Genomic DNA, 56,987 nt, shown 5'->3' with positions numbered 1-56,987 from the left:
CTTAAAAGGAGCGGATGGAAAAGCGTTTACGTTTGCAGACTTTACACAAGAGCAATTGGACGGCTTAAAAGGAGCAGATGGAAAAGCGTTTACGTTTGCAGACTTTACCCAAGAACAATTAGATGGATTAAAAGGAGCAGATGGAAAATCATTCACATTCTCTGATTTCACACAAGAGCAACTGGATGGTTTAAAAGGAGCAGATGGAAAAGCGTTTACGTTCTCTGATTTCACCCAAGAACAACTAGATGGATTGAAAGGAGCAGATGGAAAATCATTCACATTCTCTGATTTCACCCAAGAACAATTGGATGGATTGAAAGGTGCAGATGGAAAATCATTTACATTCTCTGATTTCACTCAAGAACAATTGGATGGATTAAAAGGAGCAGATGGAAAGTCATTTACATTCTCTGATTTCACACAAGAACAACTGGACGGGTTGAAAGGTGAAAAAGGAGATAAATTAACTTTTGCTGATTTAACCCAAGCCGATAAAGACACTTTAAAAGGTGAAAAAGGAGTTGATGGAGTAACTACATTATTACCAGTTGTAACAGTAGGAAATACAATTGCAACGTATACAAATGCAGCAGGCAATCCAGAAGCAATTAAAGAAACAATAACGTCCTTGGCTGATGTTGTAACACAAGAAACAGATGTTGATGGACAAATGTTTGACAAACACACATTAACTTATACAGATGAAACAAACACTCCCAATTCAATCGATTTATCAGTTTTAGTTAAAGGAGTAGAGACATTAACTTCATTAGTTTATGATGGAGCAGATCATTCTTTGATTTATAAAGATGAAAAAGGAAATGCTACAGAATTTAAAATGGTGGATTTGGTTGGAGATACTGAAACATTAACAACTCTTGATGTAAATGCTACAACCAGAACCTTAGATTATACTGATGAAAATAAGAAATTAGTACAATTAGATCTTGGAGAAGCTTTAAAAGAACCATGGTTTAGCGCAACAACTAATGTTGGAGCGACATTAAATACAGAGGATATATATACAAAAGGTTGGGTTGGAATTGGATATACAAAACCATCGAATGCTGTAAATGAAAAATTGAGAGTAAATGGTACGATAACGACAGTAAATAGTTTCTATGCTGATTATGTGTTTGAAGATTATTTTCAAGGATTTTCTGAGATTAAAGCTGATTATAAATTTAAACAATTAGGAGAAATAGAGGAATATATTAAAAAGAACAAACACCTTCCAGGGATAACACCAATCACTGAGTTAGAAAAAACTAAAGATGGTTATTCATTTAATATGTCAGAATTGTCAATACAATTATTAGAAAAGACAGAAGAGATTTACCTGCACATTATAGAGCAAAATAAAATAAATGAAACTCAAAGTGAAGAAATTGAAGCAAAGGATAAAATGATTAAAGAATTGAAAGAAGCTTCAGATTTAATGAATCAACGTTTAGAGAAATTAGAAAAAATTATAGAAAAAAAACTTAATTAGAGAAATAGATAAAGTTAGCGAAAAAGTGAATAAGGTATTGAATACCTATACTTTGAGTAGCATAGTTCTAAAAATTTAAATATAAAATCATGAAAATTGAAATATCTAAAATGAGAAAGGTTATTTTATCAATGGTCTTCAGTTTATTAAGTTTCTGTTCTCTTTTTGCTCAGGTAGAAAGTACAAAAATAAAAGACGGAACAGTAAGTGCAGGGGCAGAAAAAGCTTTTCCAGGTGCTTTGTTTGAATTAGAGAGTACCAATAAAGGAATGTTGACCTCGCGATTAACAACTGCGCAACGTGATGGAATATCAGCAGGAAATTTAACCGATGGATTATTGATCTTCAATATAACAACAGGATGTTTTGACTATTGGAGTAAGGCACAAGGTGTATGGTTAAGTATTTGTGGTACACCACCGCCAGCTGTATTCAATGTTTCTACGGTACAATGTGGTCAAATAAAAGCAAATGGAAATTTTAAACAAGGAGAAACTTTAGCATTGTCTAATTATTTAAATATTCCAGTAACAGTTACACAACCTGGTACCTATACGGTTTCGGCAACAACAGCCAATGGATATTATTTTAATACTAGCGGAACTTTTCCTAGTGCAGGTTCATACGTATTGAGTTTACCAGGAGTTGGAACACCAAATAGCGGTTATGACGTAGGAAATGCGGGGGATGCAGTGACAATTTCATTAAACGGAATAGACATTTCGTGTGTACCACATATTTTTGTTGAGAATGCCAGCGTTGATTTTGCAATATCATGTGCAAGTATAAATCCCGAGGGAACTTATTTTATAGGAGTTCCACTTACGGCTTCAAATAAATTATCAGTAAGTGTTAATGTGACTAGTGTTGGTTTTTGGAGTATGAAAACAAATACAGTAAATGGATATTCATTTAGTGCAACTGGAACATTTACGACTACAGGTAATCAAACAATAGAATTATTAGGAACAGGAACACCAGTTGCTTCAGGTATAAATAATTTTAATTTGTCATCTAATGCAACTACAGTTGCAGGAGCTTCATGTAGTGGTATTCCAGTTAAAGTAGCACCAGTAGGGTATACAATAGATTGTAACAGTATAACACAAAATGGGTCATACATGCAAGATGTAAGCTTAATAGCTGCTAATACAATAACATTACCAATTAACGTTACTGCAACTGGAGAAACTACTATTACTACTAGTACTGCAAATGGAATTTCGTTTACTTCAGGACTGATAAATTTATCTACTCTAGGACAACAAAACGTAACACTTATAGGTTCTGGAAAACCAGTTGCTGGAGGAACAACAGATCTTATAGTGTCTGGAACTCCAGGCGTGGTAGGAACATGTACGCTTAAAGTTGTTATCGCTGGACAACCAGTTGCTTATACAACAAATTGCACAGGAATTACAACAAGCGGAACTTATGCCCCAGGTGTAACTATGAACGGTACAAACACAATGACAGTTCCTGTAAATGTAAGTTATGTGGGAGCATACACAATAAATACCAATACAGTAAACGGAATTAGCTTTTCGGCAACAGGAACGTTTGCAACAACAGGAGCACAAAACGTAGTAATGACTGCGACAGGTACTCCAGCGTCAGGAGGTTCATTTACTTATGCAATTACTGCGAATAGTACCAATGGAGGAGCAACTTGTAACAAAAGCATATCGTTTGTTTTCCGTACTATGCAAGTGTTAGGATTAGGATCAGGGATGTATCAGCCAGGAACAGCAGGAACAGCAGAGGCTTCAAGAGCTATATTAGCTTCTTCATCAAATTTTGGACCTACAGGTACAGTACAGGTACAAAGCTTAAAGATTATTAATGGGGCAAATAATGATGGTAATGCGTTAAAGAATCTAATTAATACAAACAATATTGATATAATAGTGATTGGCTATAACTATACACCAAATGCAGCTTCAATTTTAGTCTTGAATGATTTTGTAAAGAATAAAAAAGGAGTAATAATTCACTCTCAAGAAAATGATGCTAGTGGTACTACGAATTTAATTAATACTATTTGTGGCTCATCAGTATCGGTTTCAGGAACAGGAACAACCTACACAAATCCAATATTGAATGTTTCAGATCCGCTTTTAGAAGGGCCATTTGGAAATATAAAAGGATTTGATCTAGGTAGTGATGTGAATAACTCTTATTATGTTACAGGATTACCTACAAATGTAACTGTTTTAGCAACTCAAAGAGGTAATGCGTCTAGAGTATTTACATTTAAGCACAATACGTTAGGGTATGTCTATATAGGTGATTCAGGATGGACAGCAGGTACATCTGGTAATACATCAACAACTACTTGGCCAGCTAAAATAACATCAACTGGACTTGTGCAGTCAAAAGCTTATGATGGAGGAATTACAGTTTATAACAGTATGATGTATGCTAATACAATGGCTTGGGCAATTAAATATGCACAAGAAAACGTTAATCCTACTTATTTGATTCCTTAAATCAATGATAAAAGTAAAAACACCTCATTAATCAATGTAATGATTGAGGTGTTTTTTATAACTCAACGTTTAAATTAAGGATATGATTCGTTGCGTTTTAAAGTAACATTTTAAAAAAAATAAAGATGACCAAAACTTATATAAAAGCAATTCTATCAATACTTTTTATTGGTAAAATGAGTGCACAAACAATAAATATAGGAGAAGTATCGATTTTGTCAGGAACAGAGTTTGCAACGGTAGCAGATTTTGATAATAAATCGACAGGTGATTTTATTAATGATGGACAATTTATAGTTTATTCTAATTATAATAATGATGGATTAGTAACTTTTAGTCCCAAAGTAACTTCTGGATTAACCTATTTTAAGGGTTCGGCCGTAGCTCAAATCATCTCAGGTAATGAATTAAGTGAATTTAATAATATAAAGTTTGAAAACAGAATGATTCAGCCAGCTTTTTTGTTGTCAACAGCAATCAGTATCTATGGAATTTCAGATTTTAATAAAGGAATAGTATCCAATAGTAATTTAGGAGGAACAGTAGTTTTCGAAGCAAATGCATCTCACAGAAACACAAATAACGATAGTTATATCGATGGATATGTTGAACGTAATGGTAATAATGATTTTCAATTTCCTATCGGAGCAGAAGGCTATTTTAGACCATTAGCAATAAATCAAACGAATTCAACCGAGAATTTATTTAAGAGTAAATATGTGTTTGCAAATTCGGATGAATTATATCCTCATGCTAAAAAGGATGATCTGATTACATTAATAGATGCCAATGAATATTGGGAGTTCGAAAGCAATCAATCTACAGTTGATGTAGCATTAACGTTATCTTGGAATAGTAATACAACACCAAGTGAATTAATAAAAATAGATTCAGATCATTCTTTGGCAATTGTTAGATGGGATGATACTGAATCAAAATGGAAGTTTTACTCATCGGCTGTCGATAGCCAAAACGAAACTGTGACTGCAGCAGTTAATAAATCAGGAATTTTTACACTAGGTAAAGTAAAAACACCTAATGTAGATGATGTTGTTGTTTATAATGCTGTATCACCCAATGATGACGGTTATAATGATTACTTCAATATTACAGGATTAGAAAAATTTCCAGACAATACATTAGAGATATATAATCGTTATGGGGTAAAAGTATTTGAGACTTCAAATTATGGAGCCAATGGAAATTGGTTTAGAGGAATATCCGAAGGGAGAGTTACCATAAATAAGGGAGAAGGCTTACCAACAGGAACATATTTTTATATCCTAAAATATCAAGTAACCCATGGAGCTTCTAAAGATAAAGCGGGGTATTTATATATTAACAATGATTAAGTTATAGTATTTTATTATTTTTAAGTATTTTATTTCATATTTTTGGGAAAACTAAACAGCCAAATTATGATTATAGAAATAATAAAAAAGCAAGTAGTTACTCAATCTATATCTTTATTTGTAATTACTTTGCTATTGTTGTTATATAGCTGTAATTCAAAAGACAAACCTATTAAAGAAAAGAAATCTTTTTATCAGGCAGTAAATATCAATAAAGACACGGCACTTTTATCGATAGTGATAAATGATACCCGTTTTTATGGTCAGTATGAGATTAAATATGGGGAAAGCACTAAAGATTCTGGAAGTGTAAAAGGAAATATTAAAGGAGATATATTTACAGGGGAGTATTATTGTAGACCTTACGGAGGGAATTTAAAAAGGGTTCCGATATCTTTATTAAGAAAAGGGAAGAAGCTATTCTTAGGAAACGGAGTTACAACCACCTATCTTGGTTTTCCTTGCTTCGCTCCTGGAGTTCCTATAACTTATACAGATGCTGAATTTATATTTGAAGAGATAAAAAAATAAATATTTTTTGAAGGTACAAAGGTTCAAAGGCTGAAAACTTTGCAAGAGGGCACTAAAAAAGTAGTCATTTATCAAAAGAGGCTGTTTTCGATATCGAAAACAGCCTCTTTTTTAGTGATATGTAGTGGAGAGAATTTCTGTACAGACGATTCTCAGCGCTTCCTTTTTACTTATAAAACTAGCTCTTCAACTTTTAAGGACTTTTTCAGTGCCCTCCTTTGCAACTCAGAACCTTTGAACCTTGGTTCCTTAAAAACCTAAGCACCTCAAAATAATTTATTTAATTTCTGTAATAAATTCTTCCTTAGGAGTTCTGACTTTTTTCATGTTAACTAACCAGTCATTAGCTTCATCTCTGTAACCAAGTGGTAACATTAATACGCTTTTTAAGCCTTGTTCTTTTAATTCTAGAAGTTTGTCCAATTCTGCAGGAATAAAGCCTTCCATTGGCGTAGCGTCTACTTTTTGCTCAGCAGCGGCAACCATTGCAATCCCCATCGAGATATAAGCCTGGTGTGCGGCATGATTTGCATGCGACTCTGTAGAAAGAGGCTCGTAAAGTCCCCAAAGAGTTTTTTTATAATCATCCATTGTATTAGCGGGTAAGCCTCTCTCTGCAAGGGTTTTGTTGAAAACAGCAGTAATTCTTTCAAGAGAATAACCATCCCAAGCGGCAAAAACTAGTAAATGTGAACAATCTGTAATTTGACTTTGGTTCCAACCTATAGTTTTTATTTTTTCTAATAAATCAGGATTACTAATTACAAAAATTTTATAAGGCTGTAATCCAGAAGAAGAAGGAGCAAGTCTGGCAGCTTCCAGTATATAATCTAATTTTTCTTGCGGTACTTTATTCCCGTTCATTTTTTTAGTAGCATAACGCCAATTTAAGATATCTATTAAATTCATCTTTTTAATTATTTTTAATTAGGAGATACAAATCTATGTAAAACCTTGTTACTTTTAGTAACTTTGTAACGAAAAGTAATAGTAACAAATGGGTAACCAGGTAACATAGTATGGAAACAGACAATGAAATTCGATTAAAACAATGCTATAGTACAGTAATGGCCATTCAAGATGTGGTTGATATACTAAATGGTAAATGGAAGATATCCATTATTGCCTGCTTATGCTATAAAAAAATGCGCTATTCAGATTTATTAAAAGAAATCAAAGGCATATCAGGCAAGATGTTAAGTAGAGATTTGAAGGAGTTAGAAGCAAACTTACTTATTACAAGAAGAGTTTTGGGTACTCAACCTATAATGGTTGAATATGAGATTACTGAATATGGCGCAACACTCAAAGATGTTACTAAAGTAATTGCAGATTGGGGTATTAAACATCGACAGCGAATAATTGATAAATAGTACACAGTTTTAGTGATGTAGTATTTACTCTCAATATCTAAAAATTGAACATAAAAAATCTCCAATACTGTCATTTTTTTAAATGATACAATATTGGAGACATTTTGTAGATAAAAAAGCTAAGATTTTAAGGGAGTTAAGAATCTTAGTATTTTAATGAAATTATTTGGCTACTTTTTTAAATCTCATCATTGGAATTTCATCCATCATTAAATTAAGTTTTCCATCTTTATCGATAGAATAGCCATTAATTTTTTTAATTGTTTGTAAAAATGTTTGTTCTCCACCACCTTCACAATACATTAGAGTTGCAGGTCCTTGCTCTCCAAAACTAAGTTTTTTACCTTTTAAAGTATACGGAGCACTATAACCATTGCAACCTGCGTTTCCATAAACCTGACCAGTACTTTCGTCAAACTTAATAAATGGTTTTTTGTCAGGATATAAACCTTCAAACGCAATACGTGGACCAGTAATATATTCTAGTTCCCAAGTTGTATTATAAAGATCAGCAGTTTTTGTTGTGTCTTTCATTGTTGTACAAGAATTAAATGACAGTGTTAAAACAGAAACGAATAGTAATACGTAGTTTTTCATAAGAGATATTTTAGAACATAAATTTAAAGATTTTTAATCGAATTTTGTTAAAAAAATCATGATTATTTTGGATTTGGCTTGTTGATTTTTCTTGTTTTGGTACGAGCACAATCTCAATAAGTTAAAGCAATACTACTCTTTATAAATCATTCTTAAAGAAATTAAAAGATAAATACTTGTGCGCAAACGTGACAAATTAGCGTCTGACGAGATAATTTATCATCTGTTTTCAGTCTGATTTAATTAGATATTAATAAACGGGAACAAAAAAGAGAACAACAATTTTGCTGTTCTCTCTTTCCATTTAATATATACTTTTATTGTATTATTGGGCTAACCATTTTTTTAGGGTTTTCATTATTTTTTCCTGATCCTGCTCTGGAAAGTTTTTAATTCTTGTAGCGTGACTTCCGCCAGGTAAAACCATTTTTAGCGCATCAAGTTTAGGGTTAGGGGTTGGAGCGCATGCTCCCCAAGTGTCATAACCTCCATAGATATAAAGTATTTTAGAACCTTTATTTTCTACATAGTCTCTAACTTTTTTAATGTATTTCGGATTGTAATTTATCTGAATATCTTTTGGTGCAAATCGAGAATTTGAAGTGCTTTTTACTGACGTTACTAAATCTTTTACAGGTGTAAAATCAAAACCATAATAGCCCAATTCAGCCATATGCTGATAATAAGATGGTAATAAATCATGGAAAGTAGCATCGTTATAAAAACTAATACCAACTATTTTATTCATATAATCAAACAATTCTTTAGAAGTAGCATTTTTACTTGGAATATCTTCACATTTCCCTCCCCATTGCCAGAAAGAAAAAGGAAATTCTAATGCGCTATATTCTAATGCCTCATCCATAGAAACTTCGTTGAAAGTCATTTTTTTCTCTTCACCATAATTTTTTATTTCATTAAGAAGAGCAGTTCTATTTTGTAGTAATGCACGTTGAAAGTCAATTATTTTCTCACGGCACTCTGCAGTTCCTACAGTTGCAAGATGTTGTTGTATTCTAGGATCTTCTTGCGTATTAATTAAAGGAGCTACATAAGGAACGGCTACATCAACATCTTTTGGGTATTTTGATTTGTAAATTAAGGTTGTTTCTCCTCCTTTACTAATTCCGGTCGAGATCCACTTACCAGTATATAATTGTTTTAATTTGGTAACTATATTATGATAATCTGCTATAGCCTGATCATTGGTTAGGTATTCCCAAGGAATTGGGTTGGGTCTTGATTTTCCATAAAAACGATATTCTACAATGAGCTGATTAGCATTTAATAAAGAGCTTAATTCATTTTTTGTGTATCGAGCAGCATATCCTTCAGTTTCAATAACCATTGGGCTGTTAAAATCTAAATGTGATAAATAGATATAATGCTTAAAAGTTCCTTTTTTAGGGTTTTTATGATCTAATGGTTCATTAAGAACCAATTGATACGATTCGGTAAATCCTTCCAAATTTTTCATTTTGGTAATCTCAACGCCAGGAAATAATTGAGATAATTTATTTTCTAAATCGGTTTTAGTGATGGTTTCAGTTTGAGCAAAACTCAAACATGAAATGAAGGAAACCACCAGAAGTAATAAAGTGTGTTTTAACTTTTTCATTATTTTAAAATTGATTTTTTTATAAAAATATAGTCTTCAAAACTAATCAATTTATACTATATTAACCTTAAGTTGTCTTATGTTAACTAGTTCTTTGTAAAATTGGATTTGGAAAAAATAATCTACTATTTTTAGTGAAATTTCAACTCAAAATATGGAACCTATTCAACTTATTTCAGACAATTTCATTGAAGAAAATTGTGATTTTAAAAAACTAATAAAGGAACTTCGTGAGGGGTTTTCAGATTCAACAATAGAGGTACCTCTTCGGCACCATCATGATTTTGCTAATCCTGAAGAAAACAAAGATTCAACATTATTATTAATGCCTGCATTCCAACCCGGAAAAGATTTGGGAGTAAAGATTGTTACTGTAAGTCCTAATAATGGTAAATATGATTTGCCTTCAATACAAGGAACATACATTTATCTAGATGGGCATAAAGGCAATATCAAAGCAATTCTAGATGCAAAATCATTAACTGGTAAAAGAACAGCTGCGACATCAGCGTTGGCCAGTAGTTATCTTTCTCGCAAAGACGCTTCTTCTATGCTTATGATTGGAACTGGTGCTTTGGCAATTAATCTAATTCAGGCGCATGCTAGTGTTCGTTCTATAAAAGAGGTATATGTATGGGGGAGAACCATACAAAAAGCACAAATGGTCTGTGATGCATTAAAAGGCTTCCCGTTTACTTGTACTGCTATTTCGGCTATCGAAGAAGTTGTGCAGGAGGTAGATATTATCTCTTCGGCTACATTATCTCCTGTTCCACTTATTTTTGGAAAATGGCTTAAAGCCGGACAGCATTTGGATCTGGTGGGTGCTTATAAAAAAGATATGCGCGAGGCCGATGATGTAGCGATCTTAAGATCAAGTGTATTTCTTGATACCTATCAAGGAGGATTAAAAGAAAGTGGCGATATTTTAATTCCATTAACTAATGGGATTATTACCCGAGAATCTATTAAGGCAGATTTATTTGAACTATGCAGTAATAAAAAATTGGGTAGAACATCTGATACAGAAATCACTTTCTTTAAGTCTGTAGGTCATGCTTTAGAAGATCTTGTTGCTGCTGCTTATTTTTATAAAGAGTTTAATTTAAAATTAGAAATAAATGTCTAAAACCTATAATACTATTTGTGCAAATACAGAATATAAAATAGCGCCGAATGCGTTACAAATAAAAACTATCGATATGCATACTGGTGGAGAACCGTTGCGTGTTATTGTTTCTGGGTTTCCAGATCTTAAAGGGAATAGTGTATTGGAATATCGTCGAGATATAAAAGAAAACTATGATTATTTAAGAACTTCATTAATGTTTGAACCTCGAGGTCATGCCGATATGTACGGTTGTATTTTGCTTCCGCCAAATGATGAAGAGGGTGATTTTGGAATTCTCTTTATGCATAATGAAGGATATAGCAGTATGTGTGGTCATGCTATTATTGCTATTAGCACACTCGCTGCAAAAATGAATTGGATTACTGTAAAGGAAGGCGATAACGAATTAAAAATTGATGCTCCATGTGGTCGTATTTATTCATATGTCAACATTAAAAATGGAGAAGTAACTGGTGTTAGATTTCATTGCGTACCAAGTTTTGTTGTAGGATTGGATCGTGCTGTAAATGTTCCTGGAATAGGAAATATTATTTATGATTTGGCTTATGGTGGTGCTTTTTATGCTTATGTAGATTTGAGGAAAAATACACATTTAAATTTTGGATTAACAGAAGAAGACTATCGTACTATTATTTTAAGTGGTATGGATATAAAACATGCTGTTATGGTTCAGGATAAAGAAATTTTGCATCCATTTGAAGATGATTTGAGTTTTCTTTATGGAACAATTTTTATAGATGAACCTCAGGATATTACTAATCATAGTAGGAATGTTTGTGTTTTTGCCGATGGCGAAGTAGATCGTTCTCCAACAGGTTCAGGTGTTTCGGGTAGAATTGCTATTGAGAACGCTAGAAATGCAATAAAACCAAATGAATCTATCACAATAGAAAGTATTACAGGAAGTATCTTTAAGGGATCTCTCGTTGAGGAAAAAGATTTTGGACCACATAAAGCTGTAATTCCACAAGTAGAAGGAACAGCTTTTGTGACTGGTGTAAATACTTTTATTATAGATCCAAAAGATCCCATGAAAAATGGGTTTATTCTTAGATAGGTTTTTTTGAGGTTCAAAAGATCAAAGGTGCAGAGGTTCAAAGGTGCAAAGGTACAAAGGTTCAAAGGCGCTGAGGTGCTGAAGGGCTAAGATAGCAAGGTTCTGAGAAAAAGTGCAAGCACCCACAAACTTGTCACCCTGACACAGGATGGGTTTTCGTGAGTAGCTCGATAAAGATTATGGTCCTTCGACTCCGCTCAGGATGACAAGATTGTGGAGAAACTTTGTGGGCTTTGCGGTTAATTTTAGGCTTTAAATCACAAACTTGTCACCCTGACACAGGAAGGGTCTTCTCGAGTAGCTCGATAAAGATTATGGTTCTTCGACTCCGCTTAGGATGACAAGATTGTGGAGAAACTTTGTGGGCTTTGTGGTTAATTTTAGGCTTTAATTCACAAACTTGTCACCCTGACACAGGATGGGTTTTCGTGAGTAGCTCGATAAAGATTATGGTCCTTCGACTCCGCTTAGGATGACAAGATTGAGGAGAAACTTAGCGAGCATTACGTAAATATTTGCTCTTTTGCGGTTAAATTTCGTTCATGATTAGAATGGTTTTAAAAACTTTGCGAACTTAGCGGTTAAAATTTTACGATTCTGAGATACTGAAGCTAGAATTTTTTTGCCACACGGTTTTAAACATATTAATTAAAATAATTAAAAACATAAAAAATGACAATTGGAATAGGAGGTTCAACCGCTGCTGTTGAGTTGGAAAAAATAGAAGATATGACACTGGATGTAAAACCAATACAGACAGAAGAGTATGAAGACAGAATAAAAAAAGCAGTTGCATTTATGAAAGAAATAAAGGTAAAAGCTACTTATGTAAATGCAGGAACGAATCTTTATTATTTTACAGGTACAAAGTGGAATCCATCTGAAAGAATGGTAGGGGCTTTATTGTATGATGACGGGACGCTTGATTATATTGTTCCAAAATTTGAAGAAGGTACATTTAATAAATACATGCAATTAAGCGGGGAAATTAATTGTTGGGAAGAGCATGAATCTCCATATGCTTTAATGGGAGATTTATTAAAAAATAAAAATATCGTTGATGGGACCATTGCTATAGACGAGTCAGCTCCTTATTTTTTAGTCGATGGTGTAACTAAAACAAATCAATCTTATACAATTATAAATGCTTTGCCAATTACTTCGGGTTGTCGAATGCAAAAATCGGTTAATGAAATTGCTATTATACAAGCAGCCAAAGATATTACAATGGTAGTGCAACGTGCAGTGGCTAGAATATTGCGACCAGGAATTAGTGTTAATGAAGTTACAAGTTTTATTAATGATGCACACATCAAAGCAGGTGTTGCTTCAGGATCTTATTTTTGTATTGTTTTGTTTGATGATGATACTCAATATCCACATGGTGTATCTGTCCCTCAAGATTTAAAAGAAAATGGGGCTGTTATTATAGATACGGGTTGTCGATTAGAAGGATATCTTTCGGATATTACCAGATCGTATGCCTATGGGACTCCTTCTGAAGAATACAAAACGATTTGGAATCTTGAAAAAGCTACGCAACGCGCTGCTTTTGAAGCTGCTCAAATAGGAGCAAGCTGTGGTTCTGTAGATGATGCAGCCAGAGTAACATTGGCGGCGGCAGGATTAAGTTCGGATTATAATTTGCCTGGATTGCCACACAGAGTAGGGCATGGAACAGGATTAGACATTCATGAATATCCTTATTTAGTAAGAGGAAGTGATATAGAACTTCGTGAAGGCATGGTGGTTAGTAATGAGCCTATGATTTGTATTCCAGGAAAATTTGGTATTCGCCATGAAGATCATTTTTACATGACTGCTAATGGGCCTAAATGGTTTACTGAACCTATGGATAGTGTAGATAATCCTTTTGGATATTAATATTGATCGAAGCTTTTTATAGTTTAAAGTTTCACGCAGATGATGCTGTTTAGGCTGATTCTAAAGTTGAAACAGACACAAATTCCACGAATTTGCACCAATTAGTTAGTGTGAATTTGTGGAATTTGTATTTATATGGTGTTATAATAAGAAGCCTAATATGGCAATTCATCTGCCGGAATACCTATAAAATCAGGTTCTGGAGTAATTTCAAATTGTACTGCTTTAATATCAGTATGTCCTTGTTGTAGTGCTTTCATAACCCGATGCATACCATCCATTAATCGTCCGTCGGCACATAAAATAATAGGATATTCTAAACTAGCTTCTTCCATGAGTTTTATATGTTCCAAAATTGCCGCACCAGTGGGTAGTTGACTTGGGTCTTGAAACCAATATGTTTCATTTACTTCTTTAATTTCGCTCAACAAAATGTTTTTAACTAGGAAGTTTTTAGATAACTCTATTAATCGATGTATATCCCAAGCTCTTAAACCATCTTTACTTGGGCGTAAATTATATTGTTTTCTCATATGATTCTCAAATTAATCACACAAAGTTATAAAAAGAAAAACCGCCGAAAGATATCTTTCGGCGGTTTAGTTTTATGAGCATTATTCTAAAAAAAATTAAGTATCGTTTATTTAATTACTAATTTTTTAGTTTCTTTAAGCGTACCATCTGTAATTACTACATAATAAATGCCTGTTGGTAAATGGTTCACATGATAACTAGTTGTATTACGAACGGTATCAATCAATGCTCCGTTATTGTTATAAATTGTAATTATCAGATTTGTTGATTCTATATTTTTAAATGTGAAATTAACTACATCTGAAGCAGGATTAGGAGAGATTGTAAATGATTTTTCATTTTCAACTTCACTAACTCCAAGTGTAGGAGGAAGGGTAACATCCATAGGAGTACTCCAATCACTTGTTCCATTCGCGTATACAGCTCTTATTCTTATTCTATAGTTTCTTTCTGCACCTTGTTTTTCAATATATTGATTGTAAGTAGTAGATGTTGCAAAATCAGCCCATCCTGTTGCTACGTTATATAATTGAATTTCATAGCTAGTAGCGCTATTGATTAAAGCCCATGTAGCGTAGAATCCATATGCATAAGTTCCATTTGTTGGGTCGTAAAATACTGGTATTTCAAGAGATGGGTTTACATCATCAAAAGTTACTGTTGCAATATTCGAAAATGAAGAATATGTCGTATTCTCGTTTGTTCTTATTTTATATGAGTAGCTATTTCCTGCAGTAAGACCTGTATCTGTATAAGAAGTTTCGTCAGAACCAAGGGTTGCAATTACGCTATATGCCCCGTTTCCTAAAGCTCTTTCTATAGAGAACCCAGTTTCTATATCTGAGTTATCATCCCATGTTAAATCAACTTCAAGAGTCGTTGCATTAGCTGTTGCAACAAGATTTGATGGTGCTGTTAATGCTCCAGGAAGTGTAAAATCGCGTGGATTACTCCAGTCACTCGTTCCAGTTACGTTTACTGCTCTCATTCTTACTCTATAACTTGTTTGGCTACCTTGTTTGTTAATGTATAAATAATGTACAGTTGATGTTCCTTGGTCAGTCCATCCTGTTGTTTCATTATATACCTGAATGTCATAGCTTGTAGCTCCATTAATTAATCCCCATGTTACATAGAATCCCGTTGCATAGATTCCTGTATCACCTTCATTGATTACTGGTTTTGCTAAAGTTGGATTTGGATTCACATCTTCGATAGTTACTGTTGCAATATTCGAATAATCTGAATTAGTGGCATTCATGTTTGCTTTAATTCTATAAGAATATGCACTTCCTTTTGTTAAACCTGTATCTGTATAAGAAGTCATATTTGGAGCAAAAGTTTTAATAGTGCTGTATGCGCCAGTTCCTTCGGCTCTCTCTAATGTAAAACCTGTTTCATTATCTGAGTTATCTACCCATGTTAATGCAACCGTCAGCGCTGTTACATTTGCTGTTGCAGTAAGATTACTTGGAGCATTAATAATTGGAGTTGTTATAGATTCATTTGGTTTTGTATTATAAGCAAAATTAGTAATGGTATATCCATTTCCGGTTGCATCTACTTTTACTTTCATCCATCCATAACAAGTTCTTCCTCTGTTGGTGTATTCAAAACCTACATAACCAGTTTGGTTATCCCATACATTGTATGCAGCTGTACGTAGATCCAATTGATTAGGATATGCTCCTGGAGCTGTAAAATTACTTGAAGCGCCTATTGTAGCTCCTGCAGCAACTTTGGTGATGTTTCTTGTTCCAGGTTCGCAAACCAATCTTTTGCCATAGGTTTCAATTTTTAATGCATTGACAGCATATTGCCATGCTCCAAATACTGTATTATCTCCGATAGTTAAATCAAACCATTTCCAGGTTTCTGCGGATGAAGCGCTATAATCAGGGTTATCTACATAATAGATTCCATAAGGAGCCTCAAATTCTACTTTTATTGTTTTTGATGCATTATCAAGTGTTGCAATTCCACCAGTTATAGCTGCGTCTTTAAAAGTTACTATTACCGATGAATTATTATTAGGTAAGTGAGAAGTTGCCTTTCCTGTAAATGCGAGAACAGCTTTGGAGTTATTCTCTAATGTTAAAGTTGCGGTTAGTCCAGCAGGAACTCCTGTAATTGTATAATCAGTACCTGCTGTTAATGTACCTGTACTTTTTGTAAAAGTTCCGTTATTGGTAGACAACGTAATTACAGCATTTGTTGGAATGCTACCATCATTAGCATCAGATTCATATAGTGTACTAGGGGATAATGTTACTCCAACTTTTGCAGTTACTCCTGTAGTAATAGGAGAGCCTGGCTGTGTATTATAAGCATATTCGGATATTGTATATCCGTTTCCATCGGCATCTACAGTAACTTTAAACCATCCATAACAAGTAGCACCCTCAAGTAGATAGTCAAAACCTACATATCCAGTTTTACCATCCCAAGTTTTGTATGTTGAAGTACGTAAATCTAATTGATCAGGGTATGCTCCTGGAGCTTTAAAATTACTTGTTGGTCCTACTGGTGTATTTGCAGGAAGTAATGAGATATTTCTTGTTCCTGTTTCACACACCAGTTTTTTTGCATAAGTTTCGATCTTTAATGCATTGGTTGCATATCTCCAGGCTCCAAAAGACGGATCATCACCTTTTTCTATATCAAATGCTTTCCATGTGAGTGATGCATTTGCAGTAGCGTCTGGCATATCTACGAAGAAAACCCCGTATGGGTCCACAAATTTAATATCAAAATACATTGCAGTACAAGTCATGGTTGAGGCTCCGCTAGAAAAAGCTGCTGGCAAAAATGTAATTGTTGCTTTTGCACTATTAGATTTTAAATGACTTGTCGCTTTTCCTGTTAAAGTAACTGTTAATTGAGAATTAGAATTAACTGTAATTACTGGAGTAATTCCAGCAGGAAAGTTATGAGTAAAATGTGTTGCAGATACCATTGTTCCAGATGCCATTGCAAATGTTTCAGTTCCAGTAAGGGTAATCACAGGTGCTGCATCAAACGAACCATCATTAACAGTAGTTTCTTTAAAGAAGTTTGTGCTTGATGCTAATAATCCTCCTGTATTGTTTACTCCTGTAGCGATTAAATTACTTTCTTGCCAAAGTGTTTTTCTAGCTGGATGTTCTAATGCGGCAAGCATTCTGTCGATTTGTCCCTGAGTGTACATTTTATAGCAACCTTGGGCTCCATTGTATCCCATATAGTTTTCATTATTTACTCTGTCGCCATTACAGTTTGTACCTTGTGTGCAAGATAAATTATGTTCTCCGTCTTCAAGTGGCGTATCATCTACCTCATCTGAACCTGTACATCCACCTTCGAAAGTGTGTATTAAGTTTAGGAAATGGCCAAATTCATGTGTTAATGTAGCAGAAAACTCTTTGCTGTATGAGTTGTCAAATAAATATGCTCCGTTAAAAACAACTCTAGCTGTATTGCTGGCAGTCATACCTGTGCTTGGGTACCATGCAACCCCTGAATTGTTAAGTGCTCCATTAGCATATAAATCGTTTTGAATGTAAACATTCATATATTTTTTATTATCCCATGCATCAGCAGCAATTTGGTCATCGTATCCACCGCCATTACCGTAACCATTTTTAGCTGGGTGAAATACAACCCCTGAGCTACAACCACCATTTGGATCGATTTTGGCAAGTTTAAATTCAATTTTTAACGTTCCTCTTCTTGCTTGAAAAAAAGGATCAACGGTAGCATAATCAGCATTACGACCATTAAAATCATCATTAAGTTCTTTCAGATGATTTACGATTTTTTGGTAAGTAACGGTTTTTCCACTTTGCACATCACCATAAATATGAAACACTACTGGTATAACATAGGATGTTTCTGTTTTTTTAGATGTCTTGGATTTTCTTTCTGTACTGAATTTTTTGCTAAATGCATCAAAGTCTTGTTTTTCTTTTAATGCATGTGGATTCAGTTTGTAGATTTTTTCATTTTCTTCGCTAGTCCGACAAGGTAATCCTTGCGCACTTATTTTTAAAACGAAAATGAACGCCATAAATAAAAATAATTTTGTTTTCATAATCTTAGGAATTTGTTAGTATGAAACCAAAGATATTTTTATATTAAATTATCTAGTTGTACTATTTTATTCGTTTATGATATGAAATTATCTATAAATTATGCTTAAAATTTAATTATGTATTTTTATTCTTATAAAACATTGAATATTTCTCATACTGCGATTATTGTTTTTAATTAATAATTAGCATTGAGTGTAATCTTAAGAGAGGGTATCTACATAGATTTTATGTGTACAAAAGAATATTTCATTAGAATAGCTGGATTATAAATAAATAAAACATCTCTTTTAGAGTTTGTGAAATCTATTTTTCTACGTGCTGTAATGTTTTACATTCAGTTGTTTAATGATAAACTAGTAAATTAGGCATAAAAAAAACAGGCACTACTCAGTGCCTGTTTAAATTCAAGGAAAGTTTAATATGTTACTAATTCAAAATTAGAATTTATCCCAGAATAATTTTGTTGTCATTTTATCACCACCAATTGCAGTGGCAGCAGCATTGTAGTTATCTCTGTTTAATGTAGAGTCAAAAAGAGAATAGATATTTCTTACTGGTACTTTTCCTTCAGCCTCAGAAACTGCTGTTGGTGGAGCTACTAAAATAGGAAAGTCTAGTCTTCTGTACTCAGTCCAAGCTTCAAAACCACGGTTGTAGTAAGCGATCCAAAGTTGATAAGCAATTTTTTGTTTATCAGTTCCAAAAGCAGTAGCAAAAGCCACATCAGTTCTAGCTAGATAAGTATCTGTATCAGTACTTGAAACGTTCCAATAATCCATACTAGAACGGATTCCTTTTTCATAGTAATCGGCCGCCGTACCACCTACGCTAAACCCTCTGTTTGCAGCATCGGCAAGTAAGAAACAAGTTTCAGTATAATCGAAAATCACACCAGGATTTGTATTTTGTTTTATTCTAACCCCAGGGAGTGAGAAGTCACCGTAAGTAACTTGTTTTGCATAAGGAGCACCTTTATATACGCCGCCAATTTTTGTATCTGGATCAAAAAAGATATCTCTTCTTGGATCAGATTTGGCATTTAACTCGTTTACAAAAAATTCTGCAAGTATGATTTGTTTCTCCTCAGCCAAACTTGTATATAATGGATTTTGATCTACAGTAGTACTGAAGTATTGAAACAAAGCATTTTCTGAATTATCATTTATTAATCCTGAGTTATATGCAGATTCTACCATAGTTTTTGCTTTTGCAGCATCAACGTCAGCAAGATGTAATCCCATTTTTAGCTTAACACTGTTGGCTAGTTTTTTCCACTTGGCAACATTACCATGGTATATAAGATCTGCTGAATCAAAACTTTTGTTGCTACTATCTAAGTTTTCAATAGCAACATCCAATCTGCTTGCTAAATCAAGATAAACTGTTTTGGCATCATCATATTTTGGAGTTGGATGATTCACAATATCCAACGCTTCTGAGTAAGCTATGTTACCAAAAATATCAACTAAGGTTTGGTAAGCCATTATTATTTGAATATCTAGTACAGCTAATTTATTTTTCTTAACAGCAATTTCTACAGAACCTAGAGCTTGCTCATTAGTTATCATGTTTTTAGCAACTTGTAAATCTTTTAAAACGTCTCGATATAATATTACAGAATGAGAATTTCCTAAATTTCTTTTTGCCTGGTTGTAGTTTACCTCATCTGTATACATTGATGTAGACCAGTACTGAGCATATCCTCTAAAATTATTATCATTTACAGATGCATTTGTCAAGAAATAAGAATAATTTACTTGAGAGCTAGTCATTAAAGCACTAGGTATAGTAGTTGTATACGCTTTAGTGTTTTCGTTTAATCTATCGAGATCATCACAAGAAGCTATTGTAAGCAATAGTGCTCCTGCAAAGAATATTGTTTTTAAATTTTTCATTTTATTTGTTTTTAGAATTGAACTTTTAAATTAAAGTTATACTCTTTTGTTGTAGGCAATACTCCTGACTGAAAACCTTGTAAGTTACCAGATGATGTTCCAGCTTCTGGATCTGCATACGGAAGGTTTTTACTAATAATCCATAAGTTGCTACCGTTTACAGCAAAAATGACACTATTCATAAATGTGTTTTTTAAGTATTTAGAAGGCAGTCTATAACTTAAGCCCACCTCACGTAATTTTACATAAGAGGCATCATAAACGTATCTTTCTTGTGGCATAGAGTTGTAAGTATCATAATCAGCTAAAACAACTGTAGTATTAGGAGTTCCATTGGCTTTTACACCATCAAGAATAATTCCTCCGCCATTAGCAATAGAATTTCTTACTGGGTTACCCAAATGATTATTTCCTACGGTGCTTTGATAAATACCTGTTGTATGACCATATTGCTGATCTAGTGAATACACATCGCCACCTTTTTTGATATCTATAAGGAAGTTAAAAGTGAAATTCTTGTAGTTAAGAATGTTGTTGATGCCTCCAGTCCATTCTGGATTTACGTCACCAATTGTTGCTCCATTTACAACTTCATATCGTCCGTTGGCTTTTACAACTTTTTGTCCGTCTAGATATTTGTATCCTCTTCCGATAAGCTGTCCGATTGGTTTACCAACTTCTGCGATATATCCAATTCCCTGAGTCGATCCGATAGAAAATCTTTCAGCACCACCAAGGTCAATTACTTTATTTTTATTGGTTGCCCAGTTAATTCTAGCTTCCCAAGAAAAATCTTTAGTTTTAAACGGAATAACATTTAAAGAAAGTTCATATCCTTTATTCTCTACATCTCCAGCGTTTATCCATGATCTGCTGTATCCAGTCTGTGAAGGAGTTTCGATTGATAAAATTTGATTAGTTGTATTTGTTTTGTAATAAGAAAAATCTAATCCTACTCTGTTTTTTAAGAATTTAAGTTCGATACCAGCTTCATAACCTTTAGTAAGTTCACTCTTTAAGTCGGCGTTACTCTTATTGTTCTCATCGGAAAAACGTATACCATCAGGTCCAAAATTACTAAACTTGTCATAGGTTGATTGGGTTACTGCAAATTCAGCATCATTTCCAGTTTCAGCATAATTTAAACGTAGTTTACCAAATGACAACCAACTAGCATCGATATGATTGCTAAAAATATAAGTCCCTGTAATAGAAGGGTATGTGTATGTGTTGTTTTTCTTAGGTAATGTTGATGATTGGTCAACTCTATAAGAACCTTCCAAGAAATAGGTTTCTTTAAAATTGAAAGTTGCATTTGCATATACACTTTGTGTACCTATAGTTTCTAAAAATTCCTGAGGGAAGTTAATAGGGGATATAGTATTACTTAACATATACTTTTCAGGAACGATTAAACCTCCATTAGTTGCTGAAAAGGTATTACCTTTAACTGATCGTCTTGAATTACCTCCTAATAGCCCATAAAATTTGATATTTTCTGTTATGTCAGTTTTAAAATTTAAGATTAAATCTAAATTGACTTCACGGAATGTTTTGTCATATCTTGAGTATTGCCCTTTTTTATTTGATACTCTTTTAGATCCTACAGCTATACGTTCTTCTTGTAATTGAGTATAATAATCTACAGATCCTTTACCTACAACGTTTAACCATTTTGCTACGTCTGTGCTTATTGCAAAATTACCAAAGAAACGATCTCTGTTTAAAGAGTTGTAGTTTTTATATCGTTGAAAGTATGGATTATCATGAAATTGTACATCTAAATCTTTTGGTCCTCCAATGCTCCAGCTCGTGTTTCTGCCTGTTATATTGTAGGCATCTTCTAAATCCTGAAAATCAATACTTGTATTATACCATTGTCTCACACTACTTAGGTAGTTATTTCCACCATCACCATATCCAGTTTCGTTCATCCCTTTAGCATATGCTTTTAGGTAATTTGCTGAAGCAGATATTTTAGTTTTTGGACTAAGGTTGTAACTTGCAGAAAAATTAAAGTTATCTTTTTTGTTACTACTATTTGGTAATATTCCTTGTGCTTGATTGTAGTTTGTATATCCAAATCTAAAATCTCCATTTTCATTAGAGCCAGCTACAGCTATATTATTAGTGTAAGTAAGGCTGTGTTGATAAAAATCATTAGGCGTTTTTTTAACAGGAGCCCATGGAGTTGGAACACCATAGGTAGGCAATTCTGGATAAAAAGAGTTCCATTTGTAAACTAATTTGCTTGGATCATATTTTGGTCCCCAAGAAGCATCATCTGTTGCCGCATAAGGATGTACGCCACCACCTAGATTTACAGTACCACCAAAACCGCCATAACCACCACCGTATTCCATTTGGTACTCTGGTAATGTTTTTTTATCAGCAACCCCTATGTTTACACCACTGCTAAAAGTAACACCTAATCCGGCTTTGGTTTTGTTGCCTTTCTTTAAAGTTACAAGAATAACCCCATTAGCAGCTCTAGAGCCATAAAGAGCAGATGCAGCGGCCCCTTTTAAAACGTTTATAGATTCGATATCATCTGGATTTATATCCGATGCAGCGTTTCCATAATCATATCCGCCAGTGTTTCCTGCTGTTTTTTGATCTTTAGTATTGGTGTTGTCATTGTTTAATGGAACTCCATCTACAACCCATAAAGCCTGATTATTTCCTGTTAACGATGATGATCCACGGATGACAACATTCGTTGAACCACCTATGTTGTTATTTCGTTTAATATCAATACCAGCAACTTTTCCCGAGAGTGAGTTCGCTACGTTACCGCTATTTACCTTAGTTAAATCTTCTCCTTTTACTTCCTGAGTAGCGTAACCAAGAGATTTCTTTTCTCTTTTCACATTTAATGCAGTAACTACAACTTCGTCAAGTGATGTTGAACCACCAGACATTTTAATGTTTACCTTGTTGGTAGTTGCAGGCATTTCTTGAGTTTTCATTCCAATGTAGCTAAACGAAAGAACTTGAGCTGGAGACGCATTGATAGCGTATGCTCCATCAAAGTCAGTCTGTGTTCCTGTTTTAGTTCCTTTAACTAATACACTCACGCCTGGTAAAGGCATTCCTGTGTCATCGGTCACAATTCCTGTAACTAATCTTTCTTGTGCAAGAATTAGTTGTGTTGCAAATACAAAAAAGAGTATTGCAATTTTCCTAAAATTAAATTTAAATTTCATTATACTGGTTTTATTATTAGTAAGTGCAAATATTTTGCATTTATAGCTTTTTTTATGCCAATATATTATCATAAACTCAGATTATATTATCTTGTTTTGAGTATTCCGTTTTTTAGTCTTAGTTTGCAGTATTTAGTTTGTGGTATCAGTCTCAATATTCAGTTTTTAGGGATCAATATGAAAACCTGTAGAGTAGTAAGAAATGTTTTTCATTGGAATTCTTTTAGCCAAAATCTTGTCTTTCTGAGGAATGAAGAAACTTAGCGTGTTCTCTTTGTGAATCTTTGCGAAATAGCTTCAATGCAGTTCGTCAATCTTGTCTTTCTGAGGAATGAAGAAACTCAGATATAGATTTTGATACGAGTCGTAGTTTTCAGAATAATAAAGTTAAGAGAGAAAACCTGCTAATTTTGCCTCAATCCCCTTAATCTGCTTGTAAAAAAAGTCTCAGTACTCAGTGTCATTCTGAGCGGAATTGAATGGCAATTTGACTAACAATAAAAAAAAACAGCTACAAGATTACTCAGTAGCTGTTAAAATTAAATAGACTTAAAAGGAGGGTATAAGCTATTTTTTTAGGATAAGTTTTTCTATATCTTCAATCTCTATTGGTAATGCTTCAGATAGATTGATATTTCCATTTTCAGTAAGTAAGTAGTCATTCTCTAATCGACAACCTATTCCTTCTTCTGAAATATAAATTCCAGGTTCACAAGTTAGCACCATTCCTTTTTCTAAATCACGAGAATATAGTCCCAAATCGTGAACGTCTAATCCTAAATGATGAGCCGTTCCGTGCATGAAATACTTTTTGTAAGCAGGAGAATCTGGATTTTGATTTGCAATATCTTCATTGGTTATAAGTCCAAGTTTGATTAATTCTACTTCTATTAAACCAGCCATTTGTTTCTCATAATCACTATGCTTAACTCCTGGCTTTAATAACTTAGAGCCTTCTTTTAAGCAATGTAAAACAGATGAATATACTTCTCGCTGACGCGGAGAAAAGACACCGTTTACTGGAACACATCTGGTTGTATCCGAATTATAATTGGCATAACAAACACCAAAATCAACTAAGACCATTTCATTGTCTTTACAAACAGCATCATTAGAATTATAATGTAATGCACAGGCATTTTTACCAGTTGCTATAATTGGTTTAAAAGCATGACGTGTAGCTCCATTTTTAATTAATTCATAAGTAAGCTCAGCTTCGAGTTCATACTCTTTTATGTTTGGTTTTATAGCAGTAAGGAGCCCTTTAAAACCTTTAATGCTAATTGCAATTGCTTTATTTATAAGCGCTACTTCTTCTTCAGATTTTATAGGTCTTAATTCACGTGTTATCTTTGCAACTCGATCATATTTGTGTAATGGATATTTTTCTTTGCACCATTGTATCATGCGATCTTGTCGAGTGGTCATTTCTGATGTTATTCTTTTAATGTGCTCGTTATGACCTAAATAAATTGTGTCAGCTTCAAAAGCAAAAAGTTGCAATGTTTTTTCGAACTCATGAACCCATTTCACATTTTTTATACCCGAAATTGATGACACTTCTTCTTTACTCAAAAAATCGCCGTCCCAAAGTTTAGTATGTTCACTTACTTCTTTTACAAATAAAATGGCTCGATTTTCTTCTTTATACGCATCTGGATATAGAACCAAAATAGTTTCGTCCTGATCGATTCCTGTTAAGTAGAATAAATCATTGTTTTGTGCAAATCCCATTACATCATCGGCATTATTAGGCATTACATCATTGGAAACTAAAATAGCTAAGCTATTTGCATTCATTTTTGTCGAAAAACGTTTTCTGTTTTCGATAAATAAAGAAGAAGGAATCGATTCGTATCTCATAATTTTATAATTGAAACATTTGTGTATTAACAGAGGTGTTTTTTCCAGAAATAATTTCTGAAACAATTTTACCAGTTGCTGGTGCCAAGCTTAATCCCATCATGGCATGTCCAGTTGCCAAAGTTAAGTTTTTTATTCTTTTATCTCTAGCAATAATTGGCATTCCAGATGGAGTACAGGGTCTAAATCCGTACCATGTTTCTTTTTCTTTCGGCATTTCAATCTTTAAGTCTGGATAAAAATCATTGATACTGTTAACGATTCCCTGAACTCTGTTTTGGTTAATTTTGATATCGTTTGTATGTGTAATTTCCATGGTACCTCCAAAACGAATATCATTACTCATAGGAGTAACAGCGACTTTTCCTTCACACAGAATTGCCGGAATAGAAGGCTTTTTGCTAGCATCTCTTAAAGTAAAGCTATATCCTTTTCCTGGTAGAATAGAAATAGATCTATTTAATTTTTTAGCAATATTTGGACTCCATGATCCAGTTGCTAAAACAACCTCATCAGTCATAAAAGGCCCCATGTCGGTAAGTATTTCGGTAACGGTATTGTTTTTTATTACAAAATCTTCAACCAGAGTTCTGTTATGAATTGTTACATTCAATTTATTCAATTCTTCTTTTATAAATTGCATAAATTTCTGAGGATAGATATGCGCATCACTTTTATAATGTACGCCACCCAGAACATCCGTATTAGTGCCTGTTTCTAGTTTAGTTACTTCATCTTTAGAAAGGTAATCTACTTCTAAACCAAAACATTGAGCTAATTTTCCTTCATGAATAATCTCTTCAGCTGTTTTCTCTGTTTTATAAAGCATTAAGAGTCCTTTTTTTTCATAAAAAAAAGAATTGTTTTCTTTAATAAAATCTTGATATAGCTCTTTACTAAAAAGGGATAAATTACAAAGCGCTGGCATTGCTTTCTCTACATGTTGTTTATTGGCGTGTTTATAAAATTGTAATCCCCACTTTGCCAAATCCATACTTAATCTTGGTTTTACATAAAACGGACTTTGACTATCAAACATCCATTTTATCCCTTGAGTAATCATTCCTGGTTGCGCCAACGGAATAATATGCGAAGGAACTATCATTCCTGCGTTTCCATAAGAGCAACCATCTGTCATATCCGATTTATCGAAGACAACTACCTGATACCCTTCTTTTGCTAAATAATACGCTGAACATAGTCCGATTATTCCTCCACCAATAATACTTACTTTTTTCATTATAATTATAGATTTAAATAATCATTGGGAAGAACTAGGTTCTATCAATCAATGATTTATTTTGGATTATATTTTTATTAAATTACCTGAAAACCAAATGCATATGGGTCTTCATCTTCATCAATGATTATATTGTTATATCCATATACTTTTGCCCATCCCTGTATACTTGGAACAATGGCTTTAATGTCTCCAATAGTTGTTTCTTCTTCGACTCTTCCTATAAATTTGCTGCCTATAAAACTTTCGTGTATATAATCATCCCCTTTTTTTAGTTTGCCCTTTGCATGAAGCTGAGCAAGTCTTGCTGATGTTCCTGTTCCGCAAGGAGAACGATCAATAGCTTTATCTCCATAAAAAACGGCATTTCTTCCTGATGATGTAGGGTCTATAGGATCACCTGTCCATAACATATGACTTACATCGCGTATAGTATCATTTTCGGGATGAATGAAGAAATCAGGATACTTTTCGTTAATTCGCTTACGAACTTCCTGACTGTATTGAACAATTTTTCCTGCTGTGAAATCCTGTATTCCCGAAAAATTGGTTTGCGGATCTACAATTGCGTAATAATTTCCACCATAAGCAACATCAAAAACTATTTCACCCAGTTCAGGACAATCTACAGTAAGTCCTTCTGCAGCTAAATAGGACTTAACATTCGTTAATCGTACCCAGTCCACTTTTTTACCTGTTTGTTGGTATTCAATCTGAACCAAACCAGCAGGAGCTTCCATCTTTATCTTACCAGGAATTTTTGGCGTTACCAATCCTTCTTCAACAGCTATAGTTATCGTTCCGATAGTTCCATGACCACACATTGGTAAACAGCCTGATGTTTCTATAAATAAGATTCCAAAATCATTATTTGGATCACTAGGCGGATAAAGTATGCTTCCACTCATCATATCATGACCTCGTGGTTCAAACATTAGCCCTTTACGAATCCAATCGTACTCTTTTAAGAAATGTTGGCGCTTCTCACTCATGTTGTTTCCAACTAAATTCGGACCGCCTCCAGCAACCACTCTCACTGGGTTACCGCAGGTATGTGCATCGACACAAAAAAAAGTTTTTCTTGGCATATACTAAATAGGTTTGTTGGTTATAATATCATTTACGGTTCTGGTAATATTTAATGGATTTTTATTTTGTAATGCATCAGGTAACAATTCGTCTGGCCAATTTTGATAGCTAAATGGTCGTACCCAACGTTTAACAGCATGGATTCCAACAGCTGTAAATCTTGAATCAGAAGAAGCAGGGTAGGGACCACCATGAATCATCGAAGCACAAACTTCGACTCCTGTTGGTACTCCGTTAAAAATTAATCTTCCAACTCTGTTCTGTAAAGCATCTACAACAGTATTATAAGTAGAAAGTTCCATTGGTTCGGCAATTATAGTTCCTGTTAACTGTCCGTCTAATTTATTAATTATTGTTAGCAATTCCTCATTATTTTCACATTGAACAATAATAGAAAATGGACCAAAAACTTCATGACTTAAAGTAGGGTTTTCTAAAAAGGTTTTACCATCTACAGCGAGTATGGTTTGTGGAGCATAATTTGGAGCGATTTCTCCTTTATATTCAGCAACAGTACTTACTCCGTTTTGCGATTGTATCTTTTCTTTGCCATTATTAAAATCGGCTTTAATAGATGGATGTAACATACATGAAGGAGCTATTTTTTCAATTTCCTCTGCTAATTGAGCTATAAATTGATTTAAATTGTTTCCCTTTATACCCAAAAGCAGACCTGGATTGGTACAAAACTGACCTGTTCCTAATGTTATTGAACCTGCATAGGTAGTTGCCCATTTTTTACTATTTTTTTCTAATGCATCAGGTAATATAACCACAGGATTAATACTTCCCATTTCGGCAAATACAGGGATAGGTTCTGGACGCTGTGAAGCCAAATCAAATAAAGCTCTACCACCATTAATACTTCCTGTAAAACCTACAGCTTTTACAAGAGGATGTTTCACCAAGCTTGTTCCGAGTGTTACTCCGCTACCAATCAAGTTAGAAAAAATACCTTCTGGCATATGGTGTTTTTTTGCAGCTTTTGTGATTGCAGAAGCAACCATTTCACCTGTTCCGATATGCATCGAATGGCTTTTTACAATAACAGGACAACCTGCCGCCAAAGCCGAGGCGGTATCACCACCTGCAGTAGAAAAAGCAAATGGGAAATTACTCGATCCAAAAACTACAACTGGCCCTAATGGAACTAGCATTTTACGTAAATCGTCTTTTGGCAAAGGTATCCTATCAGGAATAGCAGTATCTATTGTTGCTTCGAGCCAGCTTCCTTCAGTAAGCATGTTTGCAAAAGACCGCAATTGAAAAATGGTGCGACCTCGTTCGCCTTCAGCTCTACCTTTTGGATATCCTGATTCGGAGCAATATACTTCTAATAATTCATCGCCAAGCGCAAGAATTTCTTCGGCAATAGCATTTAAAAAGTCAGCTTTTTTTTGTGCTGGAAAATTTTTATAAATTTTAAACGCATCATTTGCCAGTGCAACAGCTTCGTTTATTTCCTCAGAAGTAGCTTCTATGAACGACCAAGGATTTTCTATATTCAACTGAGGATTTATTGTTTTGTATATTTTGGTTCCTGCTGCTTTAAGCTGACTTCCTATATAATTTTTTCCTGTAATCATTTTTATATGTTTAAGATTATAATTGAATCCAGACTTGCTAAAAAGTAGTATGTTTTATGAGCTGGCCATCATCACAAAATAACCAGCTCAAAAACAAACCAAACTAAAAACAAATCAAACTAAACTTTTTAAAAAAGTATTTTAATCCCGTTGGTTTTGAATTGCAAAGTTTTACTCAACACCTAGAGTTGTGTGTTTTGTTTTGTCGCAGATTTTACAGATTAAAACGATTCAGTTTTTTAATCTTTTAGTCCGGACAATTTTTTTTAAAGTGCCTTTAGAAGTTTGCAATAAATAATTTCAAATTTTTTAATAAAAAATAGGCTTATTAACCAACGGGGTATATTTTTATAGTACTATCGATTTATAATCAGGAAGCGTAGGTCTTGTACGTAAGCCTTCAGCAATGATTGCTAAAACTCTTTCTCTTTCAGCCCCATGAAGTGGTAATCTCGGAGCGCGAACGTATTCTGTTCCTAGACCTGTAGCTACTTCAGCTAATTTTATATTTTGTACCAAAAGCGGATTGATATCTAATTCTAATAATGGTAAGAACCATCTGTAAATTGCCAATGCTTCTTCGGCTCTTCCTGCTTTTGCTAGTTTAAAAATGGCTACTGTTTCTGCAGGGAATGCATCTACTAGGCCCGAAACCCATCCGTCAGACCCCATAAAAATACTTTCTAATGCTAGCGTATCAACACCAGATAATACTTTTAAACGCCCTTTAAAACGATTTATAATTCGGGTTACGTTTGAGATATCTCTTGTAGATTCTTTTACTGCTTGAATATTATCGAATTTCAAAATTTCTTCGAACATATCCAGTGAAACGTCAATTTTATAATCGATAGGATTGTTGTAAATCATTATAGGAAGTGAGGTGCTTTTTGCCACTTCAGAGAAATAAGTAACTGTTTCATGACTAGCAGCATTGTAACGCATAGGAGGTAATAGCATTAATCCTTTAGCGCCATTCTCTTCGGCTTTATTAGCAGCTAGAATTGCAGCCCGGGTAGTTTGTTCAGCTATATTCATGATCACTGGAACTTGTCCGTTAACTATATTAATAGTCTCTTTGATCAATTCTTTTTTTTCATCTTCTAATAATGTGCTTGCTTCTCCAAGTGTTCCTCCCAGGATAATTCCAGAAACACCAGCTTCGAGCTGCGCTTTTACATTTACTTCAAACATGTTGAAGTCTAATTTGTCATCGGCAGTAAACTTTGTTGTAACTGCTGGCATAACGCCTTTCCATTGAATACTCATAATTACGATTTTAATTTTTTCAAAAATATTTATAACCAGTAAATATGTAATTAGGTAAGTTATCATAAAAAGATACTATATTATCCTGTTTAATGCTAAATTTTAAAATTATTACTTAATATGTATATGTTTTTTTATATTTATGGCATATAATTTATCTGTTATGAAAGTATTTCCATTTAAAATTCCAAAAACTAAAGAAGATTCATTAATTTATCAAGAGGATGTAGAGTTTGTTTTTTATGATAAATTGCATCAACATGAAGAAATTCAAATCAGCTACATCGAAAATGGTGAAGGAACCATTTTTGTAGGCGATACTATTTCTCCTTATCAAAAGGGAGATATTGTCGTTATAGGAAGCAATCTACCACATGTGTTTAGAAGCGAAACCAATACAAATGAGTTATCGGTTATGCTAACCTTGTTTTTTACAGCGAACTCCTTTGGGAAAGATTTCTTTATGTTGCCTGCTTTAAAAGATATTCAGCCTTTTTGGGAAAATAGCAAGAATGGATTTGTGGTTAATAGTCCTTCTAATAAAACAGTTAAGTGTTTTAAGAAAATTAAAAAAGTAAATGAATTCGACCGGTTTATTCTATTTTTAGAGATAACAAAGAAGCTTTCTAAAGATAAGAAGATTCCACTTTCTAGTTATATATATGATAAAAAAATTACAGATAATGAAGGAAAACGAATGCAAACCGTTTTTGAATATGTAATGACAAATTTTCAAAAGAATATCACTCTTGAAGAAATCGCTGCTCTATCGAATATGACTAAAAATGCTTTTTGCAAATATTTTAAAGTCCGGACCAACAAGACTTTTTTTCAGTTTTTAATTGAAATACGGATTGAGCGGGCGAGCAAGTTATTGTCTCGTTCGCATGAACTTTCGGTTTTAGAAGTTTCAGAATTATGTGGATTTAATAATATTTCTAATTTTAATAGAAAATTTAAAGAGATCAAAGGAGTTTCTCCATTGGTTTACCGTAAATCCCAAATGCTAAAATGGAAACAAAAAGCATAGCCATTATTTATGAAGTAACAGTACTATATAAAAAAAGCTAAATCCAGATGGATTCAGCTTTTTTAATAATTATTTTCGAGTCTGTTTAGGTTGAAAAGGTTAGTCCTTTATTTTTAAAATTACTAAACAAGGCTTGACGCGCACTACTTATCGTTTCTTCAGTACGGTAAATACTGCACCAAAACTTTACTAATAACTTATAATTCCCATCGGATATGGCCGTATAATAAATTTGTGGAGTTCTGGTATCGTTTATCAAAGGTTGACTCTTTAGCGCTTCTAGTACAATTAAATTGATGTTTTCCGGAATAATATCACCTACTACTTCGAAGGCAATCTCTACAAGTTTAAAATTATCGGTATAGGTCCAGTTGGTTATATTTTGAGATAATAAATTACCATTTGGAATAATTATTTCAGCACCATTTGGAGCATTAATTTTGGTAGTACGAAGTCCCATAGCTTTTACTCGGCCAGATTGAGAGCTTATCTCGATAACATCACCAATTTGTATTGGTTTATCAAAGATCAAAATAATACCAGATACAAAATTGCTTACAATGTTTTGTAAACCAAGTCCAACACCAACACCCAACGCACCGAGTAAAATACTAAGTTTGTCTAACGGCATTCCCGATGCTGCTACAGCTAATAAATAACCACCAATTAGCACAACAAGACGTGTAATTAATAATTTAGAATGCTGACGCTTATTTACGTTTTCTTCATTCTCTTCATCAACCTCTCCAAAAAAGTAGGCAACATATTTTTGCAGAAGATGTGCCATCCAAATTATAATAAAGAATAAAACAATATTCCCCAGAGTAAATGTGATGCTTCCGATAGTATTAGGGTGGGTAAGTATTGATTTAAATGAAGTACGTAGCGACTCCCAGATATTTAAATTAGATGCAATCACAACCAACCACATATAACTAATTACTATTATAAATGGTCTTTTCAAATTATCTGATAAGCTCTCGTGATCAAAGATAGTTTCGATACCGCGCTTGATTCTTGTGGTATATATTTGTAAAAGAATAATTTCTAAAATTATTTTTAAGAGTACACTAAGAGCAATAATTTGTGTAATTGCAATAAAGGCAGTAAGGCTAAGCATGTTTGAAAGAGAAACTCTTCCGAAAAGATTAAAAATTATAGCTAAAACATTTAAACTAATGAATATTATACTAGCCCACTTAAAGAAAGCCTTTATGTATAATTGGTCTTTTATACTCTTTAGTTGTACTAAGCCATAGCGTATTCCTAAGACATTAATTAGGATAAATGCACAACGCTGAAACAAGCTAATTCCGATAAATAAATCCAGAAAACAAAGGGCTGAAAATAATCCTACTAAGAGAAATAAGTTTCGCATGGATTCCTTAGACCAATGATTTTTAAAAAGAATAGTAAGAGCTATAAGAAGAATCAACTGTAATAATTCTATAAATAAAGCAGGAGCATACAAATTACTTACTATAGCAATGTTGAGTCCAATTACAATCACAGGAAGGAGGATACCACTATTTAGATATTTAAAATCAAAGAGAGAAAGATTTTCAAAATGATTATTGCTCTTTAGGTATTTAAGATTATGTGATATATACCAAGCCAATAATCCCATAAAAAAAGCCAAAGTAATTAACCCACTGATGCTGTAGTTTAAGTAATAAGAAACTACGCTATTTTCTATAGCAACTTTTCCTTTGATGTTTTTAGAAATGTCTTTTTTAGCAATGGTATCGCTTGTTTTCCATAAAAAAGGATATTCTCTGCCTAAAATACTTATTCCTGATTTTTCGAGTTTCTTTTCGACTGTTAATAGAGCACTGGATACAGCGATTTTTCTTTGTACAGTTAATCTGTTTTTAGTGTTTAGAACCTCGAGATTATGGTTCATAAGACTATCTGTGCTCAAATAGCTTTTTTTCAGATTAAGAAATTCATTCTTGAACTGTTTTCGAAGAATAGTATCTTTTAGAAGAGTAATTAAGGTTTTGTCTTTTCGTAAGTCGATAAATCTGTCTTTGATTTTATCAAGGTTCTTGTTGCGTAAATTAATAGCAGCATTTTGTTCCTCTAGCTCCTGACGAATTTCTTGTAGAACAATACGATACATTTGCTGATTACGAACATTTGGGTTTGCGCCTTTTAAATTAGTTAATATAAGATCTAATTTTTGTTGGGTTCTGTCAATTTCAGCAAACAAATGAAATGTGCTTGTCTCAAAATCAGCATCATTGTAGGCAGATTGTATAACTTCTCCAGCCTTTTCGATAGCCATAAGATATTCGCTATCGGTATTACTTGTTCCTCCAAATAATTTACTACTTGCTTCAGTTTTAGCAGAAAGAGTAGTAGTTTGAGAGTACGTTAGGGGGGAGAATAAGAGTATTGTTAGTATCGATAACAGATAAATAATCTTGTTTTTGGGAAGCATCATAGACTCATGTATTAACTGCCAAATTTAGAAAAATAGACGGTTATAATGCTTATAAGATGTAAACTTTAAGTTTTGTTTACCTAAAAAAACAACAACCATATAAGTGATTAAATTGTAATGTTTAAAAACTTATAGGGTTGTATTGGGTAATGTGAGTAAATAAGATAAGAGTTTATTTCTTCATTATTAACGCTTTATTGTATTCGTAATTCATTTTCGCGATAGACAATACCGATATACCTTGTGGGCATTCTACTTCACAGGCTTCGGTGTTAGAACAAGCACCAAACCCTTCAGTATCCATTTGATCAACCATAGTTAATACCCTTTTTGAAGCTTCTATTTTTCCTTGTGGAAGCAATGCTAAGTGTGTTATTTTGGCACCAACAAATAACGCGGCACTAGAGTTTTTGCAAGTTGCTACACAGGCGCCACATCCTATACAGGCCGCTGCATCAAATGAAGCTTCGACAGTTTCGTACGAAATAGGAATGCTATTGGCCTCTGGAGCCTGACCAGTTGAAGCTCCGATATAACCGCCAGCTACGATGATAGAGTCTAAAGATGTTCTGTTAATTTTTAAATCCCGAACTACAGGAAAAGCAGTTGCTCGAAAAGGTTCAATATATATAGTATCACCATCTTTAAAGCTTCTCATATGAAGTTGACAAGTGGTAGTATGTTTTAAAGGGCCATGCGCTCTCCCGTTGATCATAACACCGCACTGCCCACAAATACCTTCTCTACAATCATGATCAAATTCAATAACACGTTCTTTAAGCTGAATAAGTGATTCATTTAAAAGATCGAGCATTTCTAAGAAAGACATATGCTCAGTAACGCCATCTATTTCATAATCTACCATTTCACCTTTGGAAGTGGCATTTAATTGACGCCATATTTTAAGATATAGTTTCATGTTTTCGGATTTTAATTATTTGTAACTACGTACCGCAAGTTCAACATTCTCAAATACCAAAGGTTCTTTGTGCAGTTCAGGAGGATTAGCAATACCTTTCCATTCCCAAGCCGAAACATAACAATAGTCAGTATCATTTCGTACTGCTTCCCCTTCATTACTCTGATATTCTTCTCTAAAGTGCGCACCGCAAGATTCTTCTCTTTGTAAAGCATCATAACACATTAGTTCAGCTAATTCTATATAGTCTGCAACACGTCCTGCTTTTTCTAATTCACTGTTTAAAGTATCATCTCCCGTTATTAGTAAATCTTTTTCAAAAGATGCTTTTAATGATTTAATGGCAACAATAGCCTCTTCAAGATTTTGCTTGCTTCTAGACAAACCACATTTTTCATAAAGTAATCTGCCTATGGTTTTATGGAAGTAATCAGTTGAAAGAGTTCCTTTGCTTTGCAAAAAACGATTTAATTGTTCTCTAACCGAATTTTCTGCTTCTGCAAAAGCGGGATGCTCAGTAGTAACTTTGGTTGCATTTAACTCTCCTGATAAATAATTAGGAATAGTATAGGGAGCTATAAAATAACCATCGACACAAGCCTGAAGTAGCGAATTGGCTCCAAGTCTGTTGGCACCATGATCAGCAAAGTTGGCTTCTCCAAGTGCAAATAATCCAGGAATTGTTGTCATTAGTTCATAATCTACCCAAAGTCCACCCATTGTAAAATGGGCTGCAGGGGAGATAAGCATAGGTTCTTTATAAGCGTCGATTCCGTTTATTTTTTCATACATAGCAAAGAGATTGCTGTATTTGGCTTCGATTGTTTTTTTGCCTTGAGCGGCTATAGCATCAGAGAAATCTAGATATACTGCATTTTTCATTGGCCCAGCGCCATGTCCAGAATCAATGCGTTCTTTGGCGGCGCGAGATGATATATCTCTGGGAGCAAGGTTTCCAAAGGCAGGATATCTGCGTTCTAGATAATAATCTCGTTCTTCTTCGGGAATAGAATTAGGAAGTCTGTCGTCACCAACTTTTTTAGGTACCCAAATACGTCCATCATTACGTAATGATTCGGACATAAGAGTAAGCTTTGATTGATTTGCTCCATGTTGTGGAAGGCAAGTAGGGTGGAACTGAATCCAACTTACTCCAGCCATATAAGCTCCTTTTTTGTGGGCTCTCCACAGTGCCGAACTATTGCATCCCATGGCAAGGGTAGAAAGATAGTAAACTTTACCATAACCCCCTGTTGCAAGTACTACTGCATCGGCAGCATGGCGTTCTATTGCTCCAGTTTCAAGATTTCGGGCTATAATACCTTTGGCTTTACCATCAACTAATACTAGTTCTAGCATTTCATGACGGGTATGCATTGTAACTTTTCCTGTGTTTACTTGGCGAAGAAGTGATTGGTAAGCTCCCAGTAAAAGTTGCTGACCTGTTTGCCCGCGGGCATAAAAAGTTCTTGAAACCTGCACTCCTCCAAAGGATCTATTATTAAGATAGCCTCCATATTCTCTGGCAAAAGGCACACCTTGAGCTACAGATTGGTCTATTAAACTCGCAGAACATTCGGCTAATCGATATACATTGGCTTCACGAGATCTAAAATCACCACCTTTAATAGTATCATAGAACATTCTAAAAACGCTATCACCATCATTTTTATAATTCTTAACCGCATTCACTCCTCCTTGTGCTGCTACCGAATGGGCTCTTCTGGGAGAGTCTTGGAAACAAAATGATTGAATATTGTAGCCTTGCTCAGCAAGCGATGCTGCACAAGAAGATCCTGCAAGTCCTGTTCCTACCACTATAACAGTAAGTTTTTTTCTATTGGCTGGGTTAACAAGCTTTGCTTTTGCTTTATAAGTATTCCATTTATCAGCAAGAGGTCCATCAGGTATTTTTGAATCTATCATTTTCATACTATTTTAAATAAATATAAAGAGGAATTGCCATGAAGCCTCCCGTAATGATTAGGGTATATCCCCATCCGAATATTTTTATTGCCTTTACGTATTTTGGATGATAAAGACCTAGCGTTCTAGATGCGCTAAAGAAACCATGCAACAAATGAAAACCTAATGCTACAAAAGATATCTCATAAATTATAACATACCATAATTGTGAATAGGATTGCACGACAATTTCATATAGATCTTTATTTCCAGCAGCATCTACAGGCAGATTTGTAAATTTATAAACATACCAAAAGTCCTTAAAATGAATTATAAGAAATAAAAGCAGAATCGTTCCTAGTATTCCCATGTTTCGGCTATTCCAAGCACTGGCAAAATTTCTTTTGTCATAATGATAGTTTTGCTTGCTAGCAGTATTGTTTTTTATTGTAATTATTATTGCATAGAGAGCATGAGATAGTAAAGACAAATACAGAATCCATGAAATGATTTTGATGAACATATTACCAGATAATAGCTTAGAGTACCAATTAAATTGTTCTCTTGCTTGATCTTCGGGTAAAAAAAGCTGTAGATTACCTAGTAAATGGATTACAAGGAAAAAGCATAGAAAGAGACCAGTGCCAGCGATAATGATCTTGTTTTTTAAAGTTGTAGATTTCATTTATTTGCAAGATTATTTAATAACTTATTATTTAGGAGAACCTAAATTTACTATTTATCATTGAATTTTAAGAAGAATCTTTCGATTAAAAATATAAATTGGAATGGGTTTAAATAATTTGGCTATAATCTTATGGAATAATTATTTTAATAAATGCAATTATGGTTTTGTTGCTTTAAATGAATTTTGTTCAAAATAAATGACATTAAGGTTATGTGAAAGAAATAAGTCTATAAGAACTATTTTGGATATTATTTTATACTTAATATTTAGAAGCCCTGAATGCTATTTTGATTATTATTCACAAACAAATTAATAATATTTCAAAAAAAAGCACCTAAAATAGGAGTATTATTTATTCTTTAATTTTAAGCCGAACTTATTCACTAATAATGAATTATTAAAAATAAAATAACGGTTTCATTAAATAGTAAGTAATTATTTAGGATAAAACAAATTTATTTTTGTAAGATTTTGCAGTAAATTTTTTATATTTGTCTATATCACTGGCTTTGTACAAAATCCAATATCAGGAATTGTATAAGAAAGGTATCTTCTTATTTATTAACTTTATTAAGTTATGCTACCAATTTTGATAGCAGGAATACAAGAATAGATTAAATATTTGAGGATGATTTTAAAAGCATTGAGATATTTACAATACCACCAATCTAGCAAATTTAATCTAGATAAATCTTTATAATTATTTTACAGTATAATTACTATACCTGTAGAGGTATAATTGTATAAGCCATTCCAAAAACTACCTATTTAAAAGGAATATCATTATCCCACAAATTCTTATAAATTATGAAACAAAACAAACTTTTTCTAGTAGTTCTTTTTTGTTCTTTTATGTTGTTCAGCAACTTATTAAGCGCACAGTTAATGGCAGTAGAATCAAAAGACACTTTAAACGGAAAACCTAAATTTAAAGCAAGGCTTATAGGTAGGCTTAAACTAAATGGTATTTATGATATTAAAGGAAATCTTAACGGAAATAGTTCTTTTCTTATTCATAATAATGATGTTTCTGGTTTGGATATACCTGCTTTTAGTATGGATATGAGACAATCACAGTTGCGTTTTGTAAGTACAATACAATTAAATAATGGTAAAGAATTAAAATCAATGCTGGAAGCTGATTTTGAAGGAGCAAATAATACATCTCAATTTAGGCTGCGTCATGCTTATATTCAATATGAAAATTGGACAGTGGGGCAAACCTGGTCAAATTTTGGAGATTCATCATTATGGCCGGCACCTTTATTAGACTGGGATGGGCCAACAGGTATGGTACTCTCACGTAGAATCCAGATACGATATACAGGGCACTTTAAAGAAAATGGACATACTGCTTTTGAATTATCTGCTGAGACTATGGAACCGCGCCGTTTATATGATTATACATTAAGTCCAACTAATGGTGTTGATTATGCGCCATCCAGACTTCCTGATGTAGTAGCGGGAATAAGATATGCTTTTGATAACGGAGGATTTATGAAATTAGCAGGTCTTTATCGTAGTATTGCTTATGATTCTCAGAACATTGCAGCTGGAGCGACCGAATTTGATTTTGATTCTCAAGATGCGGGTGGTATTACAGGTATTATGAGTATTTTTTTCAGAAAGAAATCAGGATTAGTAAATAATCTGCAAGCACAATGGACAATAGGTAAAGGAATTAGTGATTATTTTTTGGCTGTAGGAGGCTCTGGTCTTGATGGTTTTGCCAGATCAGATTTTTCTGGAAAGCTGGATTTAATGCCTGTACATGCAGGGTTTATTTCCTATCAACGTTACTGGGATAAAAAGTTTAATACAATGCTTATGACTTCATACAATCATTTTTATGATGGAGGTGGTACTCTGGCAGGATGGGATAAAATGACTAATTATCAGTTTACGCTTAATGTGTCTTATGATTTCTTTGATTTTTTAACATTGGGTATTGAACCCCAAATAGGCTATAAAGAATTGCAATACAGTGATGGCAGCAAACAAGGTGCTAACGCTGTCCGCATTAATTTTGGAATGCTATTTAATTTCTAATAACATGATTAACTCAATAAATATTAAAAAAATGAAAAAATTAGTACTTGTATTTTTGTTGTGTATAGCAACATCTATGGCTTTTGCACAACAAAAGCCAAGAATTATAATTCTTGCTACCGGAGGAACTATTGCAGGTGAAGGAAAATCATCAGATAGAGCAGGGTATACTGCAGGTAAAATACCTGTGTCTGATCTTATAGGGAGTATCCCTAGTGTAAATGCTATTGCAGATATTAGCGGTGAACAAATATCTTCTGTTGGAAGTCAAGATATGAGTATAGAAATTTGGAAAAAGTTAGCGGTACGTATTAATGAAATAGCTAGCAAAAATGAAGCTGATGGTATAGTTATCACACATGGTACCGATACTCAGGAGGAAACAGCTTATTTTCTTAACTTAGTTGTACCAAATGATTTGCCTGTTGTATTAACTGGATCTATGCGTCCAGCAACTGCTATTAGTGCCGATGGGCCTAAAAATCTTTTTGACGCTATTACTGTTGCCGCAAATCCTAAAAGCAAAGGACGTGGCGTAATGGTTTCTTTTAATGAATCAATATACGACTCAAGAGAAGTAACTAAAACAAGTACGACCAAAGTAAATGCTTTTAGATCTCCAGATACAGGGCCACTTGGTGAAGTATATGACGGACGTGTTGAATATTATAAAACAGCAGTAAGAGAAAGCGGTAAAGAAAAACCTTTTGGAGTAAACAATAATACTAAACTGCCTAGAGTAGAAGTTGTATATATGTATGCGGATGCATCTGCTGATTATATAAATTATTTAGTAAAGCAAAAAGTAGATGGAATTGTAATAGCTGGAGTTGGAAATGGAAATTTCTCAAAGGCTTTTACAGATGCAATAAAAAAAGCCACTAAGGCAAAGATCGCTGTATGTCGTTCAAGCCGTAGTCTAGAAGGCAGAGTAGTGCTGGATGGAGAAACTAATGATAATGAACTTGGTACAGTTGTATCAGATAATCTAAATCCACAAAAAGCAAGAATCTTGTTGATGCTTGGACTTACAAAAACTAAAAATCAAAAAGAACTGCAAGATTTTTTCTTCCGTTTTTAATTTCCTTTAATAATTTAATATATACTATTATGAGCGATTTTCGTACAGAGCATGATTTTCTTGGAGAAAAACAAATACCAAACAATTGTTATTATGGAGTACAGACCGTACGTGCCAAAGAAAATTTTAATATAACAGGTATTCCAATAGGATCAGAACCTTTATTTATTAAGGCCTTTGGTCATGTAAAAAAAGCTGCAGCAATGGCCAATAGAGATCTTGGCGTATTAGATGCAAAAAAGGCAGAAGCAATTATTTATGCATGTGATAGATTAATTGCTGGAGAATTTGTAGATCAGTTCATCAGTGATCTAATTCAGGGAGGAGCAGGTACATCTACCAATATGAATGCAAATGAGGTAATTGCCAATCTGGGATTGGAATATATGGGGCATAAAAAAGGAGAATATCAATACCTTCATCCTAATAATGATGTGAACCTTTCGCAAAGTACAAATGATGCTTATCCATCCGCTTTTAGAATAGCAATTTATCTTAAAATAGAGTCTTTTACCAATGCATTAGAACAACTACAGGATTCATTTTTCCAAAAAGGGAAAGAGTTTGCTAATGTTATTAAAATGGGACGTACACAATTGCAGGATGCAGTACCAATGACATTAGGGCAGGAGTTTAATGCTTTTGCAACAACCATAGGAGAAGATGTGATCAGGTTGCGTCAATCAGAAAGGTTAATCACTGAAGTTAATATGGGAGCCACTGCTATTGGTAGTAAAGTAAATGCACCAGAAGGGTATCCAGAACTTTGTGTAAAATACCTTGCAGAAGTAAGTGGTGTTCCAGTTACTCTAGCAGCCGATTTATTTGAGGCTACTTATGATCCTAGTGCTTTTGTAGAAGTAAGTGGTACTTTAAAAAGAAGTGCTATTAAATTAAGCAAGGTTTGTAATGATTTACGTTTATTGAGCAGCGGACCTCGTTGTGGATTTAATGAAATAAACTTACCAGCACTTCAGCCAGGATCATCGATTATGCCTGGAAAAGTAAATCCTGTTATTCCAGAAGTGGTAAATCAGACTTGTTTTTATGTTATTGGAGCCGATTTAACGGTTACTATGGCTGCTGAAGCGGGACAATTACAATTAAATGTAATGGAGCCTGTAATAGGATTTGCCTTGTTTACATCATTGGAATACCTTACCAAAGCTTGTAATACTTTAAAAGACAAATGTATTGTAGGAATCACAGCCAATGCAGAACATGCTAAAGATTTAGTGATGAATAGTATTGGTATTGTTACACAGCTTAATCCAATTCTTGGCTATGAGTCTTCTGCAAGCATAGCTAAAGAAGCACTTAAAACTGGTAAATCGATCCATGATATTGTAGTAAATGAAAGAAAGCTTATTACTCAAGAAAAATGGGATGAGATCTACTCAATAGAAAACCTAATTAACCCTAAATTCATTACTTCATGATATTAGTACAGTTCGCTATACTTTTGGCTATGATCCTAATCGGATCTAGGCTTAAGGGAATCGGTTTAGGCGTTATGGGAATGATAGGACTGCTTATATTTGTTCTGATCTTTAATATGCGCCCTGCTGAGCCCCCTATAGCGGTACTACTTATCATTTTAGCAATTGTAACCACAGCTGCCACACTACAGGCAGCTGGTGGTTTGGATTATTTGGTAAGCATTGCCGAAAAAATTATTCGACGTAATCCGAAGCACATTACTTTTATAGCGCCATTTACTGTTTATTTCTTATGTTTATTTGCAGGAACAGCGCATATTGTATATTCACTGCTTCCTATTATAGCCGAAGTCTCAGCTAAGAAAAGAATACGACCTGAACGACCGTTAAGTATATCGGTTATCGCCTCGCATATGGCGCTTACTGGGAGTCCAATGAGTGCTGCAACGGCATCATTGGCAGCTATACTGATGTATTCTACAGCTGTGGTTGATATAATGAAAGTGTGCATTCCTGCTTGTCTTATAGGAATTGCTGCAGGAGTTTTTTCGGTATGGAAAAAAGGTAAAGAACTTAACGATGATCCAGAGTTTATCGAAAAAATGAAAGATCCTGTATTTGCAGAGAGTATAGACAAGACTTCTGAATCAAACAGAGAATTAAAACCAGGTGCTAAAACAGCTGTTTTTATTTTTGGAAGTGCAATATTGCTGATCATATTTTTTGGAGCTTTTCCTCAGTTTCTTCCTAATGTAGGAGCAGGAGCAGCAGGATTTGCGGTAGGAGCAGACGGAGCTGTTAACCTCACTGGATTGATTATAATGATTACACTATCGGCTTCGGCATTGATAATGATAATTACAAAAACATCGGCTGTAGCGGTGTCAAAAATGAGTCTGTTTACTTCAATGGCGACCGCTGTTGTTTCTGTGCTTGGTGTTGTATGGATGAGTGCTACTTTTATGGGAGCTAATGAAGTTTTAATAGAAAGCACCTTTAGAGACATAACCTCTGAGTATCCTTTTACTTTTGCTTTCGCATTGGTCATCATGGGGGCGTTGACTTTTAGTCAAGCAGCTACGACAAGAATCATGATGCCAATAGGATTGTCTTTAGGAATTGGACAGCCACATCTTATAGCGATGTTCCCTGCAGTTAATGCAGATTTTATATTACCGGGTTACCCAACATTGGTTGCTGCAATGGATTTTGACCGTACTGGTACAACCCGTATTGGGAAATATGTAGTTAACCACAGTTTTATGCTTCCCGGTCTTGTTACAATTGCCGTAACGATTGCTTCAGGGTTCTTATTAAGCATGTTTTTGTAGTATTGATTTTGATTAAAAGCGGTACATAACAATAAAACATAGTATAAAAATAGTATTCTGATTGCATTTTTAAAATATAAAAGCCCAATTCTTCATAGAATTGGGCTTTTTGTTTCTTATTGACAGATTTATTTTTCAAAAAATAATAGGTATAAGTTCCTTGAACAACAGTAAATTAAGTAGTGTACTTAGTTTGGTACTTACTTTTATTTAAAAATAATTCATTTTTTGTATTGTTTAACTCTAAAGACTACGTATCTTTGCACCCGAAACAACGCGGGATAGAGCAGTAGGCAGCTCGTCGGGCTCATAACCCGAAGGTCACAGGTTCGAGTCCTGTTCCCGCTACTAAGACAAAAGCTTCAGAGAAATCTGGAGCTTTTTTGTTTTAATTATACTTACAAAATAATGCCCGATTCAGATTGCGGGCGCGAAGTCAGGAGACATTCGATAAGCTTGCATGCTAATACATAAACTGGTTAATCCTCAATAATCTACATTAATGTTAGTACGATAAGTATTCAATAAATAAAACTCCGTTTGCGTTTGATCGTTTATGAAATAAAAATTCTATTTTTGAAAACAAAGAAAGAATGACATTTATGAGACATACCCATCCAGTTTAGGTTAGATATACCAGAAATCGTTTGATCCATATACAAGTTACTTGCTATCTAACCACTTAATCAGAAAATTAAACCATAAATTACGACAATGAAATATTTAACCACTATTTTATTTTTCACATTACTTGCATGTAAAAGTGTCCATCAAACCAATAAAGAAAGTGTTGAAAATGCGATTACAAAAAATGCTGTTCAGTTATTAGAGGATAAAAGATTTCATTCTGTTTCCGTGACAGTGTTTAAAGATGGAGAAGCCACAATAAAACATTTTGGTGAATTAACTATCGGAAAAGGAAATAAACCAAACGATTCTACACTTTATGAATTAGCTTCTGTAACCAAAACTTTTACTGGTTATATAGCCGCTAAAGCCGTACTTGATAAAAAAATAAATCTAGATGATGATATTAGAATCTATCTTGATGAACCTTATCCCAATTTAGAATTTAAAGGAGACCCCATAAGAATCAAACATCTCATTACGCATACAAGTGGATTTCCAAATTTCCCTATAAAAGGCGAAAATAAAAAAGCTTTTTTTGAGGGATTAAAGCTAATCAAAATAGAAACGAAACCAGGAGAAGTATATTCCTATTCAAACACGGCTCCAGAGTTGACAGCATATATACTTGAAAAAGTCTATCAAAAACCATATGAGGAATTGGTAACTGAATATGTTTTGAAACCAAATAAAATGAACCAAACCAAGTTTACACTAAATGAAAATGATAGCACTAGATTGGTAAAAGGTTATAATGATAAAAACGAGTTAATGTCTAACTTCAATAGAACTTTATGGGGCGGGATTTCTGGATTGCATTCTACGACTACGGATTTAGTGAAATATATGAAATTGCAACTAGACAAGTCAAATCCTATTGTAAACGAATCTCATAAAAAATTATATAAAGAAGGTTCTGATTTTTGGGAAGGCTATCATTGGTATATCATAGAAAGTGATAATAAATTAATTTATAGACATCACGGAGGTATATACGGAATGCAGAATTGGTTTGTAATTTATCCTAAACAAAATATAGGGATATCCATATTGACAAATACCAGCTTTAATGAAACAGGAGAGATTTTAGAAAAAGTAGTTGATAAATTGTATGATGACATAAATAAATAGACACAAAATAAAAACAAACCGTACATAACAGCAGTTGGGCAAAATGGCGGTTTTAGTGCTAAATTCAAGTTCAGTTCTTCGATTGAACTTTTGTACAAAACCGAATATTTTAGATTCGTTTTGCTTCTATCTTTTTTCCATTCTGTAATAAAAACAAATTTGAAATTTCTCCTTTTTCGTTCTTTTCAAACTGAATTTGTGCATCTACTACTTTGTAGAAAAACAACATTTCACTTTCTGCAAATATCGGCAACACATTTTGTCCTGTCAATTGTGAAAAAAGTTGGTCTTTATCTACTGTAATTTTGATTTCAAAACCATTTTCAACTTCATAAGTCCCAACAAACTTTTGAAGTTCTTCAGCTGTAATACTAATTTCTTTTCTGATTTTTTGCACAGGCAATGGTTTATTATATAGAATACTTCTAATTGCTTTAGTAGGAATTGAAACGTTGTTGTGATTTTGAAGTATTATTATTGTTTTATCATTTGTAATATGTCTATCGATTAGAGTTGCATAACCTGGCCAACCCCCATCATGGTTTGCAATTTTTCCAAAATCAGCATTGTTTTCAATTCCCCAACCAAAACCATAATTCCTTTTAGCTCCGTCTTTCAAAGTTGCTAATTCAAAAACTGCTTTCATTCCCTCTTTTGTGAGTAATTTATTGGTGTATAATGCTCTATCCCAAATTAATAAATCTTTTACAGTTGAATTAACTGATCCGTCTCCAACAATACCATCAAGCCAAATAACGATTTTAGTTTCTTTCAATTCGTCTGGTAAAGCATATTTTTTCAAACTATCTGAGTAAATATAACCAAAAGCATAATTGTCAATTTTCTTTGGCAATAATCTACGATTGTAAACAAAGGTATTTTTCATTTTCAACGGTTCGAAAATAGCTGTTTTTAAATAATCAGCGTATGTCAAACCCGATGCTTTCTCAATTATTGATGCCAATAGTGCATAGCCCGTGTTGCTATATTCCCATTTAGTATTTGGCTCAAATAATATTTTTGGTTGATGGTTACTAAATGTATTAATTATGTCTTTGTTAGTAGCAATTTTAGATTTGTCAAATAAACTATCCATAAGCGCCATATAGTCTGGCAGACCTCCAGTATGATTCAATAAGTTTCTTACAGTTACACCTTTATAAAAAGAAAGTTCTGGTAAGTATTTTTTAATGTCATCGTCCAAATTCAATTTCCCTTTTTCTTTAAGTATCATTATCCCCATAGCCGTGAACTGCTTTGAACAAGATGCCAATTCAAAAATCGAATTTTCGTCCAATTTATCTTTTGTTGTTTCGTTTGCAAGTCCAAAACTACGGTTATAAATAACTTTCCCTTTTTCTGCAATTAGAAAATTTCCATTGATTTTCTCTTTTGAATAAAGAGAATTGAGTAAACTGTCAATTTTTTGAATTCTGTTTTGTCCAAATGTAAGATGCCCAATTAAAAGAAGTCCGATTGTAATTGTTAATTTCATTTTTTTATTTCTTGTTAATTAATGTAGCGAGATGTCTCGCAAAATTGCCACCAACTTATTTATATGTGTGACAAAATCACACATAGCCATCCAAATTTTGATAGCTATGTATGATAAATTTTATACATTATTTATCTTTCAAATATATATTTTTTTCACTACAAACTGTCAAAAGGATATTAAATTTGATTGATACTTTTTAGCATTTATATGAGTGGCTATGCAAACAAAAAGCATAGATAAAATTAAGATGTACATGCTAAAATACCATAATACCCCATGATAATTTGGTTAGCTATTTAAATACTTCCCGCTACTAAAACAAAGCTTCATAGAAATCTGAAGCTTTGTTTATGCAGTATAGCATATTGACGTTTAATGAGTAAGCCAAATCTGTAGACTTGTTTTTAGGATGAGACAAACGTTTGTGCGCACGGTTGCAAATCTGGGCTATCGGGTATAATTCATTTTTTGTATTGTTTAACCATAAAAACTACGTATATTTGCACCCGAAACAACGCGGGATAGAGCAGTAGGCAGCTCGTCGGGCTCATAACCCGAAGGTCACAGGTTCGAGTCCTGTTCCCGCTACTAAGACAAAAGCTTCAGAGAAATCTGAAGCTTTTTGTTTTTAACCCTTTTTTCAACATCTCATTGTATTTACGAACGAGACGTTCCCGCAAGTAGGGCGATAGCTTTTTTGTCTGTTGTTATATGTCACATAATATTGTTACTGGGTACTTTTTCTGTTGAAATATTTTTATGTGATTTTCTAAGTCACTAAAAATTGTTTCAAATCTTTCAAAGTCCTCTTCATAACCAAATGATCCCATCTTTTTTAGTCCATCTATAATTCTCAAAGTCCCAACTTTTTCAAATCGTTCTTTGAAGTTTATAAAGTCTTTGTGGGTTATAGCAAGCTGTATTACGCCAAAAAAGAAATTACAATTTCCACCTGAAAAGTTCCAAATTCTCTCAATGCCTGGTTGCATCTCTTTTGTTGTTCGTTGGTCGTAGCCACTTCCAATTTGTCTGCCTAATATTTCCTTGTCTTTCAAATTGTCAATTGTCGGTTTTTTACTTGAATTGTAAGTTGTCGGAACTAAAATATAATTGCATTGTCCTCTGTATTGCTCAATAGCTGTACATATAACGGCTCTGTAATTGCCGTCTTTAAGTTTAAAAGTCAATAAGTCGTCAGATTGAAAATAGAAGTTGGTTATTTTTCTATATTTTTTTCTTGCTCTTATTTTTGTATTTGTCTGACTTATTTTCTTCCAAAATTTGTCAAGTTCCTTTTTTCTTGCCTTGCCGTCTTTTTCATTATTTTTTGTCCATTCTCTAACGCAAGCAGCTTTGTCAATAATTGATTTTACATAAGCTAATTTTTCATCAGTCAATACTCCCATTTCCCAAAGAGCCAAGGCACAAGAAGTAACATAAATTTCATTGTCAAAGTCGTCAAAGTAGTCAGATTGAATTAAAGGGAATTCTTTGTCTATAATGTCAAATTCTACTCCATTGTCATACAAGTCCATAATACCCCAATAAGTATCGTGAGCTGTGTCACCATCAATTATCTTAACTCCGTCTGTTGCCATTTTCTGTTAATTTGTATCGTTTTGTAAATTTACCGCTAAGGTTCTAATACTACAGCGGATTTGAAACTAAATTAAGCCCATTCAGTTGATTTACCACCCGAGCTATTTGCTTTAAATTTTATTTCGGTGAATGAAGTCCTATTTTATTTCCTTCCGAGTCAAGAAATATTGCAAAAAAACCGATTCCATCTGCATGAGATGCTTTTGGTACGAGAATTTTACCACCATTTTTCTCTACTTTGTCAAGGATAACCTGAAGATTGTCACCACCATTCAAATACAGAGTAACACCATCAGCAGAGAGTTTGTAACCATCGGCTTTAGTTATTACACCTGTAACCATTTGTTCTTCATAGGGTAAAATTCCCATTTGCATTCCGGGCATGTCTATTTTTTCGATTTTAATGTCCAAAATTGCCTCATAAAAATCGATTGCTCTTGAAATGTCCGTTGCTGGAATTTCAAAGATTGAAACATAACTTTTCATATTATTTGTTTTTGTTAAAGTGTCTTGGGATGTGGTTTTTGCATTAGTCTTGTTTGAATTATTACAAGAGGTCAAACAAAGTCCCAAAAATGCTGTTGCGAATAAGATGTTCTTTACTACCATTGTCTAATATGATTAAATTTTACTGCCAAATTTATCATAGTACTTTGTGTCAAAATAGTAAGAACGCGACACCCAAAAACTTTATTTATAAAAAAGCGAAGAAAGTACCATGTTTTCATTATCTAAAAACTCTTTTGGGGTAATTCCGATAAATTCTTTGAAGTCTTTTATGAAATGATTTTGGTCGAAATATTCATTTTCATAGGCAATGTCAGTCAAGGTTTCAGATTTTTTATTTAGCAACATTTGTAAGGTAGACTGCAAACGAATTACTTTACCTAATTGCTTTGGACTTATTCCAATTTGTTTTTTAAAATGTCTTTCAAGCTGTCTTCTTTTCGACAATTCATCTTTCAAAATAATATTGATTGGCGTACTACCATTTGTGGATATAAGGCTATCAACAGTATTTTTTACAATGTTTTCAATAGTTGTTTCTTCATTGAGTTTGCTTAAAAGAAATGTTTCAATGATGTCGATTCGTTCTTTTGTGTTGCTTGCAGTAATGATACTTTGTTCCAAGTCATTCGCTTGAATTTCATTGAACAAATATTTGATTGGTGTTTCTTGGTCAACTAAATTCTCGAGTGGTGTGTTTACAAAATTTGCAAACCCATATGGATAAAAGCAAATTGCAAATGTGTCAACATTTCCAACTGGCTCTATAAAGTATGATTTGGTTCGCTGTCCCATTACCATTGCACTTGGATTAAAAATGTACTCGCTTTCAGAAATATATCTTTTAATCTTGTCGCCAAAGTTAAATGTCATTTCAATACAGCCGTCAGGAATAATTTTTTGCTTTTGATTTTTGGGGTCAAAAGGTACTTTCAATGTCCAATAATATTTGACTAATGATTCTAAATCGGGATGTGGTTTATAAGTCTGATAGTCCATTTATGTTTGATGTTTCAAATTGGTATACTGTCATTCTATGCTTGTGGCTACACCAGCTATTTCTTTAGTTGTTCAAGCAACAGTTCTTTTAATTGTGAATCTAATTTTGTGATTGCTTTTGTATAATTTCTTCCCCAAATAGAATAGATAATCTCTTCAACGTTATAGCTTTCTAGTTTTTTCAACTCGTCAATTAAAAGCTCTAAATTTTGTTCTTTATTCATCAATGTTGCAAGGTTTTTATATGTCATTTCAAACTGTGCAGAGAGGATACCTTCACAAATCAGAACTATTGATTTTTTAGTAACTCCATATTTATCAATTAAGTCATTAATAAAGTATTTATGAACCATTTGATGTTCATCGTCTAATATTTCAAAATATTTATGAACTAATGGAAAATATTTTTCAGAAGCCAATCCCAACCCAAATACGGCATAACTTCCAGGTAAGCAGCTTTTTTCGCCTTCTTCTACGTCATTATACCATTCAAATTCTTTCATGGCAACCAATGCATATTGCTCGATTTTATCGTGTAGTTCGGGATATTGTAAGCAATTGGTAAAAAATCTATTGGTAGAAGATTTTGCAATTCCTTTAATTGGTAAAAATTGTTTTTCAGATTTTGAAGAAAATTTAATAGAGTAACTGTTAGGAAACCCTTTTTGAAGGAGATTAATTATGAAATCTAAAGCCTTTCCGTAGCATTCTGAAGTTTCGTTTTTGATAGTAACGGAAATTGTAGAAAAAACATCATTGGCTTTACATTCTATGTTTTTGTCTTTATAATGAATATCTTCTTGAGCAAATAATCCTGTACCGAAATTAAGATATTTTTTTGCTGTTTCAGAACCGAAATCCTTGCTTGCTATTTCTAAATCTTTCAATGCATCTGAAGCATAATCTTTAAGTTTAATCCTCAAATAGGAAGTGTAAACCCAAAGTGAAAGTTGTTCAGCGTTTACATTTTCTTTCTTAAAATCATTTTTGAATGTGAATTTTTCAGAGTAATTTCCCGAAATATCTAAATGCAATGGTTTAAATTCGTCTCCTACCCAGTTTTTGAGCATATGTAAAATGCTTCGTTCAAAATCATCACTTGATTTTCTGTTTTTGATGTCTTTGAAAGTCTGATTTAAACAATGTTCTATTATTTCAATAAGCTTCGTTGGCGAAAAATCCATCAAATTAAAATTTACTAGGTTGCCAGCAAACACAGTTACTTCTCTTGCATCCTTGACTTTTCTGTCAAGATTGTAAATAACTTTTGTGATATAATTGTTCATTCGTTCCCGAAGCTCTAGTTTTCGTTCTTCATCTTCGATGAAAAATGTTTCCTTGTATGATCCGCTTTTATATTCAAATTCCAAAACTACCTTAATACAATAGCTAAACATTGGTTGATTGGCTTTGTCAAAAAAGAAATCTGAAATTTGTTGTTTTAGAATAGAAATTACATTGTCAATAAGATTCTCTTTCGGCAGATTATCTATGGGTTCTGAAATTTCGAGTTTAAAGTAAGGTGTTCTGTCCCAAGCGAAATCGTATAAAAAGAATCCTATCTTCTGTCCTTTGAATTGAATTTTGAGATAATCGTGATACCCTTCCTGAATTTCACATTCAGAATATGCGGTTTCTCCGATATGATTTTTTAAGTCTTTTTTTGTTACTTCGGCAATACCATTGGAGACATTGTCGATAATTATTTTTTCGATTGTATTCATTTCTGTTTTTTGTCGAGTTTTGTTTTGACGTAGTGATGTTGTGCTATTACAGCTAACGTCTCACTACTAAAGTGGGTTTGGGACTAAATTAAACCCTATTTTCAGATTTCGCAAATCATCCCAAATACAAAACCAAGTTTTTATTAAGCCCCGTTATAGGAGCTGTTATACTGTTGTTTTATTTATGCCAATCAAAACCGCAAAATCGGCATTGTTTGGCGTTTGGTGTTCTTGCTAGTTTTTTACATTTTGGACATGTGTTGAAAAATACTTTATCAGGATACTCTTCAATAATTTTTTTAGCGGTATTAATTTCGAAATCATCATATCCAAGTTTAAGTAAATCTAAAACTTCTTGTTTATCAGTTATCCATCCTTTTCGTTTATACATTTCTAAAAGTTTAGGACTGTCATTGTCTTCAAGTTTTAAAATTGAAGAATGATGTCTCCAAGCAAGTTTTTCTTTTTCAGGTAAAAGACTAAAAAAGTATGTTACAATATATTCAGCTGTTTCTTTGTCCATTAGTGTGAAATATTTCGATAAATTTAGTTTATTATTAAAGCATGGATACAGCAAAGCAGATTTGGAACTAAATTAAGACTTATTTTCGGTTGAATATAAATTTTCCAAATACAAGACCATTTTTAAATTTAGGCTAAAACCCCAATCTCGCAAACGGTTGTTAGCGGTAGTGCTAGTAGTTAACGATATTTTTATAATTCTGCTCTCCCAATTTTCCAAATCGATAATAAGTTCTGAGTTCATCTGAAAACATTCTTATATTTTCTGTTTTAGTTTGAAAAAAAAAATATTTTTTATACTCTCCATCTTTTTTATATATTTCGATATAATTTTTAACACCATTTGATTTTTTACGTTCCAAAGCTCTTGTATTTCCATTAAATTTTCCGTGAAAAGAATCACTTAAAATCATTATTTTTTCAATTTCGTAAATTGTATAAACATCATTATTGCAAGTAATTTTATCGGAATCTATAATCAAGTTGCCACTATATTCTCCATTTGTAGTTTCGCATATGAAAAAATTACTTATCATAAAATAAAGAGAATATAGAAAAGTAATGATTACAAAAATAAATCCAAGTAATTCGAGATTCTCTATATATGAAGTAAATATTGATGTTGATGAATAGATTAAAAAAGTAATTGACCATAAAAGCAATAGACTAAACAAACGTTTATCAATCTTAAATGAATTGTTTGGAGTATATATTCTGAGTTTTTTTTCCATTAGGATTTGTGAAATTCCAAGTAGGCTTTGAAGTTATGAATAGTTAAATTTTCTAGTATCTCGTGGAATTACCGCTACGACTGTGGGTTTGGAACTAAATTAAGATTTATTTTTCGGTTGAATATAAATTTCGCAAATACAAGACCATTTTTAAATTTAGACTAAAACCCCAATCTCGCTAAACGGCTGTTACACGGTGTTTTTTATCTTTTTATTTAATAGTTTGAGTAATTTCTCCTGTTTGATATTTAAAAAATTAGTTTGTATAGAATATTGAGAGTTAGCTATTGGTTTACTTACTTTATTGAGAAATTTATAAAACCAAGTCTTGGTATATTTTTCTGTTGGCTTATTCAGTTCAATAAATATTTGCTTATTTGTCTTAATTCCTCGATGATTAGTATTAAAGATGAAAAATGATTTTATGTTGTCAATTTGAATGGTTTTGGATGGAGCCAAAACGTTATGAATTATTATTTCATTATTTGCAATTGTTAAAAGAGGTTTTTTCCTTATTAATAATAGAATAGACAAAACAATTCCAAACGAAAACAGCAAAAAAGTGAAAATAAAAATTACACTTTTAAATAGTTTTTCTTCAAAATTAATCATTTTATCACCTAATAATATTCCTGCAATAACAAATATTAAAGATATTAAAAGTAGTAAGAATGATGTTAATTTGTTCGAATAAAAGTGTTCTTCCTTCAATTTACGTTATTTCTTTTGGTCATTAGTATTCGTTTCGTTCTTTTAAATTATCTGCTAACGTTCTGGTATTACAGCAGGTTTAGACTAAATTAAAGCCTATTTTCGGATTTCGCAAATCATCCCAAATACAAAACTAACTTTTCATTAAGCCAATTGCCCAAATCCGTTGTAGGAGCTGCTACCAGCTATTCTTAACTTATCCACAAGAGCTCAGTCTTGATAATTTTCCATTTTCCGTTTTGTTTTTCAAGAAAACAAGCATAAGCTGAACTACACATATATGGACATTCATGAGTCACAGTAATATAAGCTTTAGTTTTATCTAGAGAAAAGTATGGAATTGATAAATAATAATATCTACTCACATATAATTCATATTTATCTAATAATTTTAAATCTATTTGTTTGATTTTGCCATTGACATCCTTATCCAAAATAAATTTTGATAGATGGTTGTTTTGAAATTTAAGATAAATGGAATCCTTAGAATTAAATAAATATTGGTTCTTAATTTTTTTTGTGAGTAACTCGTTTACTGCAATATTTGATTTCTTAAGTTCAGTCGAAATTGCTTCAGAATCTATATAATATCCTAATTTGGGAAGGCTATCACTATGAATTACAATATCTATTATTTGATTAATATGTTCTTTTTTTGGCAATTCAAATTCAGGAACTGATTTCTGGCAATTTGAAAAAAGAATTACTAAGATTATTAAATATTTCCACATTTTTTTATGTTGTTATTTTCAGAATAGCTGGTAACGTTCTGGCACTACAGCGGGTTTGGTACTAAATTAAACCCTATTTTCAGATTTCGTAAATCATACAAAATCAAGTTTATATTAAGCCTTACCTAAATCAGTTATAATAGCTTTTAGCAGTTCGTTTTATTTTTTACTCATCAGTTTTTCGGTTTCAGAATTATAGAGTTCTTTGCCCATTGTAATTTCTTTTGCGTTTATAAAGTCATCAATACTTATATAAATTAGATTATTTTCATCTTCCAAATTTTCATTTTTCTTTTCGGCTAACTCAACACTTGATTTCCCTTCGATTAAAAATAAATAAATTTTATTCTCAAAGTTTACTTTTGCAAGTTCAACAATTCTTTTGTAAATTATTTCGTTAATTTCAGGATAGCTGATTCCTCGAAAACATTTTTTAATAGAGCATAATTCTTCGGTAGGAAATAAAGGATAAACTTTTGATCGTTCTAATTTGCTTAAATTTTGATTACAATAATCATAATATTTATATTGAATTGTTCCTTTTGGAATTTGTCCAAACGAAAGAGTGGTAAAGTTAATTATAACAATAAAGATTAAGTTTTTCATTTCTGATATTTCTTCTTTTTTTGGTTCGGATAAATTTACCCTTAACGATATATATGTGACAAAAACATATAAAGTCATCGAAATTTGGATAGCTATGTGTGACAAATTTCACACATCATTTATTTTCAAATATATAATTTTTTCACTACAAAATATCAAATGAATTTTTAATCTGATTGATGCTTTTTGATAATTATAGGAGTGGCTATAAAAACAAAAAGAAGAGAAAAAATTAAGAGGTACATGCTAAAATCATTTAATAACTCAAGATAATATAGTTAGATATTAGAATGTTTCTCGCTACTAACAAAAAAGCTTTAAAGAAATCTGAAGTTTTTTTGTTTTAATCATGTTTATAAGCCCTCTTTCTTTGTGAACTTTTTAGTTGCATTCACGAGCGGGACGCTTGTGCCAGCGGGGTAATTCAGTTCTTAATTCTGATTTTTCAGTTTTATCGTTAGAATCATAATACTTCTTAATTAAATCTTTTAATTCCATTATGTTTTATGTTTTTTGTTTGATAAAATTAGAAATATTTCACTCTTTATAATTTGGAGTATTCATAAAAACAACACTTTGGTTATCTAAAGTCATACCCATCATTCTACGTCCATTACGAAAAAAAACGTTCACTTGTTTATTATTGTCAGAAGTAGAGGTATATACATAGCTATCCATCCCTTTTATTATACCTAAACTTACTGGATTTATAAGATTAATTTCAGCACCTCGTCCATCAGGCATATCAATAATTATTTGTAATTCTTCTTTTTTGCCATTAACAAAAAGCACATTAATTTCTGCTTTTGTAACATTCCCATTAGAGTATATATAATGATATACTTCAAATTGTTCATCGGGCGTTGGCTCTACTTTTTTTACGGCTGTGTTTTCATATTGCGTAAAAGTATCAGAAGCTTTTGAATATTGCTCAGAATTTGGGTCGTACTCGTATTTTGATTCTGGTATTACGGTACTTGCTTCCTGTTTACCACAAGAATAAAAACATAAGAGTAACATCAATGATACCGTTGCCTTTTTAATCATCTTCTAAATTTAAGCATTATTAAAAACGTTTTTTTCTGAGTCAGCTCGGCTGAACTGATGCCTAATGTCCCGCTACTACAGCTGGTTTGAAACTAAATGAAGGCCTATTTTAGGATTTGCCACCCGAGCGAAGCGAACAGACGAAGTAAATCATCCCAAATACAAAACCATTTTCCTATTAAGCCAATTGCTCAAATCCGTTGTAGCTGTTATGCGCTGGTCTTTTTACTAATTTGTACTAAAAAATTATTTGACAATTTCAATTCATTTTTATCCATCAATAGAAACTCCAATTTGTTTATTATTTTCAAAATGTATGTTAAAAAAATAGTTTTGTCCTTCTTTTTCCTGAAATGACATTACAAAACCTTTATCTTCAACTGAAAGTGCTTTCGGTTCAAAATGTTTTTCAATTGATATAAAATCTATTTCAGCATTTTCCAATTCTTCATTAAGTGCTTTTTCCGATTCAGTTTTAATTTCTATTTCGTTATTCAACGCATTGAGAATAATTCTTCTTTGATTCTCCGATATTCCGTCCTGGTTTCCTGTACTTAAGATTTCTATATCAGAATCTAAAAATCTTTTCTTTACTCTCCAACTAACCTTATTTCCTTTCGTGAAAAAACTTTCAATTTCTCCAAAATCAACGTCAGTAATTTTTAGTTTTTTACTTCCAAATAGTTTTCCAAATATTCCCATTAATTTTATTTTTAGTCTGATTTCTCAAAATTATCATCAACTTATTTTTATGTGTGATAAAACCACACAAAGCCACTCAAACTTTGGTAGATATGTGTAATAAATATCATACATTATTATTAGTCAAATATATAGTTTTTTCATTATAAATTATTTAAAGGATATTTTTTTTTATCTTTGAAACTCAGGATTTTTAAGCCAAATGGCTTTATCTTTGAACCTTCAGAAAATTGACATTCATTATGGAACAGAAAATACATCAAGGAAGAAACGTAAAACGCTTCAGAGAAATGCTTAACATAAAACAGGAGGCATTAGCTTATGATCTAGGAGAAGACTGGAATCAGAAGAAGATTTCTATGCTGGAGCAGAAAGATGTAATTGAAGATAATCTGTTGAAACAGATATCAGCAGTATTAAAAATTCCTGTGGAAGCTTTTCAGAATTTTGATGAAGAGCAAGCAATAAATATTATTTCGAATATTTTTCATGATACTCAAGGTTTGATAAATTATAGTCCAACTTTCAATAATAACCCAATTGATAAATTGACCCAACTTCACGAAGAAAAAATAGCATTATACGAGCGTATGCTGAAAGAGAAAGATGAAATGATGGCAAGGCTTGAAAAACTAATCACTAAATAATCTTTTATAAAAAGATATTAATTCTACAAAGAGACTT

41 protein-coding genes, 2 tRNA genes and 1 pseudogene are annotated in these 56,987 nt (G+C 33.0%); 17 read left to right on the top strand and 27 right to left on the bottom strand.

Going from position 1 to position 56,987, the window contains the following annotated elements; genetic code table 11:
* From LPB87_RS19450 to LPB87_RS19435, 4 genes and pseudogenes are all read left to right on the top strand, one after another.
* Nucleotides 1-1,495: pseudogene (locus tag LPB87_RS19450) on the top strand (hypothetical protein); the annotation flags it as partial.
* An 89-nt stretch (nucleotides 1,496-1,584) separates the two neighbouring features.
* Nucleotides 1,585-3,984: a hypothetical protein gene (locus LPB87_RS19445; RefSeq protein WP_230728998.1), complete on the top strand. Its 2,400-nt coding sequence runs from the start codon at nucleotides 1,585-1,587 to the stop codon at nucleotides 3,982-3,984.
* 125 nt (nucleotides 3,985-4,109) lie between these two features.
* The gene (locus LPB87_RS19440) at nucleotides 4,110-5,336 is read left to right on the top strand and encodes a gliding motility-associated C-terminal domain-containing protein (protein WP_230728997.1); all 1,227 of its coding nucleotides are present in this window, start codon (nucleotides 4,110-4,112) and stop codon (nucleotides 5,334-5,336) included.
* A 66-nt stretch (nucleotides 5,337-5,402) separates the two neighbouring features.
* Nucleotides 5,403-5,867 (top strand): hypothetical protein, encoded by a 465-nt coding sequence (locus tag LPB87_RS19435; RefSeq protein ID WP_230728996.1) that lies wholly within the window; start codon nucleotides 5,403-5,405, stop codon nucleotides 5,865-5,867.
* Nucleotides 5,868-6,143: 276 nt separating this feature from the next.
* Here the strand turns inward: LPB87_RS19435 and LPB87_RS19430 are convergent, their stop codons facing one another.
* Nucleotides 6,144-6,776: an NAD(P)H-dependent oxidoreductase gene (locus tag LPB87_RS19430; RefSeq protein ID WP_129538648.1), complete on the bottom strand. Its 633-nt coding sequence runs from the start codon at nucleotides 6,774-6,776 to the stop codon at nucleotides 6,144-6,146.
* Between the two features lie 110 nt (nucleotides 6,777-6,886).
* Between LPB87_RS19430 and LPB87_RS19425 the strand changes: the two genes are divergently transcribed.
* On the top strand, nucleotides 6,887-7,240 hold the full coding sequence (locus tag LPB87_RS19425; RefSeq protein WP_129538647.1) for a helix-turn-helix domain-containing protein: 354 nt from the start codon (nucleotides 6,887-6,889) through the stop codon (nucleotides 7,238-7,240).
* A gap of 162 nt (nucleotides 7,241-7,402) precedes the next feature.
* On the opposite strand, the gene LPB87_RS19420 is transcribed toward LPB87_RS19425, so the two are convergent.
* Both LPB87_RS19420 and LPB87_RS19415 read right to left on the bottom strand, forming a co-directional pair.
* Complete coding sequence (locus LPB87_RS19420; protein WP_129538646.1) at nucleotides 7,403-7,837, bottom strand: META domain-containing protein; 435 nt, start codon at nucleotides 7,835-7,837, stop codon at nucleotides 7,403-7,405.
* 325 nt (nucleotides 7,838-8,162) lie between these two features.
* On the bottom strand, nucleotides 8,163-9,455 hold the full coding sequence (locus LPB87_RS19415) for a S28 family serine protease (RefSeq protein ID WP_230728995.1): 1,293 nt from the start codon (nucleotides 9,453-9,455) through the stop codon (nucleotides 8,163-8,165).
* A 154-nt stretch (nucleotides 9,456-9,609) separates the two neighbouring features.
* Here LPB87_RS19415 and LPB87_RS19410 point away from each other — a divergent pair, with 154 nt between their 5' ends.
* The 3 genes from LPB87_RS19410 (at nucleotide 9,610) to LPB87_RS19400 (ending at nucleotide 13,528) form a co-directional block, all read left to right on the top strand.
* Nucleotides 9,610-10,584 carry an ornithine cyclodeaminase family protein gene (locus LPB87_RS19410; protein WP_129538644.1) on the top strand — a complete coding sequence of 325 codons (975 nt, stop codon included), beginning with the start codon at nucleotides 9,610-9,612 and terminating at the stop codon, nucleotides 10,582-10,584.
* A complete protein-coding gene (locus tag LPB87_RS19405; RefSeq protein ID WP_230728994.1) occupies nucleotides 10,577-11,644 on the top strand; it encodes a proline racemase family protein in 1,068 nt (355 codons plus the stop codon). The genes LPB87_RS19410 and LPB87_RS19405 overlap by 8 nt, the downstream gene beginning before the upstream one ends.
* A gap of 672 nt (nucleotides 11,645-12,316) precedes the next feature.
* Entirely contained in the window at nucleotides 12,317-13,528 is a 1,212-nt protein-coding gene (locus LPB87_RS19400) for a Xaa-Pro peptidase family protein (protein WP_129538642.1), read from the top strand.
* A 155-nt stretch (nucleotides 13,529-13,683) separates the two neighbouring features.
* Here the strand turns inward: LPB87_RS19400 and LPB87_RS19395 are convergent, their stop codons facing one another.
* The 9 genes from LPB87_RS19395 to LPB87_RS19355 all read right to left on the bottom strand — a co-directional run bounded on the left by LPB87_RS19395 (nucleotide 13,684) and on the right by LPB87_RS19355 (nucleotide 30,280).
* Entirely contained in the window at nucleotides 13,684-14,061 is a 378-nt protein-coding gene (locus LPB87_RS19395) for a hypothetical protein (protein ID WP_230728993.1), read from the bottom strand.
* A gap of 107 nt (nucleotides 14,062-14,168) precedes the next feature.
* Nucleotides 14,169-18,131 carry a M43 family zinc metalloprotease gene (locus LPB87_RS19390; RefSeq protein WP_230728992.1) on the bottom strand — a complete coding sequence of 1,321 codons (3,963 nt, stop codon included), beginning with the start codon at nucleotides 18,129-18,131 and terminating at the stop codon, nucleotides 14,169-14,171.
* Nucleotides 18,132-18,569: 438 nt separating this feature from the next.
* Nucleotides 18,570-20,027, bottom strand: coding sequence for a SusD/RagB family nutrient-binding outer membrane lipoprotein (locus LPB87_RS19385; RefSeq protein WP_230728991.1), 1,458 nt, complete (start codon nucleotides 20,025-20,027; stop codon nucleotides 18,570-18,572).
* An 11-nt stretch (nucleotides 20,028-20,038) separates the two neighbouring features.
* Nucleotides 20,039-23,233, bottom strand: a complete 3,195-nt coding sequence (locus tag LPB87_RS19380; RefSeq protein WP_230728990.1) for a SusC/RagA family TonB-linked outer membrane protein — start codon at nucleotides 23,231-23,233, stop codon at nucleotides 20,039-20,041.
* Between the two features lie 567 nt (nucleotides 23,234-23,800).
* Nucleotides 23,801-25,096 carry an aminopeptidase P family protein gene (locus tag LPB87_RS19375; RefSeq protein WP_129538638.1) on the bottom strand — a complete coding sequence of 432 codons (1,296 nt, stop codon included), beginning with the start codon at nucleotides 25,094-25,096 and terminating at the stop codon, nucleotides 23,801-23,803.
* Between the two features lie 4 nt (nucleotides 25,097-25,100).
* A complete protein-coding gene (locus LPB87_RS19370) occupies nucleotides 25,101-26,336 on the bottom strand; it encodes an FAD-dependent oxidoreductase (protein ID WP_129538637.1) in 1,236 nt (411 codons plus the stop codon).
* Between the two features lie 77 nt (nucleotides 26,337-26,413).
* Complete coding sequence (locus LPB87_RS19365; RefSeq protein ID WP_129538636.1) at nucleotides 26,414-27,424, bottom strand: 4-hydroxyproline epimerase; 1,011 nt, start codon at nucleotides 27,422-27,424, stop codon at nucleotides 26,414-26,416.
* Nucleotides 27,425-27,427: 3 nt separating this feature from the next.
* The gene (locus tag LPB87_RS19360) at nucleotides 27,428-29,011 is read right to left on the bottom strand and encodes an aldehyde dehydrogenase (NADP(+)) (RefSeq protein ID WP_230728989.1); all 1,584 of its coding nucleotides are present in this window, start codon (nucleotides 29,009-29,011) and stop codon (nucleotides 27,428-27,430) included.
* 348 nt (nucleotides 29,012-29,359) lie between these two features.
* Nucleotides 29,360-30,280 (bottom strand): dihydrodipicolinate synthase family protein, encoded by a 921-nt coding sequence (locus tag LPB87_RS19355; protein ID WP_129538634.1) that lies wholly within the window; start codon nucleotides 30,278-30,280, stop codon nucleotides 29,360-29,362.
* Nucleotides 30,281-30,443: 163 nt separating this feature from the next.
* Here LPB87_RS19355 and LPB87_RS19350 point away from each other — a divergent pair, with 163 nt between their 5' ends.
* Nucleotides 30,444-31,310 (top strand): AraC family transcriptional regulator, encoded by an 867-nt coding sequence (locus tag LPB87_RS19350; protein WP_230728988.1) that lies wholly within the window; start codon nucleotides 30,444-30,446, stop codon nucleotides 31,308-31,310.
* Between the two features lie 85 nt (nucleotides 31,311-31,395).
* On the opposite strand, the gene LPB87_RS19345 is transcribed toward LPB87_RS19350, so the two are convergent.
* The 4 genes from LPB87_RS19345 to LPB87_RS19330 form a co-directional block, all read right to left on the bottom strand.
* Entirely contained in the window at nucleotides 31,396-33,756 is a 2,361-nt protein-coding gene (locus LPB87_RS19345; protein ID WP_230728987.1) for a mechanosensitive ion channel domain-containing protein, read from the bottom strand.
* Between the two features lie 172 nt (nucleotides 33,757-33,928).
* Complete coding sequence (locus LPB87_RS19340; protein ID WP_230728986.1) at nucleotides 33,929-34,675, bottom strand: succinate dehydrogenase/fumarate reductase iron-sulfur subunit; 747 nt, start codon at nucleotides 34,673-34,675, stop codon at nucleotides 33,929-33,931.
* 15 nt (nucleotides 34,676-34,690) lie between these two features.
* Complete coding sequence (locus LPB87_RS19335) at nucleotides 34,691-36,607, bottom strand: fumarate reductase/succinate dehydrogenase flavoprotein subunit (RefSeq protein WP_230728985.1); 1,917 nt, start codon at nucleotides 36,605-36,607, stop codon at nucleotides 34,691-34,693.
* 1 nt (nucleotide 36,608) lies between these two features.
* Nucleotides 36,609-37,265 (bottom strand): succinate dehydrogenase cytochrome b subunit, encoded by a 657-nt coding sequence (locus LPB87_RS19330; RefSeq protein ID WP_129538631.1) that lies wholly within the window; start codon nucleotides 37,263-37,265, stop codon nucleotides 36,609-36,611.
* A gap of 888 nt (nucleotides 37,266-38,153) precedes the next feature.
* On the opposite strand from LPB87_RS19330, the gene LPB87_RS19325 reads away from it, so the two are divergent.
* The 6 genes from LPB87_RS19325 (at nucleotide 38,154) to LPB87_RS19300 (ending at nucleotide 44,926) form a co-directional block, all read left to right on the top strand.
* The gene (locus tag LPB87_RS19325) at nucleotides 38,154-39,317 is read left to right on the top strand and encodes a DcaP family trimeric outer membrane transporter (protein WP_230728984.1); all 1,164 of its coding nucleotides are present in this window, start codon (nucleotides 38,154-38,156) and stop codon (nucleotides 39,315-39,317) included.
* 31 nt (nucleotides 39,318-39,348) lie between these two features.
* Nucleotides 39,349-40,398, top strand: a complete 1,050-nt coding sequence (locus tag LPB87_RS19320; RefSeq protein ID WP_129538629.1) for a type II asparaginase — start codon at nucleotides 39,349-39,351, stop codon at nucleotides 40,396-40,398.
* A gap of 29 nt (nucleotides 40,399-40,427) precedes the next feature.
* Complete coding sequence (gene aspA / locus LPB87_RS19315) at nucleotides 40,428-41,837, top strand: aspartate ammonia-lyase (RefSeq protein WP_230728983.1); 1,410 nt, start codon at nucleotides 40,428-40,430, stop codon at nucleotides 41,835-41,837.
* Entirely contained in the window at nucleotides 41,834-43,168 is a 1,335-nt protein-coding gene (locus LPB87_RS19310; protein WP_230728982.1) for an anaerobic C4-dicarboxylate transporter, read from the top strand. The genes aspA and LPB87_RS19310 overlap by 4 nt, the downstream gene beginning before the upstream one ends.
* 275 nt (nucleotides 43,169-43,443) lie before the next feature.
* A tRNA-Met gene (locus LPB87_RS19305) sits at nucleotides 43,444-43,516 on the top strand.
* A 366-nt stretch (nucleotides 43,517-43,882) separates the two neighbouring features.
* Entirely contained in the window at nucleotides 43,883-44,926 is a 1,044-nt protein-coding gene (locus LPB87_RS19300; RefSeq protein ID WP_230728981.1) for a serine hydrolase domain-containing protein, read from the top strand.
* Nucleotides 44,927-45,035: 109 nt separating this feature from the next.
* Here the strand turns inward: LPB87_RS19300 and LPB87_RS19295 are convergent, their stop codons facing one another.
* On the bottom strand, nucleotides 45,036-46,421 hold the full coding sequence (locus LPB87_RS19295; protein ID WP_230728980.1) for a serine hydrolase: 1,386 nt from the start codon (nucleotides 46,419-46,421) through the stop codon (nucleotides 45,036-45,038).
* 518 nt (nucleotides 46,422-46,939) lie between these two features.
* Here LPB87_RS19295 and LPB87_RS19290 point away from each other — a divergent pair.
* Nucleotides 46,940-47,012, top strand: a tRNA-Met gene (locus LPB87_RS19290).
* 119 nt (nucleotides 47,013-47,131) lie between these two features.
* Here the strand turns inward: LPB87_RS19290 and LPB87_RS19285 are convergent.
* The 10 genes from LPB87_RS19285 to LPB87_RS19240 all read right to left on the bottom strand — a co-directional run bounded on the left by LPB87_RS19285 (nucleotide 47,132) and on the right by LPB87_RS19240 (nucleotide 56,303).
* Nucleotides 47,132-48,022: a hypothetical protein gene (locus LPB87_RS19285; RefSeq protein WP_129538621.1), complete on the bottom strand. Its 891-nt coding sequence runs from the start codon at nucleotides 48,020-48,022 to the stop codon at nucleotides 47,132-47,134.
* A gap of 118 nt (nucleotides 48,023-48,140) precedes the next feature.
* Complete coding sequence (locus LPB87_RS19280; RefSeq protein WP_230728979.1) at nucleotides 48,141-48,509, bottom strand: VOC family protein; 369 nt, start codon at nucleotides 48,507-48,509, stop codon at nucleotides 48,141-48,143.
* A 204-nt stretch (nucleotides 48,510-48,713) separates the two neighbouring features.
* Complete coding sequence (locus LPB87_RS19275; RefSeq protein WP_230728978.1) at nucleotides 48,714-49,529, bottom strand: helix-turn-helix domain-containing protein; 816 nt, start codon at nucleotides 49,527-49,529, stop codon at nucleotides 48,714-48,716.
* Between the two features lie 56 nt (nucleotides 49,530-49,585).
* A complete protein-coding gene (locus tag LPB87_RS19270; protein WP_230728977.1) occupies nucleotides 49,586-51,253 on the bottom strand; it encodes a DUF6138 family protein in 1,668 nt (555 codons plus the stop codon).
* A gap of 178 nt (nucleotides 51,254-51,431) precedes the next feature.
* The gene (locus LPB87_RS19265; protein ID WP_230728976.1) at nucleotides 51,432-51,776 is read right to left on the bottom strand and encodes a hypothetical protein; all 345 of its coding nucleotides are present in this window, start codon (nucleotides 51,774-51,776) and stop codon (nucleotides 51,432-51,434) included.
* A gap of 172 nt (nucleotides 51,777-51,948) precedes the next feature.
* A complete protein-coding gene (locus LPB87_RS19260) occupies nucleotides 51,949-52,506 on the bottom strand; it encodes a hypothetical protein (RefSeq protein WP_230728975.1) in 558 nt (185 codons plus the stop codon).
* 902 nt (nucleotides 52,507-53,408) lie between these two features.
* A complete protein-coding gene (locus tag LPB87_RS19255) occupies nucleotides 53,409-53,948 on the bottom strand; it encodes a hypothetical protein (RefSeq protein WP_230728974.1) in 540 nt (179 codons plus the stop codon).
* A gap of 159 nt (nucleotides 53,949-54,107) precedes the next feature.
* Nucleotides 54,108-54,554 carry a hypothetical protein gene (locus tag LPB87_RS19250; RefSeq protein WP_230728973.1) on the bottom strand — a complete coding sequence of 149 codons (447 nt, stop codon included), beginning with the start codon at nucleotides 54,552-54,554 and terminating at the stop codon, nucleotides 54,108-54,110.
* A gap of 537 nt (nucleotides 54,555-55,091) precedes the next feature.
* Entirely contained in the window at nucleotides 55,092-55,601 is a 510-nt protein-coding gene (locus LPB87_RS19245; RefSeq protein ID WP_230728972.1) for a hypothetical protein, read from the bottom strand.
* Nucleotides 55,602-55,871: 270 nt separating this feature from the next.
* Entirely contained in the window at nucleotides 55,872-56,303 is a 432-nt protein-coding gene (locus LPB87_RS19240; RefSeq protein WP_230728971.1) for a hypothetical protein, read from the bottom strand.
* Nucleotides 56,304-56,545: 242 nt separating this feature from the next.
* Between LPB87_RS19240 and LPB87_RS19235 the strand changes: the two genes are divergently transcribed.
* Nucleotides 56,546-56,950: a helix-turn-helix transcriptional regulator gene (locus LPB87_RS19235; protein WP_230728970.1), complete on the top strand. Its 405-nt coding sequence runs from the start codon at nucleotides 56,546-56,548 to the stop codon at nucleotides 56,948-56,950.
* The last annotated feature ends 37 nt before the right edge of the window (nucleotides 56,951-56,987 follow it).

The sequence above is a fragment of the Flavobacterium sp. EDS genome, from assembly GCF_020991525.1.
Taxonomy (GTDB): Bacteria; Bacteroidota; Bacteroidia; order Flavobacteriales; family Flavobacteriaceae; genus Flavobacterium.
Note: the sequence above shows the minus strand (reverse complement) of the source record. Positions and strands in the feature narration are given on the sequence as shown.

What these genes read in the sequence shown, in the direction of transcription:
- LPB87_RS19275 (WP_230728978.1), bottom strand. Translation starts at nt 49,529, where the DNA reads ATGGACTATCAGACTTATAAACCACATCCCGATTTAGAATCATTAGTC.
- LPB87_RS19345 (WP_230728987.1), bottom strand. Translation starts at nt 33,756, where the DNA reads ATGATGCTTCCCAAAAACAAGATTATTTATCTGTTATCGATACTAACA.
- LPB87_RS19280 (WP_230728979.1), bottom strand. Translation starts at nt 48,509, where the DNA reads ATGAAAAGTTATGTTTCAATCTTTGAAATTCCAGCAACGGACATTTCA.
- LPB87_RS19350 (WP_230728988.1), top strand. Translation starts at nt 30,444, where the DNA reads ATGAAAGTATTTCCATTTAAAATTCCAAAAACTAAAGAAGATTCATTA.
- LPB87_RS19300 (WP_230728981.1), top strand. Translation starts at nt 43,883, where the DNA reads ATGAAATATTTAACCACTATTTTATTTTTCACATTACTTGCATGTAAA.
- LPB87_RS19260 (WP_230728975.1), bottom strand. Translation starts at nt 52,506, where the DNA reads ATGGAAAAAAAACTCAGAATATATACTCCAAACAATTCATTTAAGATT.
- LPB87_RS19405 (WP_230728994.1), top strand. Translation starts at nt 10,577, where the DNA reads ATGTCTAAAACCTATAATACTATTTGTGCAAATACAGAATATAAAATA.
- LPB87_RS19430 (WP_129538648.1), bottom strand. Translation starts at nt 6,776, where the DNA reads ATGAATTTAATAGATATCTTAAATTGGCGTTATGCTACTAAAAAAATG.
- LPB87_RS19240 (WP_230728971.1), bottom strand. Translation starts at nt 56,303, where the DNA reads ATGGGAATATTTGGAAAACTATTTGGAAGTAAAAAACTAAAAATTACT.
- LPB87_RS19265 (WP_230728976.1), bottom strand. Translation starts at nt 51,776, where the DNA reads ATGGACAAAGAAACAGCTGAATATATTGTAACATACTTTTTTAGTCTT.
- LPB87_RS19445 (WP_230728998.1), top strand. Translation starts at nt 1,585, where the DNA reads ATGAAAATTGAAATATCTAAAATGAGAAAGGTTATTTTATCAATGGTC.
- aspA (WP_230728983.1), top strand. Translation starts at nt 40,428, where the DNA reads ATGAGCGATTTTCGTACAGAGCATGATTTTCTTGGAGAAAAACAAATA.
- LPB87_RS19255 (WP_230728974.1), bottom strand. Translation starts at nt 53,948, where the DNA reads ATGTGGAAATATTTAATAATCTTAGTAATTCTTTTTTCAAATTGCCAG.
- LPB87_RS19295 (WP_230728980.1), bottom strand. Translation starts at nt 46,421, where the DNA reads ATGAAATTAACAATTACAATCGGACTTCTTTTAATTGGGCATCTTACA.
- LPB87_RS19440 (WP_230728997.1), top strand. Translation starts at nt 4,110, where the DNA reads ATGACCAAAACTTATATAAAAGCAATTCTATCAATACTTTTTATTGGT.
- LPB87_RS19335 (WP_230728985.1), bottom strand. Translation starts at nt 36,607, where the DNA reads ATGAAAATGATAGATTCAAAAATACCTGATGGACCTCTTGCTGATAAA.
- LPB87_RS19355 (WP_129538634.1), bottom strand. Translation starts at nt 30,280, where the DNA reads ATGAGTATTCAATGGAAAGGCGTTATGCCAGCAGTTACAACAAAGTTT.
- LPB87_RS19390 (WP_230728992.1), bottom strand. Translation starts at nt 18,131, where the DNA reads ATGAAAACAAAATTATTTTTATTTATGGCGTTCATTTTCGTTTTAAAA.
- LPB87_RS19250 (WP_230728973.1), bottom strand. Translation starts at nt 54,554, where the DNA reads ATGAAAAACTTAATCTTTATTGTTATAATTAACTTTACCACTCTTTCG.
- LPB87_RS19340 (WP_230728986.1), bottom strand. Translation starts at nt 34,675, where the DNA reads ATGAAACTATATCTTAAAATATGGCGTCAATTAAATGCCACTTCCAAA.
- LPB87_RS19400 (WP_129538642.1), top strand. Translation starts at nt 12,317, where the DNA reads ATGACAATTGGAATAGGAGGTTCAACCGCTGCTGTTGAGTTGGAAAAA.
- LPB87_RS19285 (WP_129538621.1), bottom strand. Translation starts at nt 48,022, where the DNA reads ATGGCAACAGACGGAGTTAAGATAATTGATGGTGACACAGCTCACGAT.
- LPB87_RS19325 (WP_230728984.1), top strand. Translation starts at nt 38,154, where the DNA reads ATGGCAGTAGAATCAAAAGACACTTTAAACGGAAAACCTAAATTTAAA.
- LPB87_RS19245 (WP_230728972.1), bottom strand. Translation starts at nt 55,601, where the DNA reads ATGATTAAAAAGGCAACGGTATCATTGATGTTACTCTTATGTTTTTAT.
- LPB87_RS19375 (WP_129538638.1), bottom strand. Translation starts at nt 25,096, where the DNA reads ATGAGATACGAATCGATTCCTTCTTCTTTATTTATCGAAAACAGAAAA.
- LPB87_RS19320 (WP_129538629.1), top strand. Translation starts at nt 39,349, where the DNA reads ATGAAAAAATTAGTACTTGTATTTTTGTTGTGTATAGCAACATCTATG.
- LPB87_RS19395 (WP_230728993.1), bottom strand. Translation starts at nt 14,061, where the DNA reads ATGAGAAAACAATATAATTTACGCCCAAGTAAAGATGGTTTAAGAGCT.
- LPB87_RS19360 (WP_230728989.1), bottom strand. Translation starts at nt 29,011, where the DNA reads ATGATTACAGGAAAAAATTATATAGGAAGTCAGCTTAAAGCAGCAGGA.
- LPB87_RS19310 (WP_230728982.1), top strand. Translation starts at nt 41,834, where the DNA reads ATGATATTAGTACAGTTCGCTATACTTTTGGCTATGATCCTAATCGGA.
- LPB87_RS19365 (WP_129538636.1), bottom strand. Translation starts at nt 27,424, where the DNA reads ATGCCAAGAAAAACTTTTTTTTGTGTCGATGCACATACCTGCGGTAAC.
- LPB87_RS19385 (WP_230728991.1), bottom strand. Translation starts at nt 20,027, where the DNA reads ATGAAAAATTTAAAAACAATATTCTTTGCAGGAGCACTATTGCTTACA.
- LPB87_RS19270 (WP_230728977.1), bottom strand. Translation starts at nt 51,253, where the DNA reads ATGAATACAATCGAAAAAATAATTATCGACAATGTCTCCAATGGTATT.
- LPB87_RS19425 (WP_129538647.1), top strand. Translation starts at nt 6,887, where the DNA reads ATGGAAACAGACAATGAAATTCGATTAAAACAATGCTATAGTACAGTA.
- LPB87_RS19235 (WP_230728970.1), top strand. Translation starts at nt 56,546, where the DNA reads ATGGAACAGAAAATACATCAAGGAAGAAACGTAAAACGCTTCAGAGAA.
- LPB87_RS19415 (WP_230728995.1), bottom strand. Translation starts at nt 9,455, where the DNA reads ATGAAAAAGTTAAAACACACTTTATTACTTCTGGTGGTTTCCTTCATT.
- LPB87_RS19380 (WP_230728990.1), bottom strand. Translation starts at nt 23,233, where the DNA reads ATGAAATTTAAATTTAATTTTAGGAAAATTGCAATACTCTTTTTTGTA.
- LPB87_RS19435 (WP_230728996.1), top strand. Translation starts at nt 5,403, where the DNA reads ATGATTATAGAAATAATAAAAAAGCAAGTAGTTACTCAATCTATATCT.
- LPB87_RS19420 (WP_129538646.1), bottom strand. Translation starts at nt 7,837, where the DNA reads ATGAAAAACTACGTATTACTATTCGTTTCTGTTTTAACACTGTCATTT.
- LPB87_RS19330 (WP_129538631.1), bottom strand. Translation starts at nt 37,265, where the DNA reads ATGAAATCTACAACTTTAAAAAACAAGATCATTATCGCTGGCACTGGT.
- LPB87_RS19370 (WP_129538637.1), bottom strand. Translation starts at nt 26,336, where the DNA reads ATGAAAAAAGTAAGTATTATTGGTGGAGGAATAATCGGACTATGTTCA.
- LPB87_RS19410 (WP_129538644.1), top strand. Translation starts at nt 9,610, where the DNA reads ATGGAACCTATTCAACTTATTTCAGACAATTTCATTGAAGAAAATTGT.